Source organism: Streptomyces sp. NPDC059534 (genome assembly GCF_042743475.1).
GTDB lineage: Bacteria > Actinomycetota > Actinomycetes > Streptomycetales > Streptomycetaceae > Streptomyces.
In genome coordinates this window covers 144014-201684 of the sequence record NZ_JBHWAQ010000001.1, presented here as the reverse complement: position 1 = coordinate 201684, position 57671 = coordinate 144014, and the positions used below count along the sequence as shown (strand labels likewise).

General features: G+C 73.1%; 48 protein-coding genes (1 of these 48 cut by a window edge). 25 read left to right on the top strand and 23 right to left on the bottom strand.

Going from position 1 to position 57671, the window contains the following annotated elements:
- Both ACFVZH_RS00815 and ACFVZH_RS00810 read right to left on the bottom strand, forming a co-directional pair.
- Window positions 1-945, bottom strand: partial view of a sugar ABC transporter substrate-binding protein gene (locus ACFVZH_RS00815; protein WP_384891013.1) — the 5' portion only. Its footprint begins 147 nt before the window's first position; 945 of the gene's 1092 nt are visible here — the first part of the coding sequence; the start codon lies at window positions 943-945; the stop codon falls past the left edge of the window.
- 126 nt (window positions 946-1071) lie between these two features.
- Complete coding sequence (locus ACFVZH_RS00810) at window positions 1072-1836, bottom strand: hypothetical protein (protein ID WP_384891010.1); 765 nt, start codon at window positions 1834-1836, stop codon at window positions 1072-1074.
- A 203-nt stretch (window positions 1837-2039) separates the two neighbouring features.
- Here ACFVZH_RS00810 and ACFVZH_RS00805 point away from each other — a divergent pair, with 203 nt between their 5' ends.
- Window positions 2040-2492, top strand: coding sequence for an SRPBCC family protein (locus tag ACFVZH_RS00805; protein ID WP_384891007.1), 453 nt, complete (start codon window positions 2040-2042; stop codon window positions 2490-2492).
- A gap of 12 nt (window positions 2493-2504) precedes the next feature.
- Here ACFVZH_RS00805 and ACFVZH_RS00800 read toward each other — a convergent pair whose 3' ends face one another.
- The 9 genes from ACFVZH_RS00800 to ACFVZH_RS00760 form a co-directional block, all read right to left on the bottom strand.
- On the bottom strand, window positions 2505-3725 hold the full coding sequence (locus ACFVZH_RS00800; protein WP_384891005.1) for a nitric oxide synthase oxygenase: 1221 nt from the start codon (window positions 3723-3725) through the stop codon (window positions 2505-2507).
- 100 nt (window positions 3726-3825) lie between these two features.
- A complete protein-coding gene (locus ACFVZH_RS00795) occupies window positions 3826-5070 on the bottom strand; it encodes a cytochrome P450 (protein ID WP_384891002.1) in 1245 nt (414 codons plus the stop codon).
- A complete protein-coding gene (locus ACFVZH_RS00790; RefSeq protein WP_384890999.1) occupies window positions 5067-6296 on the bottom strand; it encodes a cytochrome P450 in 1230 nt (409 codons plus the stop codon). The genes ACFVZH_RS00795 and ACFVZH_RS00790 overlap by 4 nt, the downstream gene beginning before the upstream one ends.
- Window positions 6293-6922 carry an ATP/GTP-binding protein gene (locus tag ACFVZH_RS00785; protein ID WP_384890996.1) on the bottom strand — a complete coding sequence of 210 codons (630 nt, stop codon included), beginning with the start codon at window positions 6920-6922 and terminating at the stop codon, window positions 6293-6295. Before ACFVZH_RS00785 ends, ACFVZH_RS00790 begins: the two co-directional genes overlap by 4 nt.
- Window positions 6903-7256, bottom strand: a complete 354-nt coding sequence (locus tag ACFVZH_RS00780) for a DUF742 domain-containing protein (protein ID WP_384890993.1) — start codon at window positions 7254-7256, stop codon at window positions 6903-6905. Before ACFVZH_RS00780 ends, ACFVZH_RS00785 begins: the two co-directional genes overlap by 20 nt.
- Window positions 7253-7654: a roadblock/LC7 domain-containing protein gene (locus tag ACFVZH_RS00775; protein ID WP_017236514.1), complete on the bottom strand. Its 402-nt coding sequence runs from the start codon at window positions 7652-7654 to the stop codon at window positions 7253-7255. Before ACFVZH_RS00775 ends, ACFVZH_RS00780 begins: the two co-directional genes overlap by 4 nt.
- On the bottom strand, window positions 7654-9387 hold the full coding sequence (locus ACFVZH_RS00770) for an ATP-binding protein (RefSeq protein ID WP_384890990.1): 1734 nt from the start codon (window positions 9385-9387) through the stop codon (window positions 7654-7656). The genes ACFVZH_RS00775 and ACFVZH_RS00770 overlap by 1 nt, the downstream gene beginning before the upstream one ends.
- 218 nt (window positions 9388-9605) lie before the next feature.
- Window positions 9606-11573 (bottom strand): sigma-70 family RNA polymerase sigma factor, encoded by a 1968-nt coding sequence (locus ACFVZH_RS00765; RefSeq protein ID WP_384890987.1) that lies wholly within the window; start codon window positions 11571-11573, stop codon window positions 9606-9608.
- Window positions 11574-11789: 216 nt separating this feature from the next.
- A complete protein-coding gene (locus ACFVZH_RS00760) occupies window positions 11790-12113 on the bottom strand; it encodes a YciI family protein (protein WP_384890984.1) in 324 nt (107 codons plus the stop codon).
- Window positions 12114-12270: 157 nt separating this feature from the next.
- Between ACFVZH_RS00760 and ACFVZH_RS00755 the strand changes: the two genes are divergently transcribed.
- The 5 genes from ACFVZH_RS00755 (at window position 12271) to ACFVZH_RS00735 (ending at window position 20271) form a co-directional block, all read left to right on the top strand.
- Window positions 12271-12948 (top strand): DUF998 domain-containing protein, encoded by a 678-nt coding sequence (locus tag ACFVZH_RS00755; protein WP_384890981.1) that lies wholly within the window; start codon window positions 12271-12273, stop codon window positions 12946-12948.
- 148 nt (window positions 12949-13096) lie between these two features.
- Window positions 13097-15124 (top strand): SpoIIE family protein phosphatase, encoded by a 2028-nt coding sequence (locus tag ACFVZH_RS00750; protein WP_384890978.1) that lies wholly within the window; start codon window positions 13097-13099, stop codon window positions 15122-15124.
- Between the two features lie 123 nt (window positions 15125-15247).
- Window positions 15248-17887: a bifunctional serine/threonine protein kinase/MFS transporter gene (locus ACFVZH_RS00745; RefSeq protein ID WP_384890975.1), complete on the top strand. Its 2640-nt coding sequence runs from the start codon at window positions 15248-15250 to the stop codon at window positions 17885-17887.
- Between the two features lie 103 nt (window positions 17888-17990).
- On the top strand, window positions 17991-19061 hold the full coding sequence (locus tag ACFVZH_RS00740; protein WP_384890972.1) for a chitinase: 1071 nt from the start codon (window positions 17991-17993) through the stop codon (window positions 19059-19061).
- A 397-nt stretch (window positions 19062-19458) separates the two neighbouring features.
- A complete protein-coding gene (locus ACFVZH_RS00735; protein ID WP_384890970.1) occupies window positions 19459-20271 on the top strand; it encodes a DUF1684 domain-containing protein in 813 nt (270 codons plus the stop codon).
- Between the two features lie 52 nt (window positions 20272-20323).
- Here ACFVZH_RS00735 and ACFVZH_RS00730 read toward each other — a convergent pair whose 3' ends face one another.
- The 7 genes from ACFVZH_RS00730 to ACFVZH_RS00700 form a co-directional block, all read right to left on the bottom strand.
- A complete protein-coding gene (locus ACFVZH_RS00730) occupies window positions 20324-22132 on the bottom strand; it encodes a SpoIIE family protein phosphatase (RefSeq protein WP_384890967.1) in 1809 nt (602 codons plus the stop codon).
- 139 nt (window positions 22133-22271) lie between these two features.
- Window positions 22272-22967: an alpha/beta hydrolase gene (locus ACFVZH_RS00725; RefSeq protein ID WP_384890964.1), complete on the bottom strand. Its 696-nt coding sequence runs from the start codon at window positions 22965-22967 to the stop codon at window positions 22272-22274.
- 187 nt (window positions 22968-23154) lie between these two features.
- Window positions 23155-25107: an alkyl/aryl-sulfatase gene (locus tag ACFVZH_RS00720; RefSeq protein ID WP_384890961.1), complete on the bottom strand. Its 1953-nt coding sequence runs from the start codon at window positions 25105-25107 to the stop codon at window positions 23155-23157.
- A 58-nt stretch (window positions 25108-25165) separates the two neighbouring features.
- A complete protein-coding gene (locus tag ACFVZH_RS00715) occupies window positions 25166-25837 on the bottom strand; it encodes a TetR/AcrR family transcriptional regulator (protein WP_384890958.1) in 672 nt (223 codons plus the stop codon).
- Window positions 25838-26070: 233 nt separating this feature from the next.
- On the bottom strand, window positions 26071-26952 hold the full coding sequence (locus ACFVZH_RS00710) for a DUF4436 family protein (protein ID WP_384890955.1): 882 nt from the start codon (window positions 26950-26952) through the stop codon (window positions 26071-26073).
- A 23-nt stretch (window positions 26953-26975) separates the two neighbouring features.
- On the bottom strand, window positions 26976-28133 hold the full coding sequence (locus ACFVZH_RS00705) for an agmatine/peptidylarginine deiminase (protein WP_384890952.1): 1158 nt from the start codon (window positions 28131-28133) through the stop codon (window positions 26976-26978).
- Window positions 28134-28421: 288 nt separating this feature from the next.
- Window positions 28422-29003 (bottom strand): TetR/AcrR family transcriptional regulator, encoded by a 582-nt coding sequence (locus ACFVZH_RS00700; protein ID WP_384890949.1) that lies wholly within the window; start codon window positions 29001-29003, stop codon window positions 28422-28424.
- 129 nt (window positions 29004-29132) lie between these two features.
- Here ACFVZH_RS00700 and ACFVZH_RS00695 point away from each other — a divergent pair, with 129 nt between their 5' ends.
- The 4 genes from ACFVZH_RS00695 to ACFVZH_RS00680 all read left to right on the top strand — a co-directional run bounded on the left by ACFVZH_RS00695 (window position 29133) and on the right by ACFVZH_RS00680 (window position 34131).
- Window positions 29133-30722 (top strand): serine/threonine-protein kinase, encoded by a 1590-nt coding sequence (locus ACFVZH_RS00695; RefSeq protein WP_384890946.1) that lies wholly within the window; start codon window positions 29133-29135, stop codon window positions 30720-30722.
- A gap of 112 nt (window positions 30723-30834) precedes the next feature.
- A complete protein-coding gene (locus ACFVZH_RS00690) occupies window positions 30835-31986 on the top strand; it encodes an agmatine deiminase family protein (RefSeq protein ID WP_384890944.1) in 1152 nt (383 codons plus the stop codon).
- Window positions 31987-32054: 68 nt separating this feature from the next.
- Complete coding sequence (locus ACFVZH_RS00685; protein WP_384890941.1) at window positions 32055-33461, top strand: sensor histidine kinase; 1407 nt, start codon at window positions 32055-32057, stop codon at window positions 33459-33461.
- A 10-nt stretch (window positions 33462-33471) separates the two neighbouring features.
- The gene (locus ACFVZH_RS00680) at window positions 33472-34131 is read left to right on the top strand and encodes a response regulator (RefSeq protein WP_384890938.1); all 660 of its coding nucleotides are present in this window, start codon (window positions 33472-33474) and stop codon (window positions 34129-34131) included.
- Between the two features lie 61 nt (window positions 34132-34192).
- On the opposite strand, the gene ACFVZH_RS00675 is transcribed toward ACFVZH_RS00680, so the two are convergent.
- The 3 genes from ACFVZH_RS00675 to ACFVZH_RS00665 are packed head-to-tail and all read right to left on the bottom strand — an operon-like array spanning window position 34193 to window position 36545.
- Window positions 34193-34495, bottom strand: a complete 303-nt coding sequence (locus ACFVZH_RS00675) for a hypothetical protein (RefSeq protein ID WP_384890935.1) — start codon at window positions 34493-34495, stop codon at window positions 34193-34195.
- Window positions 34495-35358, bottom strand: a complete 864-nt coding sequence (locus ACFVZH_RS00670) for a sugar-transfer associated ATP-grasp domain-containing protein (RefSeq protein ID WP_384890932.1) — start codon at window positions 35356-35358, stop codon at window positions 34495-34497. The genes ACFVZH_RS00675 and ACFVZH_RS00670 overlap by 1 nt, the downstream gene beginning before the upstream one ends.
- A complete protein-coding gene (locus tag ACFVZH_RS00665; RefSeq protein WP_384890929.1) occupies window positions 35355-36545 on the bottom strand; it encodes a 7TM domain-containing protein in 1191 nt (396 codons plus the stop codon). Before ACFVZH_RS00665 ends, ACFVZH_RS00670 begins: the two co-directional genes overlap by 4 nt.
- Before the next feature lie 157 nt (window positions 36546-36702).
- On the opposite strand from ACFVZH_RS00665, the gene ACFVZH_RS00660 reads away from it, so the two are divergent.
- The 12 genes from ACFVZH_RS00660 to ACFVZH_RS00605 all read left to right on the top strand — a co-directional run bounded on the left by ACFVZH_RS00660 (window position 36703) and on the right by ACFVZH_RS00605 (window position 50700).
- Entirely contained in the window at window positions 36703-37281 is a 579-nt protein-coding gene (locus ACFVZH_RS00660; RefSeq protein ID WP_384890927.1) for a TetR/AcrR family transcriptional regulator, read from the top strand.
- Between the two features lie 215 nt (window positions 37282-37496).
- Entirely contained in the window at window positions 37497-38192 is a 696-nt protein-coding gene (gene ureA / locus ACFVZH_RS00655; RefSeq protein ID WP_384890924.1) for an urease subunit gamma, read from the top strand.
- The gene (locus tag ACFVZH_RS00650; RefSeq protein ID WP_384890921.1) at window positions 38189-39940 is read left to right on the top strand and encodes an urease subunit alpha; all 1752 of its coding nucleotides are present in this window, start codon (window positions 38189-38191) and stop codon (window positions 39938-39940) included. Before ureA ends, ACFVZH_RS00650 begins: the two co-directional genes overlap by 4 nt.
- 163 nt (window positions 39941-40103) lie before the next feature.
- A complete protein-coding gene (locus tag ACFVZH_RS00645; protein WP_384890918.1) occupies window positions 40104-41117 on the top strand; it encodes an agmatine/peptidylarginine deiminase in 1014 nt (337 codons plus the stop codon).
- 80 nt (window positions 41118-41197) lie between these two features.
- Window positions 41198-42874, top strand: a complete 1677-nt coding sequence (locus ACFVZH_RS00640) for an ABC transporter substrate-binding protein (protein WP_384890916.1) — start codon at window positions 41198-41200, stop codon at window positions 42872-42874.
- Window positions 42871-43830 (top strand): ABC transporter permease, encoded by a 960-nt coding sequence (locus ACFVZH_RS00635; protein WP_384890913.1) that lies wholly within the window; start codon window positions 42871-42873, stop codon window positions 43828-43830. Before ACFVZH_RS00640 ends, ACFVZH_RS00635 begins: the two co-directional genes overlap by 4 nt.
- A complete protein-coding gene (locus ACFVZH_RS00630) occupies window positions 43827-44681 on the top strand; it encodes an ABC transporter permease (RefSeq protein ID WP_384890909.1) in 855 nt (284 codons plus the stop codon). The genes ACFVZH_RS00635 and ACFVZH_RS00630 overlap by 4 nt, the downstream gene beginning before the upstream one ends.
- The gene (locus ACFVZH_RS00625) at window positions 44678-45673 is read left to right on the top strand and encodes an ABC transporter ATP-binding protein (protein ID WP_384890906.1); all 996 of its coding nucleotides are present in this window, start codon (window positions 44678-44680) and stop codon (window positions 45671-45673) included. The genes ACFVZH_RS00630 and ACFVZH_RS00625 overlap by 4 nt, the downstream gene beginning before the upstream one ends.
- The gene (locus ACFVZH_RS00620; protein ID WP_384890903.1) at window positions 45666-46463 is read left to right on the top strand and encodes an ABC transporter ATP-binding protein; all 798 of its coding nucleotides are present in this window, start codon (window positions 45666-45668) and stop codon (window positions 46461-46463) included. The genes ACFVZH_RS00625 and ACFVZH_RS00620 overlap by 8 nt, the downstream gene beginning before the upstream one ends.
- A gap of 271 nt (window positions 46464-46734) precedes the next feature.
- Window positions 46735-47880 carry an agmatine/peptidylarginine deiminase gene (locus ACFVZH_RS00615; RefSeq protein ID WP_384890901.1) on the top strand — a complete coding sequence of 382 codons (1146 nt, stop codon included), beginning with the start codon at window positions 46735-46737 and terminating at the stop codon, window positions 47878-47880.
- Between the two features lie 151 nt (window positions 47881-48031).
- Window positions 48032-49483, top strand: a complete 1452-nt coding sequence (locus ACFVZH_RS00610) for a purine-cytosine permease family protein (protein WP_384890898.1) — start codon at window positions 48032-48034, stop codon at window positions 49481-49483.
- Between the two features lie 47 nt (window positions 49484-49530).
- Complete coding sequence (locus ACFVZH_RS00605; protein WP_384890895.1) at window positions 49531-50700, top strand: agmatine/peptidylarginine deiminase; 1170 nt, start codon at window positions 49531-49533, stop codon at window positions 50698-50700.
- A gap of 152 nt (window positions 50701-50852) precedes the next feature.
- Here the strand turns inward: ACFVZH_RS00605 and ACFVZH_RS00600 are convergent, their stop codons facing one another.
- A complete protein-coding gene (locus tag ACFVZH_RS00600; protein ID WP_384890893.1) occupies window positions 50853-51836 on the bottom strand; it encodes a hypothetical protein in 984 nt (327 codons plus the stop codon).
- Window positions 51837-51839: 3 nt separating this feature from the next.
- Window positions 51840-52199, bottom strand: a complete 360-nt coding sequence (locus ACFVZH_RS00595) for a hypothetical protein (RefSeq protein ID WP_384890890.1) — start codon at window positions 52197-52199, stop codon at window positions 51840-51842.
- A gap of 48 nt (window positions 52200-52247) precedes the next feature.
- On the opposite strand from ACFVZH_RS00595, the gene ACFVZH_RS00590 reads away from it, so the two are divergent.
- From ACFVZH_RS00590 to ACFVZH_RS00580, 3 genes are all read left to right on the top strand, one after another.
- Entirely contained in the window at window positions 52248-55088 is a 2841-nt protein-coding gene (locus ACFVZH_RS00590) for a CHAT domain-containing protein (protein WP_384890887.1), read from the top strand.
- 86 nt (window positions 55089-55174) lie between these two features.
- Window positions 55175-56554, top strand: a complete 1380-nt coding sequence (locus tag ACFVZH_RS00585; RefSeq protein WP_384890884.1) for a tetratricopeptide repeat protein — start codon at window positions 55175-55177, stop codon at window positions 56552-56554.
- Between the two features lie 105 nt (window positions 56555-56659).
- The gene (locus ACFVZH_RS00580; RefSeq protein ID WP_384890882.1) at window positions 56660-57553 is read left to right on the top strand and encodes a YhjD/YihY/BrkB family envelope integrity protein; all 894 of its coding nucleotides are present in this window, start codon (window positions 56660-56662) and stop codon (window positions 57551-57553) included.
- Window positions 57554-57671: the final 118 nt, after the last annotated feature.

Below are 57671 nucleotides of genomic sequence, written 5' to 3'. Positions count from 1 at the left end.
GTCACTGCCGCTGGTGACGGTGGTGGGCGTCAGGTCGGCCGGGATCGGCTTGCCCTCGGCCAGGTCGACGGCCATCGTCGCGGCGATGTCGGCCTCCGGCTTGTAGGGCTTCTCGACCGTGATGGTCTGGGTGCCGAGCAGGATCCGCTGGATCGCGTCGAGCTGGGCGTCCTGACCGGTCAGCGGCACGTTCATGCCTGCCGACTTGAGGGCGGTCGCGATGCCCGCGGCGAGACCGTCGTTGGCCGAGTACACGCCGACGATCTTGTCCTTGCCCAGGGCGCTGATGGCGCCGGACATCTGCTGGTTGGCGTTGTTCGGGTCCCAGTTCGGCGTGTCGTACTCCTTGCCGATCTTCACCTTGCCGTCGAGGACCGAGTGCGCGCCCGCCTTGAACTCCGCCGCGTTCGGGTCGGTCGGCGAGCCGTTGTGCATCACGATCTCGCCGCTCCCGGCCTTGTCGCCCAGCGCGTCGAGGAGGGCCTTGCCCTGGAGTTCGCCGACCTTCTTGTTGTCGTACGAGACGTAGGCGTCGACGGGGCCCTGCGCGAGCCGGTCGTACGCGACGACCTTCACGCCCGCGTCATGGGCCTTCTGTACCGAGGACTGGATCGACTTGGCGTCCACGGCGTCCAGGATGAGGACCTTGTCGCCCTTGGCGAGCGCCGTGTTGACCTGCTGCTGCTGGGTCGTGGCGCTCTCAGCGGCGTTGTAGTAGTCGATCTGGGCCCCGGGAGCCAGTTCCTTGATCTTGGCCTCGATATAGGGGCGGTCGAACTTCTCGTACCGCGTGGTCTTGCTCTCCGGCAGCAGCAGGCCGATCCTCACGTCGTCCTGTGCCGCCGACCCCGTGCCCGGCTGGGCCGCGCCACTGGTCGCCACCGCGCTCAGGGAGAATGCGGCGGCTCCGGCCAGGGCTATGGCAGCCCGCAACGTTCGGGTCATGGGAGGCTCCTTTCGTCCGCCCCCCTTCCCCGCGCCGTGGGACCACGGCAGCTGGAAGAACCTGTGGCCTATATATCGACATTAGCCGCAACCTGGGGACCGGCAAGCGGGTGAGCCGGCCCCCGGTCACGAGAGCGCGGAGCCGTCCACGGTGCCGGTGGCGCGCAGCAGCCTCAGGAACGCCTTGAGACCGGTGATGATCTCCTCGTTGTCGGTGAGGCGGTTCACCGTCGCCTCGAACTCCCGCGTCAGGGCGGCGATCCTCCGGTCCGTCGCGTCGGCGCGCTCGTGCGCGGACAGGCCGATGGCGTCCGCGGTGCGCCGCAGCTCGGCGAGGGCCCGGTACTGCTCCTCCGCCCTGCCCTCCTGCACCGCGGCGCCGCCCTCCAGGGCGGCCACCCGATCGCGCAGCGCCACCACGTCGTCACGCGGGTACGTCACCTCCCTGAGGAGCGTGCCGAGCCTGCGCCGCAGCTGCCCGAAGTACGCGCCGGCCGGCCTGAGGAACGTGCTCAGGAGGAAGAAGCCGGCACACCAGTAACCCGCCTCGTGCCCGGTCGCCGCCGCGGCCGCCACCGCGACGGCGGCCGTCGCCAGGTGCCCGGCGACGGCGACCCGCAGCATCACCCGCGCGATGCGCCGCGCCTCGGTGTCCCGCTCCTTCGGGACGGCGATCCCCTTCGCCCGGCTCACCGTGATCTCGGCGAGCACCGCGTGGGCCCGGAAGTACAGGTTCCATGGCGCCGTCAGGAGCAGCAGGAGCCAGAGCAGCGCGAGGACGCCCGCCCCGACGGCGAGCACCGTGCCCGGCGGAGCCCCCACCGCGTACGCGAGCACCAGCCCGCCGACCGCGAGACCCGCCACCAGCAACCCGCCCACGACCTTGCGCATGCCGCCCCCTCCGGGCCCGGCCCGACCGACCGGGCACCCCTGGCGCCATGGTCCCGCCGGGGCCCGGCCCGGGCATGAGTACCGCTACTCAGATCGGCTCTGGCCGGACCTCGCCCCGAGTGGGACAATTCGTGTGAAGCGACAGTGAGTCCGCGTCGGTGAGCGGATACCGGCGGGCTCACCCGTCGGACGAAGAAGGCATCATGGCCGCCATCACGCAGTCCATCGACATCTCCCGCAAGCCCGCCGACGTGTTCGGCTACGTCACCGACCCCACGCATCTGCCCGAGTGGCAGGAGAGCGCGGTCTCCGTCCGCAGGCTCGGCGACGCCCCCTTCGGCGTCGGCTCCAAGGTCGCCGTCACCCGGCGCCTCGGCCGGCGCGAGATCACCACGACCATGCAGGTCGTCGAGCTCGACCCGCCGCGGCACTGGCACGTGCACGGCATCGACGGCCCCGTACGCGGGGACGTCCAGGGCAGGATCGAGCCCCTCGACGACGGCGAGCGGTCGCGCCTCACCCTCTCCCTCGACTTCGAGGGACACGGCATCGGAAAGGCCCTCGTCCCCCTGGTCGTCCGCCCGCACGTGCGCAAGGAGATGCCCAAGGACGAACGCACCCTCAAAGGCATCCTGGAGAGCGGCGCCACGGCCTGAGACCCGCGCCGCTCACGGGGTGCGGGGGAGGAACGCCGGCCGCAGGGAGGGGTCCACCGGGTCGTAGTAGCGGTGGAAGACCGGGGTGGCCGAACCGGAGACCGGGGGAACGATCCAGCTCCAGTCGGCGGGAGTGGCCCTGCCGAGCCGGCCCTCCCGGTCGATGTGGCGGAGGAAGCGCTCGGACTCGGTGTGGTGGTCGGCCATCGTCACCCCGGCCTCCTGGAAGGAGTGCAGCACCGCCACGTTGAGCTCGACCAGGGCCCGGTCCCGCCACAGCGTCCGCTCCGACGACCGGTCGAGCCCCAGCCGGTCGGCGACCACCGGGAGCAGGTCGTAGCGCTCGGCGTCGGCCAGGTTGCGGGCGCCTATCTCCGTGCCCATGTACCAGCCGTTGAACGGCGCCGCCGGATAGCGCACACCGCCGATCTCCAGCGTCATGTCGCTGATCGCCGGCACCGCGTACCAGCGCAGCCCCAGCTCCGCGAACCACGCGTGGTCGGGATGGCTCAGCGCCACCTCGGTCACGGCGTCGTCCGGGAGCTCGTACCACTCCGGCCGTGCGTCCGGGCGCTCACGGACCATCAGCGGCAGCACCTGGAACGGGCCGTCGTCCCGCTTCCAGCCCAGCGCGACGGCCCGGTCGGTGAGCGGTGCGCTGCGCGGATCGCCGGTCCAGCGGCCCTCCGGCGCGCGATGGCCGGCGTACCGGACCAGCTGGTCGTTGACGATCCGCGGCCCGGGCCGGCCCGGCCGGTCCGGGGCGAACACGGAGATCACCGGACGGATCCGGCCGCCGTTGCCGGCCTGCCGCAGGTGCTCGAAGCAGTGGGCGGCGACGTCGTCGGCCGCCGTCACCTGCCGCAGATCGCGCACCACTAGGCTCCGCCAGTACAGCCGGCCGATGCAGCGGGCCGCGTTGCGCCACGCGACCCGTGCCCCGAACGCCAGCTCCTCGCCGGTGTGTTCGTAGGCGCCGGTGCGGTCGATCTCGGACCGCACCGCGCGGACCCGGCGCTCCACGTCGCCCGCGCCCGGCTGCTCCGCGTGGAACCGGCGGAGGAACGCCTCCGCCTCCCGCCGGTCCGTGACGTACGCGTCCGGCGCCGGCCCGGGCGGCACGCCCACCGCCGCTGCGGCGTCGGCACCGGAGTACGGACACCCGCCGCTCGTGGGGACGGACTTCCGGCGGCGGCTCAGTCTGAAGATCAAAGTGTTCCCTCCCGGGCTCATGACTACCGCATGAACACGTTCGGGCGCGGAGAGTAGGGCATTCTCCGTCCGGGGAGGGAGCCCCGCTGCTACGCTGCCGGGCTCCCTCCCCCAGGGGGTGTCAGGCCAGCACGACCGGGAGGTCGAACAGGTCGTTCTGCGTGACGACCGGCTTGTTCCGCAGCTCCTCGCGCGCGACGGCGAGACGCAGCCCGGGGAATCGCGCGTACAGGGCGGGCAGCGCCACCGACGCCTCCAGGCGGGACAGGGCGGCGCCCGGGCAGACGTGCGGGCCGTGACCGAAGGAGATGTGACGGTTCGGCGTCCGGGTCACGTCGAACGAGCCCGCCGTCGGACCGTGCTGCTCCTCGTCCCGGCCGATCGCGCCGAAGGACACGATCAGGGCCTCGCCCTTCGGCAGGATCCGGTCGCCCACCTCGATGTCCTCGGCGGCGAAGCGGATCAGCACGTGCGAGGTGGGCGTCGACCAGCGCAGGGTCTCCTCGATCACGTTCGCCCACGGCACCTCGCCGGCGAGGACCAGGGCGCGCTGCTCGGGGTGGGTCTCCAGGGCCACGACGGCGTTCACGATCAGGCTGATCGTCGTCTCGTGCCCGGCCGCCACCATCAGCTGGAGGGTGTTGGTGATCTCCTCGGTGGTGAGCCGGTCACCGTCCTCCGACGCCTCGATCAGCGCGCTGGTCAGGTCGTCCCCGGGCTTCTCCGCCTTGCCCGCCACGATCCCCGCGAAGAGCGTGCCCAGGTCCGCCATCATCTGCGGCACCTCCTCGGGCGGCGTCTGCGTCGAGAAGAACTTCTCGAACAGGGCCTTCATCCGCGGGTGGTCGACCGGGTCGACACCCATGAGGTCGCTGACCACGTTCATCGGCAGCGGGTACGCGAACTCCGCCTTCAGGTCGACGACCTCGCCGGCCGGACGCTCCGCCAGCCGGTCCAGCATGCCCGTGGTCAGGGCCTCGATGCCGTCGCGCAGCCGCTCCACCCGACGCGCCGTCAGCGCCTGCGCGACCAGCGTGCGCAGCCGCCGGTGCTCGTCGCCGTCGACCGTCAGCATCGAACGCCCGGGGTTGGCGAGACCGATCAGCGGCCAGTCCATGGGTATCTCGCCGCGCTGCCAGGCACCCCAGACGTCGATGTCCTTGACCAGCCGGGCGTCGGTGAGCAGCCGCCGCGCCTCGGCGTGGTGGGTGACGGCCCAGCAGGCCACACCGCCGGGCAGGACGACGCGGGCCAGCGGGCCCGCGGCACGCAGCCGGGCGCTCTCGCCGTCCAGGTCGGCGACGAACGGGTCCAGGGTGATGGCGTCGGCGGCGGACGCGGCGGCGTGGGCGTGCGGGCAGGTCATCCGAGGGCTCCAAAGGCGGGGGTCGGGGTGTAGGTCACGGGCAGCGCGGTGAGACCGCGCAGCCAGGGCGAGGGGCGGCGGGCGAGCGCGCTCCCGGCGACCGCGAGGTCGACGTCCGGCAGCCGGTCGAGCAGCACCTCGATCCCCGTCCGGGCGATGGTCTCGGCGACCTCCTGGGCGGGGAAGGGGCAGCGGTGCTCGCCGTGGCCGAAGGAGAGGTAGGCGTTGTTGCCGCCGGTGAGCCGGCCCGCGTCGGCCCGCACGTGCGGGTCGGAGTTGGCGGCGGCCAGGCCCAGGAGCAGCAGGTCGCCGCGGCCGATCCGGCGCCCGCCGAGGTGGGTGTCGCGCGAGGCCCAGCGGCCCGCGACGTTCTGGGTGGGGGTGTCCTCCCACAGCACCTCGTTCATCGCCTCGCCGACGCTGTGCCGGCCGCCGGACAGCGAGGCGGCGAACCGGTCGTCGGTGAGCATCAGCCGCAGCGAGTTGCCGATCCAGTCGGCGGTCGGCTGGTGACCCGCGGCCATCATCACCATGAGGTCCTGGGCGACCTCCTCGACCGTGAAGCCGGCGGTGTTGGCGAGCATCCGGGAGGCCACGTCGTCGCCCGGCGCCTCCGCCTTCGCGGCGAGCAGGGCGAACATGGACTCCGCCAGGTGGCGCTGACCCTCCAGCGCGCCCTCCTGGCCGTTGATCATGTCGTTCATGGCGGTGACGAGCGCCGGCCCCTGCTCGTCGGCGAAGCCGTAGACGCTGGCGAGGACGCGCACCGGCAGCAGCATCGCGTACTCGGCGATGATGTCGCAGGCTCCCTTGCCGCACAGCGCGTCGATGAGCTCGTCGGCGAACCGCTCGGCCCGCTCCTTCAGCACGAACGGGTCGATCCCCTCCAGGGCCTCGGAGACGACGGCCGCGCGCTCGCGGTGCCGCTCGCCGACGGTGTAGAGGATGGACGGCTGCTTGCGGCCGATCATGGGCAGCAGGGGCCAGTCCGCCGGAATGGCGTCCCACTGGTTCCACAGCTCGGAGTCGCGGGAGAACAGGACCGGGTCGCTGGTGACCTGGTGGAGCTCGCGGTAGCCGAGGACCAGCCAGGCGGGTACGTCGCCGTCCAGCACGACGGGGGCGACCGCCCCGTGCTCGCGCCGGATCTGCCGGTACAGCTCGTTGGGGTCGGTCTGGAAGCGCGGCCCGCTCAGGGGGACGGGCGGGTACTCGGAGAGGGTCACGGGGCGGGCTCCGGGATCGGCTGCGGGACCGGCCGCGTGGCCGGGGCGACGACGGTCCGCAGGTGCTCGACGAGCGAGATGAGGACCTGCTTGCTGGACTCGCGCGACCTGGCGTCGCAGAAGACCAGCGGCACCTCGTCGGCGAGGTCGAGGGCCCCGCGGATCTGGGCGGGGGTGTGGGCGGGACCGCCGAAGTCGTTGCAGGCGACGACGAACGGCGTCCCGTGGTGCTCCAGGCGGTCGATGGCGTACCAGGAGTCGGCGAGCCGGCGGGTGTCGACGAGCACCACCGCGCCGAGCGTCCCGGAGAACAGCCGGTCCCAGAGGAACCAGAAGCGCTCCTGGCCGGGCGCCCCGAACAGGTACAGGACGTTGTGGGTGTCGAGCGAGATCCGGCCGAAGTCGAACGCCACCGTGGTGGCCGACTTGGCGGCGACGCCGACGGTGTCGTCGACGCCCTCGCCCGCCTGGGTCATCGTCTCCTCGGTGTTCAGCGGACGGATCTCGCTGACCGAGCGGACCAGGGTGGTCTTGCCGACTCCGAAACCGCCGACGACGACGATCTTCAGTCCGTTGTCGGCGGTGCTGTGCAGGGTCTGGCGCTGTTCAGAGGTTACGGAGTCCAACGAGCACCTGCTCCAGGATGTCGTGATCGGGAAGGCGGTACGACGCGCGGGGATGCCGGGCGCTGATCCGGCCGGTGTCGTGCAGGTCGGCCAGGAGGATCCGCGTGATCGACACCGGCAGACCGAGCCCGGCCGCGACCTCCACCACCGCCGTGGGGAACCGGCACATCCGCAGGATCGCGGCGTGCTCCGACTGCATGCCGGGGACCGGGTCGCTCTCGGAGACCACCAGGGTCACCAGGTCGAAGGCGTCGGACCCGGCGCGGCTGCGGCCGCCGGTCAGGGTGTAGAGCCGGTCGGGGGAGTCGTCCCGGCCCGGCCTGCCGCGGCTCATCCCCGGGGCCTCGCGACCAGGTGCTCGCCCAACTGCTCCACCAGCTCGGACATGTTGTGGCCCACGAGGCCGGCGTCGGCGTCCTCGTCGGCGACGACCGCGAGGTGGGCGCCCTCGCCGGCCTCCACGATGAACAGGATGCCGCCGTAGAACTCGGCGATCGCGGAGCGGACCCCGCCCGTGCCGTCGCCGAACTCCACGGAGGCACCGTGCGACAGGCTCTGGATGCCGGCGGCGATCGCGGCGAGCTGGTCGGCCTGGTCGACGGACAGCTCGGGGGTGCGGCAGAGCTTGAGGCCGTCACGGGAGAGCACCAGGGCGTGCCGGGTGCCCGGGGTGCGTTCCAGCAGGCCCTCGAGGAGCCAGCTGAGCTTCTCGTCGGTGGTGGAGCCGGTCATTACGAGGTGCCTTCCGGGTACGGGGGGTTCGAGGACGGCGACGGTGTCCGCGGGGCGGACGTCCGGCCGGCCGGATCGGACGGTAGGGAGGGGGACGAGCCGGGACGGTCGTCGGGGACGGACGCGGCGGAGTCGACACGGGCGGAGTCGACCGGGACGGGGTCGCCCGGCACGGACGAGGTCTCGCGCTCCGGGCCGTCCTCCGGCTCGCCGTCCGGCTGGGCGGTGGTGCCGCGGACGGCGCGGCGGAACGTGCCGAACCGGTTCGCCGCCCCGGCCGCTGCGCCGCTGCGCGGGCCTTCGGCGGGCGTCTTCCCGGCGGCTTCCGGCCCCTCGGGGTGGGCGGCGGCCATGGCCCGGCCGCGGCGGCGCTGCGGCAGACCGCTCTCGCCGAACCCGGGGTGCTCGCCGGTGCTTTCGGCCGCGCTGTCGTGCACGGTCTCGGGCTCGGGCGCCGGAGCGGGCGCGGAGAGGGGGGCCGCGGACCCGGCGAGGGCCGGCGAGGCGGGTGCGGAGACGGGGGCCGGCGAGGCGGGTGCGGACAGACCGCGGCCCGACACCGGCGGCAGGGGGTCGACGGGCGGGGCCGCCGGTTCCGCGGGTGCGTGGCTGATCAGTTCCTGGGGCAGCATCAGGAGGGCGCCGGTGCCGCCGCGCGCGGAGGGGCGGAACGACACGGTGAGGCCGTGCTTGCGGGCCAGCCGGCCGACGACCGCGAGGCCGAGGCGGGTGCCGGAGAGGCCGGCCAGGTCCTGCGGGGCGGAGCCGACGGCGGCCTCCGCGCGGCGCTGCTGCACGTCGCTCATCACGAGGCCGCTGTCCTCGACGGCGATGATGACGCCGGCCGGGACCTCCTCGACGTAGACGTGCACCTCGGCGGTGGGCGGCGAGAAGTTCGCCGCGTTGTCCATGAGTTCGGCCAGGGCGTGCATGACGCCCTCGGCGGCGTGCCCGGCGACGGCCGCGTCGCAGCTGGAGTGCAGCCGCACCCGCTGGTAGCCGCTGATCCGTCCCATGGCGCCGCGGAGGATCGACTCCATGACGATGGGGCGGGCCCAGCGCCGGCCGGACCTGGCGCCGCTGAGCACGGCGATGGAGTCGGCGAGCCGGCCCGCCTGCGCGGTGCGGTGGTCGAGGTGGAGCAGGTCGGTGAGGACGTCCTCGTCGGCGTGCCGGTTCTCCATCTCGCGCAGGTCGGCGAGCATGCTCGTGGCGAGCGCCTGCATGCGGCCGGCGGCGTTGGCCGCGGCGGCCATGGCGGCGGACCGGCCGGACTCGGCGCGGCGCAGCCGGACCTCGAAGCGCTCGGTCTCGGCGGCCCGTTCCCGGGCCAGTTCGGCGATGCCGGACGCGTGGGACCGGGTGAGTTCCTCGGTCCGCGCCGTGTGGGCCGCCCGGGCGGCGGCGGTCTCCGCCTCCTGGCGTTCCTTGAGCGTGGCCGTCTCGCGCTCGGCGGAGGCCGTGAACCGGGCGAGGTACGCGTCCTTGGAGGCGACTTCGGCGGCGAGGGTCTCGGCCCGCCGGCTCAGCACGCGCGAGGTCCGCCCGTACCAGGTCACGGCGAAGGCCGCGGCCGAGAGGAGCAGGATGCCGCAGGCGGCGAACCAGCCGAGCGGGACGCGGACCTCGCCCGGTGCCGCGGCGACGGCGGCCGCGGAGAGCGCACCACCCGCGGCGGCGGTCAGCAGCGAGGCGGTCAGGGCAGGACGGAAGGGGGTGGGTGACGCCGACATCAACCAGACTCTCGGGAGCGGGCACACGGGGAAGGGAGTCGCAACGTCGGCACTATAGATCCGTTGTTGATCAGTTCGGAACTCTCGTGATCGGATCGGCATTCATTGAAGGGAATACTTTTCCGCCAGTGCGCCCAAGAAGGTCCGAACTTGCTCGCCCCCCAGGAAGTACCGTGCAGTAAGCGCTTCCTGAATGCCCCTCGTCCCAAGCCCCCGAACTACTCGCCCCGGCCCGGCCCCGGTTGGGGCTTGAGCCGGCGCAGGGTGAAGCCGTTCGCCTCCGGATCCAGCGCCCTGGTGGCCTCCTTGAAAAGAAATTCGGCCCGCGCATAGGACAGTCGGCGGCGGCCCGTCTCCGGACACAGGTCCTCCCGCGAGGGCGTCCGCGCCGGACCGGGGCGCCGCTCCGACAGGAACACGGGTCCCCGGGTCCGGCCCGCGAGCAGCCCCGGCAGGAGCCGGGCGGTGCCGGAGCGCCAGTCCACCCAGGTGTCGCCCGCCCGGCCCCGGCGGTCGTCCAGATCCAGGTCCTCGACGTTCAGCGACAGCACGGCCTTCACCCCGGCGGCCGACTCGTGCAGCAGCCGCCACAGCGTCCGTTCACGCAGCGGCAGCTCCGGGCTGTTCCACAGCGCGTCGAGCTGCGCCGGGCTCAGGGCCCCCGCCGGGGAGCCGGTCTCGGGGCGGCGCTCCAGCTCCGCGCCGAGACCGTCCAGCGACGCCCACGCGCCGAAGGACCGCACGGCCGAGCGGTGCCGGTTCCAGGTGCGGGCCGCCGCCCCGCCCCACGCGGTCGTGAACACCCCCGCCACCTGGCCCGCCGTCAGCGACGCCAGCGGCTGCCCCTCGCCGAGTGCCAGACACAGGCGCCGGAGGGTCTGCCCGTACGAGTGGACCGTCGCCGCGTCGAGATCCCCACGGGCCAGGAAGGCCCGGGCGGCCTCGCCGAGCGTGGGGCCGGACGGCCCGGATTCGGTGAACGCGTCGGCCCGCCGGTGCAGGAAGTCCCGCTCCGCGGCGTTCCTGGTCAGGGCCGCCGCCCGCAGGAGCTCCCGCCGCGCCTCTGCGGAGCGGCCCAGACGGGCCAGCAGATCCCCCCGGACGCTGGGCAGGAGGTGGTAGTCGCGAAGCGCGGGATCGGCGAGCAGCCCGTCGGCCACGTCGAGACCCGCCTGCGGCCCGTACGCCATCCCGAGCGCCACCGCCCGGTTGAGCTGGACGATCGGCGTCGGCAGGAGACGCGCCAGCGTCTCGTACAAGGAGGCGATCCGCGCCCAGTCGGTGTCCTCCGCGGTCCGCGCCTGGGCGTGGCAGACGGCGATGGCCGCCTGGAGCACGTACACCCCGGGTGTGCCGCCGACCTCCCTCGCCCGCAGCATCGCGGTGAACCCCCGGCGGATGAGCAACGGGTCCCAGCGGCCGCGGTTCTGCTCGTGCAGCGGTACGGGTTCGCCCGACGGCCCGGTGCGCGCGGCCGAGCGGGACGCCTGGATCTCCATGAGGGCGACCAGGCCGTGCACCTCGGCCTCCCGGGGTGCCAGCTCGGCCAGCAGCCGGCCCAGCCGCAGGGCCTCCAGACAGAGGCCGGGCCGCATCAGGTCGTCGCCGGAGGTCGCCGAGTACCCCTCGTTGAAGATCAGGTAGACGACCTCCAGAACCGACGCCAGGCGCCCGGCGAGCTCGGGGCCCTCCGGCAGCTCGAACGCCACGCCCGCCTCGGCCAGCGTCCGCTTGGCCGCCGCGACGCGTTGGGTGACCTCGGTGCCGGTGACGAGGAACGCCCGGGCGATCTCCTCGGTGGTGAGGCCGCCGAGCAGCCGGAGCGTGAGCGCCGCCCGGGCGTCGGTCGACAGCACCGGGTGGCAGGAGACGAGCATCAGCCGCAGCACGTCGTCCTGTTCGGGCTCCGGCTGCCGGTCGAGCTCGTGGGCGAGCTCCTCCTGTTTGCGCGTCAGCCGCTGCGAGCGCCGGATGTGGTCGACGGCCCGTCGCCTGGCGGTGGTCGTCAGCCAGGCGCCCGGGTTGTCCGGCACACCGGAGACGGGCCACTGCTCCAGGGCGGCGACGAGCGCGTCCTGGGCCAGCTCCTCGGCGAGCCCGACATCGCGCACCAGCCGGGTGAGCCCCGCGATGATCCTGGCCGACTCGAGCTTCCAGACCGCGTCGATCGTGCGATGGACGTTCACCACAGGCACGATGACAGCACCCGCCCCGGCTCGCTCGCAAGCCGGGAAGGGTGCGCTGCCCCGGTCGTGTCCGGGTCGTCGGTGGTGACCGGGCCCTCATGGTGACCAGGCCCCGGTGGTGACTGGGCCCCTGGTGGTGACCAGGCCCCGGTCATGACCGGGCCTCGGCCGTGACCGGGGCCTGGTCGTGACTGGGGCCTCGGTCGTGCTCGCGGCTCAGGGGCCGAAGACCTCCTGGACGACGCTCTCGCCGTCGCCGACGATCCGGCGGAAACGACGGGCCAGCTCGATCGCCTCCTCCTTGGACCGGACCTCGATCAGCGCGAAGCCGACCACGGCCTCCTTCGCCTCGGCGAACGGCCCGTCCGTCACCGTGATCTCGTCGCCGGCCGAGGAGACCAGGACGCCCCCCGGCTCCAGCCCGCCGGTGGCCAGCAGCACACCGGAGGCCGTCAGCTCCTCGATGAACCGGCCCATCTCCACGTACAGCGCCTCGTCGGGGGCGGTGTCGGACGGCCGGCTCGTCATCAGGTAGCGCATGGGATTCCTCTTCCTTCTCGACCGCATCTCGTCGTGCGGTGCTTCCGGCTGTACGTCGAACAAGGCCATGTGACAGGGAATGCCTGCCGTTCCCTGTCACATGGCCGGTTCGACGTGTCAGTGACAACCGGACAGCACGAACCCGAGAGGCCCCGCCATGACCACGGTCCACCGCCCCGCCGCTTCCCCCGCCGCCACCGCCACCCCCGCCCGGACCACCACCCGGTCCCTGCTCGCCTGCGTCGCCGTGGCCTCCCCGCTCTGGGCGGCCGTCGCCCTGACCCAGGCCGCCACCCGCGACGGCTTCGACATCACCCGCCACCCCCTGAGCGCGCTCAGCAACGGTTCGCTCGGCTGGCTCCAGATCACCAACTTCGTGGTCGCCGGAATCCTGCTCACCCTCGGCGCGACCGGTCTGCGCAGGGCCCTGCACGGCACCGCCGGAAGCACCTGGGCGCCACGACTGGTGCGGATCGCCGGCCTCGGCATGATCGCCGCGGGGATCTTCGTCATGGACCCGGCCGACGGCTTCCCCGTGGGCACCCCCTACGGGCAGCCCGCCACCCTCACCTGGCACAGCTACGCCCACTTCGCCGCCGGATCGGTCACCTTCACCTCGCTGATCGCCGCCTGCTACGTCCTCGGCCGGCACTTCCACCGCGCCGGCCACCGCGGCTACACGATCGCCTCCCGCGTGGCCGGCACCGCCCTGCTCCTCGGCAACGGCTGGGCGATGAGCGGCGGCAAGGCGGGCACCCTGACCCTCGCCATCGGCGCCGTCAGTGCGCTCCTCATGGTCGCGGCGGTGGCGAACCGCTACCGCCGCGGCCTCTGAATCGCCCCTCCGTTCGCGGGATGCGCCGCGATGAGAGAGGCTCGGGAGAGCGGCGGGAGGTCATCGACACGTCGCCGTCCGCCGCGCCAGGGCGCGGCGGACGCACCCGAGGACCGTCGGCCGGCCGGACATCCCGTGGGAGGGGCGAGTGAACGCGGAACAGGCACTGGCCACGACCGGCGGGAACACCTGGGGCGAAGCGATCCTGGGGGCCGTCTTCACCCAGTCCCACGTGGGGCTCCACATCCTCGACCGGGACCTTCGCGTGATCAAGATGAACGAGGTCGCCGCCCGGCTGCGCGGCAACCCGACGGAACAGATCATCGGGAGGCCGGCGGCCGAGGCGTACGCCGATACCTTCGGGCTGTCGTACGACGAGACCGTGCTGCGCGAGGTCCTCGCCACCGGCCGTCCGGCGAACGACCTCCTGGTCACCGGCCCGCCACACTCCGGCACGCACCACTCGCCCGTCTTCTCCGTCTCCGTCCACCGCCTGGAGGACGGGGACGGACACGCGCTCGGCCTGGCCGTCACCAGCACCGACGTCACCGAACGCGAACAGGCACGCGCCCGGCTGGGCCTCCTCCACGACGCCCACGAGCGGATAGGCACCGGCCTGGACGTGGAGCGCACCGCCCGCGAGCTGGTGTACGTGACGCTGCCCAGGTTCGCGGACTCGGTGGTCGTCGCCCTGACCGACGCCGTCCTCCGCGGCAAGGACCCCGCCCTGGACACCGGCGACACGGCCCCGCTGCTGCGCTGCGCCGCCGCCGGCCGGTCGGCGGCGGGCCCGCCCGTACCGGAGGTGGGCCCCGTCCTGCTGCCGGGGATCTTCGGCGACACGCTGCCGACGTCGGCCGCCCTGCTGCCCGGGCCGGCGGCGGACGGCGCCCCCTCGGCGGACGGCGGGCGCACCGGGACGAGCCTTGTGGCCCCGCTGACGGCGCACGGACAGGTGCTGGGAGTCGTCGCCTTCCACCGGGGCGAGAACGCCGCACCCTACGAGGAGGACGACCTCGCGCTCGCCGACGCCATCGCCGCCCGCACCGCGACCTGCCTGGAGAACGCCCTGCGGTTCACCCGCGAGCACATCGTGATGTACGCGCTCCAGAGCTGGCCCCTGCGCCAGCAGGAGGCCACCCAGCGGGCCGTCGAGGTCGCCCAGCGGCACCGCCCCGGCGGTACCGGCGCCGGTTCCTGGTACGACGTGATCCCCCTGCCCTGTGCCCGGGTGGCCCTGGTCGTGGGACAGGTCGAGAACCCGGGACTGAGCGCCGTCGCCACGATGAGCCGGCTGCGGACCGCCGTCCACAGCCTGACCACGCTCGATCTCGACCCGCACGAACTCCTGGCCCGGCTGCACACCACCACCCGCCGGCTCTCCGTCGAGCACACGACGGGGCCGACGGACGACGAGCCCACCGCGAGCTGCACGATCGCCGTGTACGACCCCGCCGACGGCCGGATCGACATCGCCAGCGCGGGCACCTCCCTCTTCGCCGTCATACGGCCCGACGGCACGGTGGACGCCCGGCCGGTCGACGACGGGCCCCTCCTCGGCGCCGACGAGGGGCCGCCGTTCGCCTGCGCCACCGTCGTGCTCCCCGAGGGCAGCACCCTCTGCCTGGCCTCCGCACCCGCGCCCGGCGACGAGGGCGTCCGGACGGACGAGATCGTCTCCGCGCTCGCCCGCCCCGACCGCGGCCCGGAGGCGATGGCCGACGACGTGGAACGGCTCCTCGCCCCCGACCGCGTCCTCCTGCTGGCCCGGACCCGCCGGCTGTCGTCCGACGAACTGGCCCAGTGGGAGATCCCGTTCGACTTCGAGGCGGTCGGCACCGCCCGGACGCTCGTCGAGGACCGCATCGCCGCGTGGAACCTCCCGGTCGACCCCTTCACCGTGACCCTGGTCGTCAGCGAACTCGTCACCAACGCCATCCGCTACGGCGCCGCGCCGGTCACCCTCCGTCTTCTCAAGGAGGGCCCCGGAATCATCTGCGAGGTCGCCGACGCCGGCCAGGCCGCCCCGCACCTGCGTCACGCGAAGGCGGTCGACGAGGGCGGCCGCGGCCTGCTGATCTGCGCCTCCATCGCCGACGACTGGGGCGTGCGGCACACCGACGACGGCAAGACGGTCTGGGCCACGATCGGCACGCGGCCCCCCGCCACCCGCTGACGACGCCCCGCGAGGCCGCCGCGTCGCGTCGGACGGCTTCAGGCCGCGCTGCGTCGCGGTGACGTGGGCCATGGTTCGGGGTGATCCGGAGCGGGGACGCGCGAGCTGAACTATGTTACTGGCGTGGAGCAGTTGATCACCGAAGATCCGACGCGTATCGGCCCCTACCGACTCATCGCCCGCCTGGGCGCCGGCGGCATGGGGCTGGTGTACCTCGGGCGGTCGGAAGCGGGGCGGACGGTCGCGGTGAAGGTCGTGCAGGCCGAACACGCCCAACATCCCGAGTTCCGGCAGCGGTTCGCGCGCGAGGTCGCCGCCGCCCGGCGGGTGGGGGGCGACTGGACGGCCGCCGTCCTCGACGCCGACACGGAGGCGCCGGTGCCCTGGGTGGCGACCCAGTACATCCCGGGACCCGACCTGACGACCGTGGTCGCGCGGGACTTCGGGCCGCTGCCCGAGCACTCGGTCCGTACGCTCGCCCACCGGCTGGCCGCGGCCCTCCGGTCGGTCCACGGGGCGGGGCTCATCCACCGCGACCTGAAGCCGTCCAACGTGCTGGTCACGGTGGACGGCCCGCGGGTCATCGACTTCGGCATCGCGCGGGCCATGGACGGCCTGGCCGGGGACAGCCTGCGCACCCGCACCGGAATGCTGATCGGCTCTCCCGGCTTCATGTCGCCGGAGCAGGTGCGAGGACTCGAACTCACCCCTGCCAGTGACGTGTTCTGCCTGGGCGCCGTACTCGTCTACGCCGCCACCGGCCGGCTGCTCTTCGGCGCCTCGGACACCAGCCTCCACGCGCACCTCTTCCGGATCGCGGAGGAGGAGGCGGACCTGACCGGCGTACCGGACTCGCTCGTCGACCTCGTCCGGGCGTGCCTGGACAAGGATCCGGCGCGCCGGCCCACGCCCGCCGACGTCGCCGCGCGCACCGTCACCGACCGGGCCGAGGAGTGGCTGCCCGGCTCCGTCCTGGCCCAGCTCGGCCGCCACGCGGCCCGGCTGCTCGACTTCACGCCCGAGACGCGCGTCCCGCTGGAGGCGACGCCCGCCCCGCTGGAGGCGACGCCCGCCCCGCTGGACCCGCGGATCCCGTCCCAGCCGCGGCCGCTCCCCCAGCCGCCGCCGGCGTACACCCCGACCACCCCCGTCGACCACCGCCCACCGGGGGGCTTCGGGCCGGCGGGCGGTCCCGCGCCGGGGAGTTGGGGGGCTCCTCCGTCGTTCCCGCCCGACGTCCCCGGGACGTCGCCGAAGCGCTGGTGGGGACTGGTGGCGGCGCTGCCGGCGCAACTCCTGGTGGCGGTCGGCTCGTCGGCGATGTACGCGGCACTCCCCGCCGCCCAGGCCGACCTGGGCGCCGGCATCGGCGTGCTGCGCACCATGCTCCTGGCCCAGGCGCTGTCCTTCGGCGCGCTGCTCCTGCTCGGCGGGCACGTCGCCGACCTCCTCGGCCGCAGGAGGACCCTGCTCGTCGGCCTGGCCGGCGCCGCCGTGTCCGCCGTCGCCGGCGGCTCGGCCAGCGCCACCGCCCTGCTGGTCGCGGCGCAGATCCTCATGGGGATCTCCGCCGCGCTGGTGTCCGCCGCGGCCCTGGCCCTGGTGGCCGGCGGCTTCACCGACCCCGGGGAACGGGGCCGGGCCTTCGGGGCGTACGCCGTGATCGCCGGCGGTGGCCTGGTGATCGGCGACTACGCGGGCGGCTGGCTGGCCGACGGCCTCGGCTGGCGATGGTGCTTCTACGGCACCGTGCCGCTCGCCGCTCTCGCGGCCGCGCTGGCGAGCGGCGTCGCCGACGACCGGCGGGGCCGTGCGCCCGCCCGCTTCGACGTGACGGGCGTGCTGCTCGGCACCGGCGGCCTGGCCGCCCTCGGCTACGGCCTGGACGCCGCCGGGACCACGGACGGCTCCGGGGGCTGGGCCCAGCCGCTGACCCTGCTGCTCCTCGTGTCGGGGGCGGCCCTGCTCGGGGCGTTCGCCTGGTGGCAGACCCGGGCGGCGGACCCGCTCGTCCCGCGGCTCCTCCTCGGGGACCGCCGGCGCCTGGGCGCCCTCCTCGTCCTGACCCTCTCCGGCGTGGCGACCTCCACCCTCTTCCTGGTCCTCTACCGCTACCTGACCGGCGCCCTCGACATCCCCACCCCCGCGCGGGTCTCCCTCGCCCTGCTCCCCGTGGCGGGCGCCCTGCTGATCGTCTCCACCCAGGTCGCCGCGCGGCTCCAGCACCGGCTGGCGCCCGGTCACCTGATCGCGCCGGGCCTGCTGCTCGCGGCGATCGGAACGGCCCTGCTGACCCGGCTGGAGAGGGACAGCTCGTACACCGGTCTGGTGCTGCCCGCCCTGCTCCTGGTCGGTCTCGGCCTCGGCCTCTCCCTCTCCCCGCTGCTCGCCACGGCGACCGGCGCGGCGCCCGCGGGGAAGGCCGGCGGGACGGCGGCGATCGTCCTCACCCTCCAGAACCTCGGGGGGCTGCTGGCCGCACCGCTGCTCGGCGCCCTCCTCTCGGCGGTGATCTCGGCCCGCCTGGCCGGCGTGTCCGACGTCCCGCAGGGCCTCCGGGAGCCTCTGGAGAGCGGCTATCTGCTCAGGCCGCACGACTTCCCCGACGCGCTGGCCGAGGCTGTCGAGCGGGCGGAGCCGGCGGTGCTGGCCGGCTACTCCGTCGCCCTCTGGTGCGCGGCCGGCCTCCTGGTCCTCGCGGGGCTGCTGGCCGGTGTGCTGATCGGCTCGAAGGATCCCGACCCCATGGCGTCGCATCGATAAGTCCCTTGCGAGCAGAGGTGGTTGACGAAAGGTCTGGACCAACCTACGGTCTGCTGGAGCGCGCGCGAAGCCTAGGAACACCCCCACGTCCTCAGGAGCACGCATGCCAGGCCCTCGGATCACCCGCATCCTCGGAGCGGGTCTCAGCACCCTGCTCGCCGCCACCGCCCTCGCGGCCGGCGCCGTCCTGACCCCCGCCGCCGCGGCCCCCGCGGCGGAGACCTGTGCCCTCAAGCAGAAGCCCACCGGGAAGGTGCTCCAGGGGTACTGGGAGAACTGGGACGGCTCCGCCAACGGCGTCCACCCGCCCTTCGGCTGGGCACCCATCGACGACCCGCGCTTCGCGGCCCACGGCTACAACGTCGTCAACGCCGCCTTCCCCGTGATCCGTTCGGACGGCACGGTGCTGTGGGAGGACGGCATGGACAGCACCGTCCGCGTCTCCACCCCGGCGGAGATGTGCCGGGCGAAGGCGGCCGGCGCCACCCTCCTGCTGTCGATCGGCGGCGCCGCCGCGGGGATCGACCTCAGCTCCCGCACCGTCGCCGACCGGTTCGTCGAGACCGTCGTCCCGATCCTGAAGACGTACAACTTCGACGGCATCGACATCGACATCGAGACCGGCCTCGTCGGCAGCGGGTCCATCGGCACCCTCTCCACCTCGCAGGCCAACCTGGTGCGCATCATCGACGGCGTCCTCGCCCGCATGCCCGCCGGCTTCGGACTGACGATGGCGCCGGAGACCGCGTACGTCACCGGCGGCAGCGTCGCCTACGGGTCCATCTGGGGCGCGTACCTCCCCATCGTCAAGAAGTACGCGGACAACGGCCGCCTGTGGTGGCTCAACATGCAGTACTACAACGGCAGCATGTACGGGTGTTCCGGCGACTCCTACTCCGCCGGGACCGTCGCAGGGTTCGTCGCGCAGACCGACTGCCTCAACCGCGGGCTCGTGATCCAGGGCACCACCATCCGGGTTCCGTACGACAAGCAGGTCCCCGGCCTGCCCGCCCAGCCGGGCGCCGGCGGCGGGTACATGGCGCCCACGGCCGTCGCCCAGGCGTGGAACCACTACGGCGGCGCGCTCAAGGGCCTCATGACCTGGTCGGCCAACTGGGACGGGTCGAAGAACTGGACCTTCGGCAACAACGTCAAGGCCCTCCAGGGCCGTTGACCCGGCGCCGGGACACCCGGCGACCATCGGGCCAGGGGACGCCCCCGCCACACGGCGATGGCGTCCCCTGTGCCACGACGGGGGCGCACCTCCGCCGCGGTGGCGTCCGCGGGTACCCCTGGTGCCCCGCGCGGGAGTTGTGCTTTGCTGGGCCCATGACCTTGCTCGTGATGCGCCGCCACGTGGACTACGTGCGCGTCACGACCACGTCCTGTTCGGGCTGACACCGAGGCCCTCTCACCGGCGTCCCGCCGCGATCGCGCGGGCACCGTGCACCCCTCGCGCCCCTGAGCGCCGTCCCCGCGCGCGCCCTGCCCGGCTGTCCGCCCCCTGTCCTGGCGTGCCGATGGCGTGGGCCGCGCCGCCCTACGCCCCATCGCACTCCGCAGGAGGACACATGAGCGTCCCGACCGCCACCCCCGCCTTCACCGAGGAATGGGAGGAGTGGCACCGAGGCAAGGACGCCCGGCTCGCCGCCGAGCACGGCTTCCTCGCCATCACCGGCCTGCACTGGCTCTCCGCCGAGCCGCAGCGCGTCCCCGGCGCGCCCGGGACCTGGTCGACCGGACCCGACGGCGTCACCGTCGAACTCGACGAGGGGGAGGAACTCGTCGTCGGCGGCGCGACGGTCCGGGGGCGGCACGCCTTCGGCGCCATCCCGGAGCGCGGCGGTGTCGACGCAGTCTGGGGCGGCGCCGTGATCGAGGTCGCCCGGCGCGGCGGCCACGACGTGGTCCGGCCGAGGCACCCCGACCACCCGCTGCGGGTCGCCTTCGAGGGAACGCCCGCCTACGCTCCCGACCCGCGCTGGGTGGTCACCGGCCGTTACGTCCCCTTCGCCGAGCCCCGCCCGACGACCGTCGGCGCCTCCGTCGAGGGCCTGCGGCACGTCTACGACGCACCGGGCCGGATCGCCTTCCGCCTCGACGGCCGGGAACTGAGCCTGACCGCCTTCAACGGCCACGCCCCCGGCACCTTCACGGTGCTCTTCACCGACGCGACCTCGGGCGTCACCACGTACGCGGCCAACCGCGACCTCCGCGTCGACGCCCCCGGACCCGACGGCACGGTGGTACTGGACTTCAACCGCGCCACCAACCTGCCCTGCGCCTACACCGACTTCGCCACCTGCCCCCTGCCCCCGGCGGAGAACCGGCTCCCCGTCGCCATCGAGGCGGGCGAGAGGATCCCGCACGAACGGCGCGCCTGACCTCCGGGCCGCCGGCGGTACGGGTACCACCGGCGGCCCGGAGGCACGCCGTTCAGTCGTGGAGGTTCTGTTCCGCCCAGACGACCTTGCCGGTGACGGTGCGGCAGGAACCCCAGCGGCGGCAGAGCATGTTGATGAGCTGGAGGCCGCGGCCGCCCTCGTCGCTGAGGTCGGCGTGCTGGATCTGGGGCAGGTCGGGGCCCGTGTCGGAGACCTCCACGACGAGGCGTTCGCCGCGCAGCAGCCGGAGCTCGCCGGGGCCGTTGCCGTAGCGGAGGGCGTTCCCGACGAGTTCCGAGACCACGAGCTCGCACACGTCGGCGAGGTCCGACAGGTTCCACTCGGCGAGCTGATCGGTGACCAGGCGGCGGGCCACGGAAGCGGCGCGTCCCTCCCGCGGCAGCTGCCACACCCGCAGGTCCTCGGTGGTGCCCGAGCTCTGCGCGGCGGTCGTCGCGGTGAGGAGCACCGCCTCGTCGAAACGGGCGTCGCCGGCCGGTGCCTGCTCCACCAGACCGCTCGCGGCGAGGGGGCCCGGCCCCAGGCCGCGGGCGGCCGACCGCAGGAGGTCCAGCTGGTGGTCCAGGTCGGCGCCGCGGGACTTGACGAGACCGTCCGTGTACATGATCAGGTCGCCGCCCTCGGGGACCCTCACGCGGACCGGGTCGTACGGGATCACCCCGGTGCCGAGCGGCGCGCCGACCGGCACGTCCACGAAGTCGGCGGAACCCTGCCCGTCGAGGAGGAGCGGGGGCAGGTGCCCGGCGCTGGCCAGCGTGTACGTGGAGTCGACCGGGTCGTAGACCGCGCACAGGCACGTCGCGACCTGCTCGTCCTCCAGGTCGCGGGTGGCGAGGTCCAGCCGGGCCAGGACACGCTCCGGCGCCATGTCCAGGGTCATCAGCGTGCGGGCGACCGCCCGCAGGCGCCCCATGGTCGCGGCGGCGGGCAGGCCGTGTCCCATGACGTCGCCGACCATCAGCGCCGTACGACCGCTGGGCAGGGCCATGACGTCGTACCAGTCGCCGCCCACCGCGTGATGGGCGGTGGCGGGCGCGTACTCCGCGTGCACGCGTAGACCGGGTGTGACCGGCGTCGCGCGCGGCAGCAGGCTGCGCTGCAGGGTCACCACGTGCTCGCGCTCACGGCTGTACAACCGGGCGTTGTCGATGAAGACGGCGGCCTGCGAGGCCAGGTGCTCCGCCAGCGCGAGGTCCGTGGACGAGAACGGCGGCGTCCCCGGGCCGCGGACGAAGTCGGCGCTGCCGAGCAGCAGCCCGCGGGCGATCAGCGGCACCGCGAGGTAGCTGTGCACTCCGGCGGCCCGCATCTTGGCCGCGGCGCTCCGGGTCGGCGCCACCTTGATGAATTCGTCGTTCCGGATCCGGCTCAGCAGTACCGGCCGGCCCTGTCGCAGACAGTACTCGTGCAGCAGCGTCTCGTGCTGCTCCTCGGCCCGCACGAACGTCTCACCGACCGGTGTCGGCTCCAGCGAGGACAGCGCGTCGACGGCGCACAGCGCGGCGGCCCGCATCAGCGGGACCCCCGTGCCCGTCCACCGGGAGCCCTCGTCGCCGGCCAGGACGCTCTCCAGGATGTCGACGGCGGCCCCGTCGGCGAAACCGGGCACGGTGAACTCGGCGAGCTCCCGCGCGGTGCGTTCCAGGTCCAGGGTCGTCCCGATCCGCGAGCTGGCGGCATTCAGCCACGCGAGCCGCCCGCGGGTGGACAGCCGGTCGAGCGGAACGCCCCCGCCGCTGCGGGGGAACCGCCCGCGCGCACCGGCCGACCGCTGCGCCGTCGAGCTCCGTCCGCCCGAAGCCCGGCTGGTCAGACGCCTCCTCTGGTTGCCGTCGTTCACTCTTTCGGCCTCCACACAGGAACTCGAACGCTCTTGGTGCACAGCATGCACCGGAACCGGCCGACATGCACCAGCCATGCGGAAGACGGATGCGCAGGGAGGCGCCGGTGCGGGGCGGGCACCGGCGATCCGGGGTCGGTCAGCCCGAGGTCTCGTTCGCGGCCGTCTCGATGAGGTTGGCGACGGCCTCGGCCTGGGAGGCGAGGGAGGCGTGGCTCGCGTCGAGCTCGATGGTCTTGCGGGGGTTCATGCGCGCCGCCATGCGGCGCTCGTTCTCGGGATGGATCATGCGGTCCTCGGTGGAGACCTGGTACCAGCACGGCTTGACCCGCCACGCCGGAACGGTGACGGTGTCGCCGAAGGTGGAGGCGAGCGGCGCCTTCTGCGTCACCGCCATGACGAGGGTCTCGTCGGGGCCGAGGTCCTGGGCGAAACTCTCCTGGAACTTCTCCTGCTTGATCCAGAGGTAGCCGTCGGAGTCGGGCGCGAGGTTCTCGAACGCGGCCGGGGGCAGCTCCTGGCTGATCCGGCCGGGGCTCTCCCCGGCGTCGGGGGCGAAGGCGGCGATGTAGACGAGAGCGGTGACGTTGGGCAGGTCGCCCGCCTCGGTGATCACGGCGCCGCCGTAGGAGTGGCCGACGAGGACGACGGGGCCGTCGACCTGCTTGACCATCTTGCGGGTGCGCTCGGCGTCGTCTGCGAGGGAGGTCAGCGGGTTCTCGACGGCGTGCAGCTTGTCGAATCCGCGCTTGCGCAGTTCGACGATGACCTTCGCCCAGTGGGCGGCGCCGCCCCAGAAGCCGTGGACGAGGACGACGGAGGGCTTGGCGCTCATGGTTGCGTTCCTTTGCGGGCTCTGGCGGTCGAAGGCCCCGAACCGGTCCGGATCCGGGGCGGTCGCCCCGTCGCGCCGCGAGGCGGGGGACCGGGGCGGGTCACTCAGAGCGAGTCTGCTGTGCCCCGGCCCGCGTGGCACGGCACGGCGGCCAAGGGGGTGACCGCCGCCGGCCCCCGTACCGGGGTCAGGGCGTCACGATCGGGAAGTCCGTGTCGGGGGTGTCGAGGACCGAGAGGAGCCGGGTCAGGAGGCCGGGGTCGCCGGCCATGGTGATGCCGGCGGTGCCCTTTCCGGCGAGCACGGCGAGGAGCTGGGGTCGGGTCATCGTCATGGTCAGACCGGCGTCGGGGGCGGGCCGGGTGTCGCTGGTCCAGGTCAGCAGGCCGTTGCCGAGGCGCAGGTGCCAGTAGTCGGCGCCGATGTGCCAGTCGACGGCGAGCCGCAGCGACCAGGCCCTCGGCCCGTCGATCCGGACGGCGAGGCTGTCGATGATCTGGCCGGTGGACAGGGCCAGGTACATGTCGGGGCCGAGGGCGGCGGTGGCGTGCGGGGTGATGCCGTGGAGGAGTTCCTGGGCGCCGGTGAGGTAGAAGTTGCGCCACACGGCGTTCTCGACGGCGCGTCCCAACCGTGTGTAGAGCGCGGCGAGTTGGCGCTTGGCCCGGGTGTCCTTCGGGTCGTTGAACACGGCGTGACCGAGCAGGGTGACGGCGAAGCGCAGGTCGCCGCGGTCGGTGTAGTGCCGGGCCCGGGCGCGGACGGCGGCCTGGCCGCCGAGGGACTCCACCCAGCGCCGGGCCTCCTCGACCGGCGGGTGCTGCCACAGGTGGGCGGGGTTGCCGTCGAACCAGCCCATGTACCGCTGGTAGACGGCCTTGACGTTGTGGCTGAGGGAGCCGTAGTAGCCGCGGTTGGCCCAGACGCCCTCCAGCTGGGGCGGGAGACGGAAGGTCTCCGCTATCTCGGTGCCGGTGTGGCCCCGGTTGATCAGCCGGACGGTCTGGTCGTGCAGGTAGCCGTACAGGTCCCGCTGGTGGGTGAGGAGCGCGACGATGGCGTCGTTGCCCCAGGTGGGCCAGTGGTGGGAGGCGAAGGCGACGTCGGCGGCGCCGGCGTAGAGGCCGATCGACTCGGTGAGGTATCCGGCCCAGGCGTGCGCGTCGCGCACCTGGGCGCCGCGCAGGGTGAGGATGTTGTGCATGGTGTGGGTGGCGTTCTCCGCCATGCACACCGCGCGCAGGTCGGGGAAGAGGAAGTTCATCTCCTCCTGGCACTCGGTTCCCGGGGTCATCTGGAACCGGATGCGCACCCCGTCCAGGGTGACCTCCTCGCCCGTGGCGCCGATGAGGCGGGTGGGTGCGATGAGTCCGACGGTGCCGAGCGAGACCGTCAGCCCGAGCCCGCAGCCGACCTGGGCGCCCGCGTTCCTGGGGAGCGTCGAGCCGTACATGTACGCGGCGCGGCGGGCCATCGCGGTCCCGACGTACACGTTCTCGCTGACCGCGTGCTCCATGAAGCCCTCCGGCGCGAGGACGGGCACGTCCCCGGCCCCGTCGGGCAGCACGCCCCGGCAGCCGCCGAAGTGGTCGACGTGCGGGTGGGTGTAGATCATGGCCCGGACCGGGCGGTCGCCGCGGTGGTCGCGGTAGAGCCGCAGCGCCGCCGCGGCGGTCTCGGCGGAGATCAGCGGGTCGATGACGATGATGCCGGTGTCGCCCTCGGCGATGGTCATGTTGGACAGGTCGAGGCCCCTGACCTGGTAGATCCGGTCGGTGACCCGGTAGAGCCCCTGGCGTGAGAGCAGGCGGGCCTGCCGCCACAGGCTCGGGTCCACGGTGTCCGGAGCGTCGGCCCCGTCCGGTGCCTCGGCGAGGAACCGGTAGGCGCCGGGGTCCCAGACCGTCTTCCCGGCGGCGTTCGTGATCGGCCCGCCCGTGAACGCCGCGACGAAACCGCGGTCGGCGTCGGCGAAGTCGGCCTCGTCCTCGTACGGCAGCCCGCCGGTCTCCGTGGGCGTCCGTACGCCCTGGGGGAGGTGCCCGGAGAGGGCCTCGGCGGTCTGTGGGTTCAGCGAGACGGCCGCCGCCGCGGCGCCCATCGCGGCCGCGGTGAAGCCGCGCCGGTTCATCGGAGTCATGGCAGTGCGCACCCTTCTCGGTCGGGCGCCCACTATTGCAGTCCGACTGCAATACGAGTCAAGAGGCGGGCGACTCCGAAAGGCCCGCCGCACCCGGCGCCGCGACACCCAGCAATGCCCGCAGGGTCCGGTCCATCGCCGCACGGGCCGCCGCCTCGCCGAGCCCCCGCCGGGACCTCAGGTGGTCCCAGACCGCCCAGGAGGCGGCGGCCTCCACCGCGTCGAGCAGCCCCCCGGCGCGCTCGGCCCCCGGCTCCCGGGCCAGCTCCGGCGCGAACATCCCGGCCAGGTCGGCCCGCAGCCAGGCGTCGCCCTCGGCCATCACCCCGCGCAGCCCCGGCGAATCCGGCTCCAGGCCCAGCCCGATCTTGCGGATCGGCGACATCACCTCGTACATGCGGCCGCGCTGTACCAGCAGCGCCAGTACCTTGCGGGCCGTCTCCCCGTCGGGCGGGACCGGCTCCACGTGGGCGCGCCACCGTTCGGCCTGCCGCCGGGCGGCGGCCACGTACAGCGCCTCACGGTCGGCGAAGTGCACGAACACCGTCCGCTCGGACACCCCCGCCCGCTCCGCGATCGCCTTCCGGGTGGGCTCCCGCCCGCTCTCGGAGACCAGCTCGAGCAGCGCGTCCACCAGCGCCGCATACGTCCACTCCGGATCGCGCCGGCGCCGCCGCCCCCGCGTCCCGGCCCCCGTCCCCTCGCCGCCGTCGCTCTCTGTGTCACCCATCGGATCATCGTCTCAGAGCCGGTGGAGCCACCGGGCGGGGCCGCCGCGCGTCCCGTGGCCCGTCCCGTCGTGCGTCCTGCCGTCCGTCCCCCTGTACGCCGCAGGACCCTTAACGCCGCAGGACCCGTGGACGCCGCAGGACCCGTCGGCCCACGGCCTACGGGTCCTACGGGTCCTACGGGTCCTGCGATTCCCATGGTGGCGCGGCGAGTCCGGCCCGGCTCCTACGGCGCCTACGGCTCGTCGTCGGCCGCCGCCGTGGCCCGGCGTTCGGCCCTGAAGCCCGTGGCCACCACCGTGACGAGGCAGAAGGCGACGACGATCTCGGCCCAGAGGAAGGCGAGGTAGTCGAGCAGGGAGCCGATCGGCGGTGTGCCCGGGGCGGTGTTGCGGAACGCCGCGAGGGCGAAGAGCGTGGCCGCCATCCAGCCGAGGGCGGGCCACGTCAGGCCCATGCGCCGGGTGACGAGGAACCACGCGCCGGTGAACACCGCGAGGGCGAGCGCCCACATGGCGGCCATCATGAAGACGGCGAAGATGAGCACGCTGTTGGAACGCCCCAGCGAGACGTCGAAGACCGCGGCCCCGCCGTCCTCCGAGGCGTCCACCCCGGCGGAGAAGAGGGCGTCGGCGTTGGTCAGCGTCATGTGGACGGGGACCTTCTCGCCGCCCTCGGAGGCGCTGAACTCGATGGCGGCGTCGTAGGCGTCGAACGGGTAGTCCGTGATCGAGCCGCCCGTCAGGGTGACGGGCAGGTCCATGGTGGCGATCCGGCTGTGCGCCTTGAACGACAGGTCACCCCGGGTGGAGGTCGACGTCTGGAGGGTCAGGTCCCCGGTGGGCGAGACACCGCCGGCCTCCGCGAGCTCTCCGCGCGGGGTGACGAGGACCCGCAGGGTCAGCTCGCGGCCGGCGGCGTCGACCCGCTGGATCGATGCCTCGATGTCCACGCGGTCGGGCTCCGAACTCCCCGCGCCGTACACCCTGTCCAGAGCTTGGCGTTCGCCGAACTGGAGCCACGTCCCCAGGGTGATGGCGGCCACGATGATGAGGCAGCCGAGCGCGGCCGGGAGGACTCTGGCCCGGCTCGGTCGCTGGCGTCGGGTGCGGGACACGTCAGGCTCCTGTGGATCGGCTGTTACTCGACCGGCTTGCCGGGCTGGTCGTGGGTGGCGCAGTGGATCCCGCCGCCTCCGGTGGCGAGGGTGTCGATGCTCAGCTGCACGATCTGCCGCTTGGGGAACTGCTCCTGGAGGATGCCCCGGGCGCGGTCGTCCGCCTTCTTGTCGCCGAACTTGGGCATGTACAGCGCGTCGTTGCCGATGTAGAAGTTGGCGTAGGTGGACAGGAAGTCGTCCGTGTAGCCGGTGACCAGGTCGGGGTCGGGCTGCGGGAGGTCGATGATCTCGAAGTCGCGGCCCTGGGCGTCGGTCGTCTCGCTGAGCACGTCGAACGCCTGGTCCGAGGAGCGCGACCAGGAGTCGGCGGGCATGCCCGGGAAGGCCCGGTCCAGGAGGATCACGCCGGGCGCCGTGAAGCGGACGAGGCTGTCGACGTGGGCGTCGGTGATGTCCTCGCCGCGCACGCCCTTCAGCCAGATCACCTTCTCCATGCCGAGGAGCTCCTTGAGCTCGGCCTCGATCTGGGCGCGGGACTTCCCGCGGTTGCGGTTGTCGTTGACGATCGAGCTCTCGGTGATCAGGAGGGTTCCCTCACCGTCCGTCTCGAAGGAGCCACCCTCGGCGACGAGGGGTGCCTGGACGCGGGGGATTCCGTACTTCTTCAGCAGGAGCCGGCCGACCAGGGCGTCGTTGTCGTGGGTCTGCTTGTTGCCCCAGCCGTTGAAGTTGAAGTCGACTCCGACGACCTTGCCGTCCTCCTCGACGAACACGGGGACGGTGTCGCGGGCCCAGAGGTCGTCGACGGGCATGTCGATGACCTCCACACCCGAACCGCACGCCTTCTGGGCGGCCGCCCGCTGGTTCGGCCTGGCCATCATCACGACGTACTCGTACTCCGAGATGGCGCGGGCGACCCGTGCGATGTCCTGGCGTACGTAGGGGAGGTCGTCCTCCCAGACGGACTCGAGCGCGGGCCACGACATGAAGGTGCGGGCGTGGCTCTCCCACTCGGCGGGCATGCGGAGCTCCTCGTCCGTCGGCGCGGCCTGCCCGGAGGTGGCGGTACCGGCCGACCGCCCCGGGTCGCCGGGGCCGCAGGCGGTGGCGCCGAGCGTGAGCGCGCCGAGACCGGCGAGCACGCGCAGGGCCGAGCGGCGGGAAGGGAGGTCGGACATGGGGGTCTCCGATCGTGGGCTTGCGGGACCAGGAATCCGGTGGGGAAGGGGTGTGGGGCGAGGCGTGTGGGCCGCGCTCTTTTCCGGTCCTGTGAACCAGGGTGCACGCACCGCTCCGGGGACGCCCGGTACCGCGAGGGGGGATTCGGCCTTCGTGTCGCCACTCTGACACTGACTGAATATTCAGTCAAATTCTCTGAGGGGGTGACGCCTGCGGAGCCGCCCCCGCGGACCCCGGACGGCGTGCGGAGCCGCCCCCGCAGGCCCCGGACGTTCGTGCGCCGACGGTCAGCGGCTCAGTCGTTCGAGCTCCACCGTGACCGCTTCCCTCGTCAGCTCGCGGGCGTGGGCCAGCGGCAGGGCGCCGCTCAGCCAGCGCGTGCTGAGCCCCTCCAGGAGGGCGGTCAGCCGCTCGGCGGACGCGGTCAGGGTAGGTGCCGGGGCGGTCGGCCGGATCCGGCCCAGCAGATCCGCGACATCGTGGATCCAGGCCAGGGTGGCCCTGGCCAGCTCGCCGCGCAGTTCCGGCTCGAAGATCGCGCTGGCGCGCAGTTCGCCCCAGGCCGTACTGTTCTCGCGGACCTCGGGGAGGTCCTGGAACTCGAGCAGCAGGGTCTGCTCCAGCTCCGCCCGGGCGTCGTACGGTCTGGCGGCCTCGTCCTCCTCGGAGGTGTACCGGTCGGCCCGGTCGCTGATGAACTCCAGGGTGTGGCGCAGGACGCCGGCCCGGTCCTTGAAGTGGTAGTAGATCAGTGCGGTCGACACCCCGGCCTCGGTCGCCAGCTCCTCCATGCGGAGCCCGCGTACCCCTCGCCGGGCTATGACCCGGGCGGCAGCTTCCAGGATGGCCCTACGGCGGTCCGTGGCCACGTGTTCCCCCTCGTGAGCGGTCTGAGCCAACAGTGTCGCATATTGACTGAATCTTTAGTTAGAGAGACGATGCGCGAGTCTTGTCAGTCGACCCGCGTCAACCGTTCCCTCCCTCGAAAGAGCCACCGCATGCCCGCTCAGCTTCCTGGTGTTCAGCCTGCTCACGCGGCGCTGACGGCCGACGACCCTCGCGAGATCGGCGGCTACCGCCTCCAGGCCCGGCTGGGCTCGGGCGGCATGGGCGTGGTGTACCTGGCTCACACGCCCGGCGGCCGCCCGATCGCCCTGAAGGTGGTGCGGGACGAGTTCGCGGGCGACCCCGAGTTCCGTCAGCGCTTCGCCCAGGAGGTGGCCAGCGCCGAACGCATCCACGGACTGTTCACCGCCCAGGTGGTCGCCTCCGGCGTCGACGCCCCCACCCCGTGGCTCGCCACCGCCTACGTCCCCGGACCCTCCCTGCACCAGGTGGTCCAGCGGCACGGCCCGCTCCCGGTGCGCACCGTCCTGCTCCTCGTGGCCGGCATAGCCGAGGCCCTGCAGGCGATCCACCGCGCCGGTGTCGTCCACCGCGACCTCAAGCCCGCCAACGTGCTGATCGCGGAGGACGGTCCCCGCGTCATCGACTTCGGCATCGCCCGCGCGGCCGACGCCACCGCGCTGACCGGCCTGGGCCTGAGCATCGGCACCGCGGCCTACATGGCCCCCGAGCAGGCGCTGGGCCGTGCGGTGTCGGCGGCCACCGACGTCTTCGCGCTCGGCGCGCTCATCGCGTTCGTGGCCGGCGGCGAGACCCCGTTCGGGGCCGGGCCGGAGTCGGCCGCGCTGTACCGGGTCGTCCACGAGGAGCCCGACCTCACCCGGGTCCCGCACGAGCTGCGGGACCTGCTGGCCTGGTGCCTGGCCAAGAGACCGGAGGACCGCCCCACCACGGACGAACTGATGGCGGCCGTCCACGGCCATCCGCTGGTGGGTCCCCGCCCGGAGTTCTCCGAGGGCTGGCTGCCGCAGTCGATCTCCAGTGAGGTGGCGGGCCGGGCCGTGTCGTCCGGGCCGTCGTCGTCCCTGCCGGGGCGACCCGCCCCGGTGTACGCGCAGCCCACCCTCGCGGCCCCGCCCTCGGCCCCGACCCCAGCCCCGACCCCGGTGGCGTCGCCTGCGGGGTCGGGACGTGAGGGCACCGTCGCGCCGCCCTCGCGGCGGGCGCCGAAGAGCAGGCGCCGCCGGACCGCCACGGTGCTGGTGGCGCTCGCCGTCCTCGTACTGGCCGCCGGCGGCGTCTATGCGCTCACCTCCCCGCAGGGGGAGGGCGGCTCGGCCGGCCCGGACCCGGCGTCCTCCCCGGGCGTCTACGTCCCCGCGGGCAAGAGCGTCGAGCTGACCTCGCCCGACGCCACCTACGAGTTCGACCTGAAGGCGGGGAAGGTCGTCCCCTCGGACACCGCCACCTGGTACCTGGCGCGCGAGCGGTCCGAGTTCGTGCTCCCCGAGGACAGTGACGCCTTCGTCGCGGCCGGCGACGAGCTCGGTCCCGCCGACTGCGTCCGGGGGATCGACACCGAGCCGGTCACCAAGGTCACCTTCGCGGACGTCGCCGACGAACGTCCCTTCTGTGTGCGCAGCGCCGACGGCCAGGATCTCGTCGTCGTGCGGCTGATCGAGGCGCAGGCCGACGGAGGGCCGGTCACGGCGGCGTTCGACCACTATCGCCGGGCCAAGTAGAGCCGGGGCGCCCCCTGCGGTCATGGTCCTTCCGAGATCATTGACTGAATTTTCAGTCTGCGACAGCATGCGGGGGAACACCCGCCTCCACTTCCCTCAAGCAGGAGTTCCCATGGACACGCCCACGACCTCCCGGCGCCGACTGCTCCAGCTCGGCGCGGCGGCGCTGCCGCTCGCGGCCCTCGGATCGGCACTGCCCACGGTGGCCCGCGCGGCCACCAGCCCCTCGGGCGCCACGCTGCGGATGCCCGCGGAGACCGACCGCCACGTCCGGACCTTCATGGCCTGGCCGGCGCTCTCGTCCGTGTGGCCCAACCAGCTCGCCGCCGTCCGCCGCGACATCGCGAGAGTGGCCGGCGCGCTCTCCCGGTACGAGCCGGTCGTGGTCCTCGCCCGCCCCAGCCAGGCGGCCGACGCCCGGTACTACTGCGGAGCGGGCGCGTACTACGGCATCGAGGTCCTCGAGATACCCAACGACGACCTGTGGATCCGGGACTTCGGCCCGACCTTCGTCGTCGCCCCCGGCGCCGTCGCGGGTGTGGACACCAACTTCAACGGCTGGGGAAACAAGCAGACCCACGCCAACGACGCGGCCGCGGCCGCGACCCTGCTCGGCCAGTACGGCGTCCCGCGCGTCCAGGCCGGATTCGTCGGCGAGGGCGGCTCGCTGGAGACCGACGGACAGGGCACCCTGCTCGCCACCGTCAGCTCCCTCGTCAACGGCAACCGCAACCCGGGCATGTCCCAGGACCAGGTCGAGCAGGCGATGAAGTCGGCGCTCGGCATCGACAAGGTGATCTGGGTGCCCGGCCTCGCCGGCCAGGACATCACCGACTGCCACATCGACTGCCTGGCCCGCTTCGTCGCGCCGGGCCACGTCATCCTCGACCAGCCCGGCCCCCGCACGGACCCCAAGTGGGTCGCCGTCTACAACGAGACCAAGAAGATCCTGCTCGGCGCGACCGACGCGCAGGGCCGCCCGCTGACCATCACCGAGCTCCCCGGCCCGGACCGCTACCGCACGCGGGTCGGCAACGGCAACAGCGCCTTCCTGTCCAGCTACACCAACTACTACACCGCCAACGGCGCCGTCCTCGTGCCCCAGTTCGGCGACGCCTACGCCGACGGCGTGGCCTACGGCATCCTCCAGGCCGCCTACCCCGGCCGGAACGTCGTCCAGCTCGACATCGACAACATCGCGAGCGGCGGTGGCGGCATCCACTGCGCCACCCAGTCGCAGCCGGTCGTCCCCCCGGTCCTCTGACCGGACGACACCGGATGACCAGCCGGTCGCCGTCCACGGGCGGCGACCGGCCACGTGGGGAGGGAACCATGCGACGCCGGGCGATCCCGCTGCTCGCCGATCTCGTGCTGGTCGCCGTGACCGGGGCGACCGTCGTGCTGCTGCTGGACTGGGACAGCTGGAGCTCCGAGCAGGGAGCGCTGTTCGGGCCGGTGGGCCAGCTCGGCACCGCCGCGGGGGCGATCGCCGCGGTGCTCGTGCGCCGGCGATGGCCCGCGGCGGCGCTGCTCGTCGCCGCCACGCTCATGGCGTTCGAGCCGCTGACCGGCGGAGCGCTGACGGCCGTGGCGTACACGGCGGGCCTCGACTGGGCCCGCGTCCACCACCGCGTCGTCGTCCTGACCGTGTCCCTCACCGTGCCCCTGGCGGTCACCGTCGCCCACTCGGCCGTGGAACCCGCGCCGATCCTCGAGTACGACGTGATGGTCGTCCTCGTCACGGGCATCGTGTGCGGCGTCCTGCCCGGCCTCGCCGGAGCGCTGGCCGGTCAGCGCGAGCGGCTGGTGCAGGCCCTGGAGGAGCGCAACGCCTTCCTGGAGCACGCGCACCGCTCGGCGGAGGAGCAGGCCAGGTCGCGCGAGCGCTCGCGGATCGCGGGCGAGATGCACGACCTGCTCGGCCACCGGCTGAGCCTCATCGCCCTGCACTCCGGCGGACTGGAGATGGCCGGCGAGACCGGCGACCCCGAGGTGCGCCGCAGCGCCCGGCTGGTGCACAGCACCGTACGGCTCGCGATGGCCGAGCTGCGGGACGTCCTGGGCGTCCTGCGCGCGGAGGACCCGCAGTCGGGCACCTCCGAGCCGCTGACCGCGAACACCGGCACGCACGCGCATGTCGCCGCCCTGGTGGCCCAGTCCCGGACGGCCGGCATCGCGGTGCGTCTCGACTGGACCGGCGAGGACCTGACGGGGGAGAGCCCCACCGCCCGGCGGGCCGTGGACCGGGTGATCCGCGAGGCCCTGACCAACGTGCACAAGCACGCGGCCGCGGCGGACGTACAGGTCGTCGTGCACCGCGAACCCCGCCAGGTGCGGGTCGACGTGCGCAACGGGCCCGAGAGCGCCGGCGCCCGGGCCGTCCGCCTCCCCGGCGGCGACCTCGGCCTGGTCGGTCTGCACGAGCGCGTCCGGCTGCTCGGCGGCACGCTGGCCGCCGGCCCGGCGGACGGCGGCGGATACGCGGTCGACGCCCGCATCCCGCTGGGCGCCGGCTCCACCGTGCCGAGCACCCCCGCCCCGGCCGGAACCCATGCCGTGTCGGCGGTACGGGGCTGGTGGCACCGGCTCCTGCGGTCCGCCGGCCTGACGCTCGGCGTGGCGGGGGTCGTCGCCCTGCAGTTCGTCACCCTCGCCTTCGTCCCGTACCCCGAGGTCGACGAGCCGGACGACGGCGTGGACGCCGCCGTCTCGTCGGTCCACCGTCCCCCCACTTCTTGAGGCTTCCGCAGTGATACGTGTTCTCCTCGCCGACGACCAGGAGCTGGTCCGCGCCGGCATCAGGCTGGTGCTCAAGCACGCCGACGACATCGAGGTGGTGGCCGAGGCGTCGGACGGCCCCGAGGCGGCCGTGCTCGCCGTCCGGCACCAGGTGGACGTCGCGATGCTCGACATCCAGATGCGGGGCACGGACGGGCTCTGCGCGGCGGAACGCATCGCCGAGCGGGCGCCGTCGGTCCGCGTCGTCATGCTCACCACCTTCGGCGAGCACGCCTACGTCGAACGGGCGCTGAAGGCGGGGGTGACGGGATTCCTCCTGAAGGACAGCACCCCGCAGGAACTCATCCAGGCGGTCCGCAGGGTCGCCTCCGGCGCGCCGGTGGTGTCCCCCCAGATCACCCGGCACCTCATCGACCGCTACCTCGACGGCGACGAGGACACGGCCGATCCCCGCATGAGCCGGATCGCCGACCTCACCAGCCGCGAACGCGAGGTGCTCGCCATGGTGGGCACCGGCGCGTCCAACGCGGAGATCGGCAAGCGGCTGCACCTGGGGGAGGGCACGGTCAAGGCGTACGTGAGCCGCATGCTGACGAAGCTGAGCTGCTCCAACCGCGTCCAGGCGGCCATCCTGGCCCACGACGCCCGGCTCCTGCGCGGCGAGGGCTGACCCACCGGGCATACGGAAACGGGGCCGGGCCGTCGATGTCGACGGCCCGGCCCCGTCGTGTTCATGTCCCGGACGGCCGGGCGGACGGCGAGGGCGAACCCACCGCCGGGGGACCGACCGCGGGCGGGGCCGTCGGCGAGGTCGGCGGCTCCGCCGGCGGCGTGGTCTCCGGCGCCGGCGCGGAGGACCACGCGTCAGTTCCCGGCCCTCTGTCCGGCGTGTCGGTCCGGTGCTCCGCCGGTACCTCCCTTCCCGGGTCCGCGTCGGAGGCGGGCGGCGTCTGCACGCTCGCGGCGCTGACCGCGAGGAAGGCGCCGGCCGCTCCGGCGACGAGGGTCTTGGTCACGAGTGCCGTCCAGCGCATCAGGACCTCCAGGGCTGGGTGGGGGCGGCCATCAGGCCGTGACCGGTGACGTTCTGGATCTGGAGGCCGGGCCGCGCGTTGACCTCCAGGATCAGCGGGCCCCGGTCGGCGTCGACGACGATGTCCGCGCCCAGGTAGTGCAGACCGGTCGCCGCCGCGCACCGGCTCGCGGCGTCGAGCACCTCCGGCCAGTGCGGGACGGTCGCGCCGATGAGGCGGGCCCCGGTGTCCGGGTGGGTCTCGGTCGGCTCCTTGCCGACGAGGGCGTGGGTGATCCGGCCGGTCGGCAGGTCGACGGCGGCGCCGATGGCCTTCTGGTGCAGATTGGCCCGCCCGCCGCTGAACCGGGTGGGCAGCCGGAGCATCGCCAGCTGGGGCTTGCTCCGGTCGCAGATCACCCGGATGTCCGGCAACCCCTGGTGCGACAGCCGGGCCAGGTCGGGGTGGGCCCGGATCAGGGGTTCGAACATGGCCCAGTCGGCGGGGCGCGGGGAGAAGTCCCCGTCCAGGATGCGCCGCAGCTGGTCGGCGACGAGGTCCCGGGAGATCCGCTTCCCGGAGGAGGACGTCCAGTACCGGCGGCGTCGGCCGAAGGCCAGCAGGATGCCGTTGCCGCCCAGACTCTGGTTCGGCTTGAGCGCCCAGCAGTCGGGCAGGCCGTCCCAGTCCAGGGCGGCGATCTCCCGGCGCGAGCGCAGCAGGGCCAGGGTGGGGGAGGTGGGGGCGCCGACCGAGGTCAGCGCCTCCTTGGTGGCGTACTTGTCGTTGACGAGCCGGATGGCGGCCGACGAGTTGTGCCGGGCGATCCGGGCGTTGCGCAGGTTCATGCCCATGACCGGGTCCCAGCCGCGGAGCCGTATCACGCCGAGCCCTCCTGCGCCTTGGCCGCCGGCGCGAACCGGAAGAGTTCGCTCAGCCGCAGCCCGCGGTACGTTCCGGCGATCGCCGTCCACACCGCGCACACGAGCGCGAGCTGGAGGGGCACCGCCTCCGCGACCTCGCGGACGTACGGCGTCAGCAGGAGCAGCGCCACCAGGACGGCGGTGCCCATGGTGAGGGCGGCCCCCACGGCGGCGGCCTTCACGCCGTCGAGGTCCCATGCCTCCCACAGGCGTTCGGTGACGATGGCCGTGACGACGACCGGCAGCGACATGCCCCACGAGTCGGAGAGCCCGAAGCCGCCCAGGGTGAGCTGAGAGGCGATCAGGCCCGTGGTGACCACCGCGATCAGCACGCCGAGCCGGGCGACCCGTGGCAGGTGCAGGCGGCGCAGCAGCGGCTGCATGACGAACCCGAGCGCGAACATCGCCAGCGTCAGGGGTACGCCCAGGGGCAGGCCGGTCTGCGCGTACGCCAGGGCGAGCAGCACCGGGCTGAACGTGCCCAGCGTGTTCAGCCCGACGACCACCCGGAGCATCACGATCAGCAGGCCGGCGAGGGGCAGCAGCGCCATCATCGACACCGGGTCGATCGCCGGTGCCTTGGAGAAGAGGATGCGCAGGGCCGACGGCGCCGCGGTGGAGTCGGGCTGTGTGAGGAGCCGTTTGCCCACCGCCACCTGGAGTCCCTGGACCTCCTGCCGGCCGAGCAGGACGGGGGTCTCGCGCTTGGAGCGGTTGTTGACGCTGAGTTTGGCGACGAACGACCGGCCGGCCAGCCGCACCGTGGAGTCGATCACCGGACGCTTCTCGCGGCCCAGCGCCGAACTCACGGTGATCCTGGGGGCCGCGTCGAGGTCGAAGCCCAGTTCCTTCGCCAGAGCGGTGTCCACCGACGACGCCGACGCCCCGGTGTCGATCAGGGCGAGCACCTCGGAGGTCCGTCCCGTGGGTCCGCTGATGCGCACCATCTCCCGCTCGCCGACGACCTCGGGCGTCCGGCCGAGGGGCCGGTCGGGGGAACCGAGGACGCCCAGGAGCAGGAAGGTCAGGGCGGCCACGGCCGCCAGCACCTTCACGAACACGGGCACCTTCTTGCGCGCACCGTGGCGGGCGCCGGCCGCCCGGCCCCCGCCGTCCGCGCTTTCTTGGTTCTTCTGGAGGTCATGCATGCCAACCAGCGTCGGACGGCGAACCGGGCGTGCGGTAGTACCGATCGGCCGGAGCGGGGCAACGAAAGTTGTGTGTCCCCGGGCCGGGGTGTGGCCCTCCGGCCACACTTCAGGGTCGTGACTCCGCCGGTGGGTGGCGCCCGGTAAGGTTCGGGCCATGGCGTCTCGCAGCACTCAGATCCTCGAAGCCGCCGCCCGGGTGATCGCCCGGCGCGGAGTCCGCGGCCTGCGCGTGGAGGAGCTGGCCGCCGAGGCGGGCGTCTCCACCGCGCTGATCTACTACCACTTCAAGGACCGGACCGGGATCCTGCGCAAGACGCTGGAGTTCATCAGCGACCGCGCCGAGCGCTACACGACGGACCGCGACCCGGGCGCCGAACCGCTGACCCCGCGCGAGGAGCTGGACCAGACCCTGCTGCTCGAACTCCAGGACTCGACCGAGGTCAGGGAGAACAGCAGCGCCTGGGGCGAGTTGCGGGCCAGCGCCGTCTTCGACGAGGTCCTCCGCGAGGACCTGGCGCGCTCGACCCTCGTCTGGGTGCAGGAGGTGGCGGCCCTCCTCGGCCAGGTCCGGCCGATGGCCCCGGCCGTCGCCCTCACGGCCGCCGCCGAGCGCCTGACCGCCCTCCTGGAGGGGCTCAGCATGCGCTGGCTCAGCGGCACCCTCCAGATCGCCCACGCCAGGACCCTGATGAGCGAGGCCATCGACGCCGAGGTCCACCGGCTGGGCGGCTGACGGCCCGCCGGAGGCCGCCGCGGCCTCCGGCGCGTTTCCTCCCCTTCCTCCGTGCACTCCCCGCCGCCGCTCCCGTCCCTGTGAGCAGCGACTTAGGGCTGCCAGAGATCTTGACTGATATTTCAGTCAGTGTCACAGTGGCGCATATCCCACCTCCGCCCTTCAGGAAAGGAACGGGACATGCGTGTGCACAGGCCCCTGGGTCAGGAGGCGAAATGCCTCTGACTCCCACCGAGCGAGACCGGCTGCTGCTCTTCACGGCCGCCCAGCTCGCCCGGACGCGCCTGGAGCGCGGACTGCGGCTCAACGTTCCGGAGGCGACCGCCCTGATCGCCGACACGGTCTGCGAGGCCGCGCGTGACGGCCTCCGGCTCGCCGAGGCCCTCGACCGGGGCCGCAGCGTCCTCGGACCCGACGACGTGCTCCCCGGCGTCACCGACGTCGTGACCGAGATCCAGGTGGAGGCGGTCTTCGAGGACGGCACCCGGCTCGCCGTCATCAGCGCCCCGTTCGGCGAGGTGGAGCACGACGACGGCGCCCCCGGCGCCGTCATCCCCCACACGGGGACGCTGCCGGAGGCCAAGCCGGAGGTCGTCCTGGACGTCCGCAACACCGCGGCGGTGCCCGTCAGCGTGACCTCGCACTTCCACTTCTTCGAGGCCAACCCCCGCCTGGAGTTCGACCGGGCCGCCGCGTACGGCATGCGGCTCGCGGCCCCCGCGGGGTCCTCCACCCGCTTCGACCCCGGGGCCGTGGTCGAGGTCGGACTCGTGGCGATGGGCGGGGACCGGATCGCGATCGGCTTCGCGGGCCTGGTCGACGGGCCGCTGGACGCGCCCGGCGCGAAGACCGAAGCCCTGCGGCGCGCCGCCGCCTGCGGCTACCTGGGAGCGGAAGGGGCAGAGCGATGAGCAGGCCCACGAGACACAGTGACCACTGCGAGCCCGGCAGCAGCCGGCACATCGACCCGCACGAGTACGCCGCCGTGCACGGCCCGCGCGCCGGCGACCGCGTCCGGCTCGGCGACTCCGGGCTCGTCGTCCGGGTGGAGTCGGACTCGCAGGCATACGGCGAGGAGTTCCTGGCCGGGTTCGGCAAGACCGCCCGGGACGGCATGCACCTGAAGGCCGCGGCCGTCCGCGAGACCTGCGACGTCGTCATCACCAACGCGCTGGTGATCGACGCCGTGCAGGGCGTCCGCAAGGTGTCCATCGGCATCCGCGAGGGCCGCATCCACGCCATCGGGCGGGCCGGCAACCCCGACACCGTCGACGGGGTCGACGTCGTCGTCGGCACCGGCACCACGATGATCCCCGGCGAGGGGCTCATCGCCACCGCCGGCGCGATCGACACGCATGTCCACCTGCTCTCCCCGCGGATCATGGAGGCGTCCCTGGCCTCCGGCGTCACCACGATCATCGGCCAGGAGATCGGGCCCAGCTGGGGCGTCGGCGTGAACTCGCCGTGGGCGCTGAAGCTCGGATTCAACGCTTTCGACGCCTGGCCCGTGAACATCGGCTTCCTCGCCCGGGGCTCCGCCTCCGACGAAGCGCCCCTGGTCGAGGCCCTGGCCGAGGGCGGCGCCTGCGGCTTCAAGGTCCACGAGGACATGGGCGCCCACACCCGGGCCCTCGACACCGCCCTGAGGGTCGCCGAGGAGCACGACGTCCAGGTCGCCCTGCACAGCGACGGCCTCAACGAGTGCCTGTCGGTGGAGGACACCCTGCGGGTCCTGGAGGGCCGGACGATCCACGCCTTCCACATCGAGGGCTGCGGCGGCGGGCACGTCCCCAACGTCCTCAAGATGGCGGGCGTGCCGAACGTCATCGGCTCCTCCACCAACCCGACCCTGCCGTTCGGGCGGGACGCCATCGCCGAGCACTACGGGATGATCGTCTCCGTCCACGCGCTCAAGACCGACCTGCCGGGCGACGCCGCCATGGCGCGCGACCGGATCAGGGCCGGGACGATGGGCGCGGAGGACGTCCTGCACGACCTCGGCGCGATCGGGATCACCTCCTCCGACGCGCAGGGCATGGGAAGGGCCGGCGAGACCGTACGCCGGACCTTCGCGATGGCCGGGAAGATGAAGGCCGAGCTGGGCCCGCTGGAAGGCGACGGCGCGCACGACGACAACGCGCGCGTCCTGCGCTACATCGCCAAGCTCACCATCAACCCGGCGATCGCCCACGGCCTCGCCCACGAGGTCGGCTCGATCGAGGTCGGCAAGCTCGCCGACCTCGTGCTCTGGCGCCCCCCGTTCTTCGGGGCCAAGCCGCAGATGGTCCTCAAGGCGGGTTTTCCCGCCTACGGCGTCACGGGCGATCCGAACGCCGCCACCGACACCTGCGAGCCCCTGGTCCTCGGGCCGCTGTTCGGCGCCCACGGTGCCGCGCCGGCCGACCTCTCCGTCGCCTTCGTCAGCCGCGCCGCGGCCGAATCGGGGTCCTTCGGGTCGCCGCACGACACCCTGGCCACCCGGCGCAGGCGGGTCGCCGTACGGGGCACCCGCGGCATCGGTCCCGCCGACATGCTGCACAACGCCCGGATCGGGCAGGTGGACGTCGACCCGCGCAGCGGCCTGGTGACCCTCGACGGCGCTCCCATGCGCTCGGAGCCGGCGCAGCAGGTGTCGCTGAGCAGGCTGTACTTCCTCTGACCCGGCTCGATTGGCCAAATCCCCAAAGCTGCGTCGCTTCTCTTGACTGAATTTTCAGTCGGGAGGAGGATGCTGTTCACACCGCGTACCCGTCCCGCTCCCGCGAGGCAGAGCCGGCCCACCGCCGACGGGTACTTCTGGCGAAACGATAGAGAGACCCGTGATGACTGCATTCCGTATGCCTGCCGAGTGGTCCGCGCACGAGGGGTGCCTGATGGCCTGGCCCGTCCGGGAGGACCTGTGGGACAGCGTGCTGGACGACGTCAAGGAGGAGTACGCGAACGTCGCCCGCGCGATCAACGCCTTCGAGCCCGTGACCATGGTCGCGCCCCCCGGCCACGGCGAGGAGGCCCGCACGAGGTGCGGTGACGGGATCACCGTGGTGGAGCTGGCGCAGGACGACTCGTGGTTCCGCGACTCGGCCCCGATCTTCGTCCTCGACGGCGCCGGCAACCGCGCCGGAGTGGACTTCCGCTTCAACGCCTGGGGCCGCAAGCACAGCCCGTACGACTCCGACGACCGCGTCAGCGGCCTCATCCTGGAGCACCTCGGCGTCGAGCGCATCACCTCCGGCATGATCCTGGAGGGCGGGGCCATCACGGTCGACGGCGAGGGCACCTTGATCACCACCGAGCAGTGCCTGCTCCACCCCAACCGCAACCCCGGGATGAACCGGGACGAGATCGAGACGGAACTGAAATCCCAGCTCGGCGTGGACAAGGTTGTGTGGCTTCCCTACGGCGGTCTGCTGGATACGGAGACCGACGGGCACGTCGACGGCGTCTGCGCGTTCGCCGCCCCCGGTAAGGTCGTCGTCTCCCTGCCCGACGACCCCGCACACCCCGATTACGCTCGTATGCACGCCAACCGCGCGATCCTCGAGAACACCACCGACGCCCAGGGCCGTCCCTTCGAGATCATCGACGTCCCCCAGACCGCCTACGCCGACATCGCCGGCGGCCAGGTCGAGGTGTCCTACCTGAACTACTACGTGGCCAACGGCGGCGTCGTCGTCCCGGTGGCCGGAGTGCCCCAGGACGACGAAGCGCTCGCGGTCATCGCTGCCGCGTACCCCGGCCGGAAGGTCGTCGGGGTGCGGGCGCCCGGGATCGCCTACGGCGGCGGCGGGGTCCACTGCATCACGCAGCAGGTCCCCGCGGTCCCCGCCACCGCCTGAGCCGAGAACGGACCGCTCCCGGAGGGCCGCTCCAGCGGCCCTCCGGCCCCCCGCACCCCTCACGGAAAGAGAGCGCGACGATGACCACACCCCTGCCTCCCGGCAGCAGACGCCCTCGCGGCCGGCGCGGACGGATCGCCGTGACGACGGCCGCCCTGACCTCCCTCGTGGCCCTCGCGGCCTGCTCCGGTCCGCCGAAGGACTCGGGTGTCACCGGCGGCGAGGCCAAGCTCTCCGCCTCGACGCCGCCGGCCCGCGGCGAGATCGACTCCTTCACCTGGGCCGTCTACGCCGAGCCGCCGACGCTCGATTACACGCTGGCGTTCGACTACCCGCAGAACACGATCCTGTCCAACGTGTGCGAGAGCCTGATGCGCTGGAGCCCGGGCCTCACCCTGGAGCCCGGACTGGCGCAGAAGGCGTCCAACCCGGACCCCACCACCTGGGTCTACGACCTGCGGGCCGGCGTGCGCTTCCACGACGGTAGGATCATGTCCGCCGACGACGTGGTCTACAGCCTCGGCCGCCAGCGCGACCCGGACAACGCCGCCGCCTGGGCGCAGAACTTCCAGAACGTCGCCTCCCTCACCAAGACCGGCCCCCTCCAGGTCACCGTCAAGCTCAAGAAGCCCGACTCCCAGTTCCCCCAGTACATGGCGACGGCCGCGGGCGTGGTCGCCTCCAAGGCCGGCGTCGAGGCGGCGGGCAAGGACTACGGCACCACCGGCGACCTCGCCTGCACCGGCCCGTTCAAGCTCGGCACGTGGAGCAAGGGCCAGTCGATCGAGCTGGACCGCTTCGACGGCTACTGGGGCACCAAGGCCAAGGCCAAGAAGGCCGTCTTCCAGGTCCTGACCGACCCCTCGGCCCGCACCAACGCCATGCTCAGCGGGGACGTCGACGGCGGTTACCTCATCCCCACCGAGAGCTACGGCCGCCTGCGCGGCAGCGGCCTCGGCACCCTGTACTTCGGCGAGGGCCTCAGCACGGTCAACGTCAACATCACCAACATGAAGGGCCCGCTCGGCGACCTCCGGGTGCGCAAGGCGCTCTCCCTCGCCCTCGACCGGTCCGGGTTCGTCAAGGCCGGACTCGGCGGCGCCGGCACCGTCACCTCCTCGCTCACCACCCGGGCCGCCTGGGCCGGAGCCTCCGAGCCGACCCTGAAGGCCGCCTTCGACACGCTGGCGCCCACCACCCAGGACCTCGCGAAGGCCAAGGCCCTGATCAAGGAGGCCGGCGCCACCGGCAAGACGCTGACCGTCGCCACCAGCTCCATAGGCCAGGACGTCTCCCTCCTCGCGACCGCCGTACAGGCCGCCGGGAGCCAGATCGGGCTGAAGATCAACCTCAAGACCATCGCGCCCAACGCCTTCACGGCACTCTTCACCGATCCCGCGGCGCGCGAGGGCATCGACATGTTCCCGCTCACCTACTACGACTCGATCACCGACCCGCTGGACCTGCTGACGAACTTCAAGACCGGCGCCTACCTGAACTTCGCCGGCTACAGCGACAAGCACTACGACGACCTCGTCGACCAGGCCACCGCGGTCTACCCGCGCGACCAGCGCCTGAAGATCGAGGCCGGGCTGCAGAAGCAGGCCGCCGAGCAGCTGCTGTGGATCCCGGTCGCCGAGTGGCCCACCGCCGTCTTCCTCAACAAGCGGATCACCGGCGCCCCCACCTCCATCGCGTACATGTACTACCCGTGGGCCGCCGAGGTCGGTGCCGCCGAGGCGGGAGCCACGCAGTGAACTTCCTGAGATTCGCCGCACGCCGGGTGGCGGAGATGGCCGCCACCCTGCTCGGTGCGTCGTTCGTGGTCTTCGGCGCCATGTACCTGGCGCCGGGCAACCCGGCCAGCTTCCTGCTCTCCGGACGCTCCGCCTCGCCGGAGGCCCTCGCCGCGATCAACGCCCAGTACCACCTGGACGACCCCTTCTTCGTCCGGTACCTCAGCTGGCTCGGCGACATCCTGCACGGAGACTTCGGGCGGTCCATCACCTACCGCACCGACGTCTCCCGGCTCCTGGCCGACCGCCTTCCCACCACCCTGCTGCTCGTCGTCATGGCGCTGGTCGTGGTCGTCGTGATCGGCCTGATCCTGGGCTGGGTCGCCGCCGTCCGCGGCGGCGGCACCGACTCCGCGATCCTGGTCGGGACCACCTTCGCCGTCGGCACCCCGTCCTTCGTCGCGGCCGTCCTGCTCCAGGGGCTCTTCGCCGTCAAGCTCGGCTGGTTCCCCAGCGGCGGCTCCGGCGACGGCTTCCTCGACCAGGTCTGGCACCTCACCCTGCCGGCGATCGCCCTCGCCCTCTACCTGATCGGCATGCTCGCCCGGGTCACCCGGTCCGCCATGGCCGAAGCCCTCGACAGCGAACACGTCACGGTCGCCCGCAGCCGCGGCGTCCCCGAGCGCCAGGTCATCAGCCGCCATGTGTTCCGCAACTCGCTGGGCACCGTCCTCACCACCGGCGGACTGATCGTCTCCACCCTCCTGGTCTGCACGATCCTCGTGGAGACCGCGTTCAGCATCGGCGGCGTCGGCCAGCTCCTGGAGCTGTCCACCACGACCAAGGACTTCCCGACCGTCCAGGCGATCTCCCTGATCATCGTCGCCCTCTTCATGACCGTGAACCTGATCGTCGACCTGGTGCTGCCCCTGGTCGACCCGCGGATCACCCTCGGATCGAGGAGTTCCTCCGTATGACCGCCGTCCTGACTCGCAGGCCCGGCCTCGCGAAGATCCGTACCGCCCGGTCCCCGCTGTACCTGGTCTGCCTCGGCTTCGTCGCCCTCGTCACCGTCGCCGCGCTCCTCGCGCCGTGGCTGGTGCCGTACGACCCCAACGCGGTCGACCTCGGCAACGCGCTGGCCGCTCCCTCCCCCGAGCACCTCCTCGGCGTCGACGCCGCCGGCCGCGACACCCTCTCCCGGCTGCTCCTCGGCGCCCGCACCTCGCTCCTGGGACCCCTCGGCGTCGTGGTCTTCTCCACCGTCGCCGGCGTCGCGATCGGCATGGCCGCGGGCTGGCGGGGCGGCTGGCTCGACTCCGTCCTCTCGCGCAGCACCGAGCTGGTCTTCGCCTTCCCCGGCATGCTCCTCGCCATCCTGATCATCTCGATCTACGGCGAGGGACTGCTCGCCCCCGTCATCGCCCTCTCCATCGCGTACCTGCCGTACGTCAGCCGCCTCACCCGCTCCCTCGTGCTGGCCGAACGCAAACGCCCCTACGTCAGCGCCTACCAGGTCCAGGGCCACTCGGCCCTCCAGATCTGCCTGCGCCACGTCCTGCCCAACATCGCCCCCGTCGTCCTCGCCCAGTCCACCATCAACTTCGGCTACGCACTGATGGACCTCGCCGGCCTGTCCTTCCTGGGACTCGGGGTACCCGCGCTCACCCCCGACTGGGGCCGCATGGTCTTCGACGGCCAGACCGCCATCCAGCACGGCTACCCGCTGTCGGCGGTCCTGCCCTGCGTGTTCATCGTGCTCACCGTCGTCGCCTTCAACGTGGTCGGAGAGCGCTGGGCCGACCGCGTCGCCAGGAGAGACCGATGAACCCGACGAAGACCCCGCACACCCTCGACGTCCAAGGGCTGCGCATCACCCTGCCCGGCACGGCCCGGCCCGTCCTCGACGGCGTCGACCTCCACGTCGGCGCCGGCGAGACCGTCGCCCTCGTCGGCGAGTCGGGCTCCGGCAAGACGCTCACCTCGCGCAGCGCCCTGAACCTGCTGCCGCCCGGGGCCGTCGTCGAAGGCGCCGTCCGCGTCCGCGGCGAGGACGTGCTCACCATGACCGCCGACCAACTGCGCGCCCTGCGCACCGGCACGGTGTCCATGATCTTCCAGGACCCCCGCGCCGCCCTGAACCCGCTGCGCCGCATCGGTGACTTCCTCACCGAGAGCGTCACCCTGACCGGGACCATGAGCCGGGCGGACGCCACCGCCCGCGCCGGCGAACTGCTCCGGGCGGTCGGACTCGACGAGTCCGCCCTGCGCAAGTACCCCGGCCAGGTCTCCGGCGGCATGCTGCAACGCGTCATGATCGCGGCCGCCCTCATGGGCGACCCCGCGCTCGTCCTCGCCGACGAGCCCACGACCGCGCTCGACGTCACCACCCAGGCCGAGGTCATCGCCCTCCTGGCCGAACTCCGCGCCCGCTTCGGCACCGGCCTGCTCTTCGTCACCCACGACCTCGACCTCGCCGCCGCGATCAGCGACCGGGTGTACGTCATGTACGCCGGCCGGATCGCGGAGAGCGGACCCGCCGAGGCCCTCTTCGCGCGGCCCCGGCACCCGTACACCTCGGCGCTGCTCGCCTCCACACCCCGCCTGGAAGCCCCGCAGGGCAGGCTCGCCGCCATCGACGGCCAGCCGCCCGACCTCCGGCAGGAACTCATCGGCTGCCCGTTCGCCACCCGATGTCACCTGGCCACCGAGATCTGCGACCAGCAGGCCCCCGAACCGCGGTCCGCCCCCGGCCGTCCGCACCACCAGGCCGCCTGTCACCACAGCGACCGCCTCGAAGGGAGCCCCGTCGATGCCTGAGAACGTCCTGGAGGCCGTCGGCCTCCACCGCGCCTTCGGCAGCGTCCGCGCCGTCGACGACGTCTCCTTCGCCCTCCCCGAGGGCGGCTCGCTGGGCATCGTCGGAGAATCCGGCTCCGGCAAGACCACCACCGCCCGGATCGTCGTCGGTCTGGAGCAGGCCGACTCCGGGGACGTCCTGGTACGCGGCCTGGCCCGCGACCCGCGCAGCCGCGGCCGCGCCCGGCGGCTGGCCAGGGCGCGCGAGGTCCAGATGGTCTTCCAGGACCCGTACCTCTCCCTCGACCCGAGGACCAGCGTCGAGCAGGTGCTGCGCGAGACCCTGCGCCTGCACTTCCCCGGCACCGACCACGACCGGCGCGTCCGCGAGCTCCTCGACCAGGTCGGCCTGGGCACCCGGGCCGCCGACGCGCGGCCCCGGCAGCTCTCCGGCGGCCAGCGCCAGCGCGTCGCCATCGCCCGCGCGCTCGCCGTGGAACCGGCCGTCCTCGTCCTGGACGAGGCGGTCGCCGCGCTCGACGTCTCCGTCCAGGCGCAGATCCTCAACCTCCTCGCGGACATCCGCGAGGAGACCCGGATCGGCTACCTGTTCATCACCCACGACCTCGGCGTGGTCCGGTGCGTCACCGACGACGTCATCGTCATGCGGCACGGCCGCGTCGTCGAGGCCGGCCCCACGGCCGAGGTGCTCGCCGCGCCCCGCCACCCGTACACCCGGCTCCTGCTGGAATCCGTCCCCCGGCCCGGCTGGGACCCCGAGGCCATCGCCGCGGCCCGCCGGGCGCTCTGACCAGGACGTACCCTCCCGCGACGCACCGCGCCCCAACGCACCGTGCCCGCGACGAACCGCCCCGCGAGGCACCGCGCCCCAACGCACCGTGCCCGCGGCGCACCGTGACCGCGACGCACCGCGCCCCAACGCACCGCGTTCGCGGCACACCGCCACCGCACCGAACTCGGCGGCGGGGGACTGGGCGGCATCCTGTGCGCCCACCCCACCCCACCCCACTCCCGTCGCCGACACCCCCACCGCGCACGCACGTTGACACAGGAGGTCAACCATGAACCACCACGCTGTCGCCCGCCACGCGGGCCCCGGGCTCAACAGGCGCCGCTTCCTGGCGGCGGCCGGCCTCACGGCCGCGGGCGCCGCCATCGCGACCGCCGTCCAGAGCCGTGCCGGTGCCGCGCCGTCCGCCGGCTTCTTCCGGGTCCCGGTCGAGGACGTCCGCCACACCCGTACGTGGATGGCGTTCCCGGACAGCACCTCGATCTGGGGCGGCAAGCTGAGCGGCGTCCAGGCCGACATCGCCCTGATCGCCCGTACGATCGCGAAGTACGAGCCGGTCGTCGTGTGCGCCAACTCCGGGAGCGCCGCGAAGGCCCGCACGATGTGCGGCCCCACGGTCACCGTCATCGGCTCGATCCCGGTCGACGACTGCTGGATGCGCGACACGGGGCCGGTCTTCCGTACGGACGGCTACGGCGGCCTCGACACCGTGGGCCTCAACTTCAACGGCTGGGGCAACAAGCAGGCCCACTCCCGGGACGCCCTGGTGGCCGAGCGGATCGCCGCGCACGTGGGGGTGCCGTTCACCTACGCCGACCTGGTCGGTGAGGGCGGCGCCATCGAACAGGACGGCGCCGGCACGCTGATGGCCACCCGCAGCAGCCTCGTGAACCGCAACCGGAACCCCGGGATGTCGGAACGCCAGCTGGAGCGGGCGATGTGCGACGCGTACGGCGCGTCCAAGGTCATCTGGTTCGACGGCGTCTACGGCCAGGACATCACCGACGACCACGTCGACGCGACCTCCCGCTTCCTTTCGCCCGGCGAGGCGCTCGTCCAGATGCCCGTCGCCGCCGACAACGACGCCTACGCCCGTGACGCCCGCCGGCAGTACGACACCCTGTCGGTCTCGACGACCTCGGCCGGCCGCGCGATGGACGTGATGCGCCTCCAGGGCCCGGACTACAACAAGATCCGTTCCACCAACCGGGACTTCCTCGCCTCCTACGCCAACTTCTACCTCTGCAACGACGCGGTCATCTCGGCCCAGTTCGGTGACAAGAGGGCCGACGAGGCGGCACGGGCGACCCTGTCCCGTCTGTACCCCGACCGGTACATCGAGCAGATCAACATCGACCGCCTCGGCACCGGCGGCGGGGGCATCCACTGCGTCACCCAGCAGCAGCCCGTCGCCTGACGAACAGTGACTGAAATTTCCGTCAGCGAGTTCTGTCTCGGCCATTGACTGAAATTTGAGTCAGTCCCTAATGTGAGCGCACCGTACAGCGCCTGCGGTCACCGCGGGCGCTGTACCGATTTCCTGGACGCATCCCTGAACAGGAGCCCACATGGGGCCAGTTGTCTCGCAGACGCATGATTCCGCATCGCACGCGGGCATCGAACAGCACTCGATCGACTGGGTGCCCCTTTCGGAACGGCACGGCAAACCCTCGAGCGTCGGGGCCATCTGGTTCGTCGGCAGCCTCAACCTCACGGGTCTGGCGACCGGCGTCGTGACGCTCTCCATGGGGGCCTCGCTCGTCTGGACGGTGATCGCCACCGTCCTCGGCTCGCTCTTCGGAACGTTCTTCATGGCGTTCCACTCGGCCCAGGGCCCCCAGCTGGGTCTGCCCCAACTGGTCCAGTCCCGGCCCCAGTTCGGCTACCTCGGCGCCGCGCTCACCGTGTGGGTCTTCGCCCTGGTGAACTACGTGGCCTTCAACACCTCCGACGCCCTGCTGTCCGGCCAGGCCATGAACCTGCTCACCGGCATACCCAACGGCATCGGCTATCTGCTGGCCGCCGCGGTGGCCACGGTCATCGCCCTGTTCGGCTACGAGTGGATCCACCGGATCAACAAGTGGCTCACCTGGCCGTTCGTCGTCGTCACCGCGGCGATCACCGCGGCCGCCCTCTTCGGCGGCGGCCTCCCGGACGGCGTCTGGACGCCGGGCCCGTTCGAACTCGCCCCCTTCATGCTGGTGTTCGTCTTCGTCGCCGGCTTCCAGCTCGGCTGGGCGCCGTACGTCTCGGACTACTCGCGCTACCTGAGACCCGACGTCCCCGTCCGCAGCACCTTCTGGTGGACCTACCTGCCGAGCGCGATCTCCGGCATCTGGGTGTTCGTCCTCGGAGCCGTGGTCTCCGCGGGCGCCCCCGAGGGCACCGACCCGGTGACCGCCCTGAAGCTGGCCGCCGACCGGCTGTTCGACGGCTTCGGCACGATCGCGGTGATCGTCCTCCTCGTGGGACTGCTCTCCATCATGGCGATCAACCAGTACGGCGGCAGCCTCACGATGATCTCGATCGTCGACTCGTTCCGCCCGGTCAAGCCGACGCGTTCGATCCGCGTCGTGACCATCGGCATCATGCTGGTGGCCGTCGGAACGGTCTCCACCCTGGTCGGCATCGACCAGTTCAACTGGTTCTTCGCGAACGTGGTCGTCGTCCTGACGTACCTGTTCATCCCCTGGACGGCCATCAACCTGGTCGACTTCTTCTTCGTGCGACGCGGCCAGTACGTCGTCAAGGAGATCTTCAACCCGAACGGCATCTACGGCCGATGGGGCTGGCGCGGAAACCTCGCCTACGTGATCGGCCTGGCCTGCATGGCCCCGTTCATGGTCATCACCGGCCTCTTCGTCGGACCCGTAGCCAAGATCCTCGGCGGCGTCGACTGCTCGATCTTCGTCGGCCTGCCGGTGGCGGGCGCCCTCTACTGGGCCTTCGCCCGAAGCCTCGATCTGACCACCGAACGCCGGATGGTCCGGGAGGAGGGGCTGCTGGACCGCCTGCACTGAGCAACCCGCGCCTGCACGTACAGAACCTTTGAGAGAAGGAGCACCACGTGAACACAGAGCACGACGGCGAACGCCCCGGCATCAGCCGCAGAACCCTCCTGGCCCGGACCGGAGCGGCCGCCGCCGCCCTGGCGGTGGGACCCGTCATCGGCGGCATCCAGCCGGCCATGGCCGCCTCCTGGCGCGTCCCGGGCGAGGACGCTCCGCACAAGCGGACCTGGATGGCCTGGCCGTCCAGCTACACGATCTGGGGCAACCTGCTGTCCAAGATCCAGGCCGACATCGCCAAGCTGGCCAAGGAAGTCGCCAAGTACGAACCCGTGATCATGTGTGCGGACGGCTCCTCGGCCGCCTCGCAGGCCCGGACGGCGTGCGGGTCCACCGTCACGGTGATCAGCTCCATCCCGGTGTCGGACTGCTGGATGCGGGACACCGGCCCGCTGTTCCGCGTCGACGGGGCCGGCGGCCTCGACTCCTTCGGCCTGAACTTCAACGCCTGGGGCGAGAACGCCACGACCTTCTACGGTCTCCCGGCCTCCGCCTACGCCAAGGACCGTCTGGTCGCGGGCCGTGTCGCCTCCTACGCGGGCGTCCCGTTCGCCAGTGCGTCCGTGGTCGGCGAGGGCGGTGGCATCGAGTACGACGGCGACGGCACCGTGATGGCGACCGAGAGCTGCTGGCTCAACAGCAACCGCAACCCCGGCAAGTCGCGGAGCCAGGTCGAGGCGGAGCTGCTGGCCCGCTTCGGCGCCACGAAGATGATCTGGCTGCCCGGCGTCAAGGGCGAGGACGTCACCGACGGCCACATCGACGGAACCGCCCGCTACATCAAGCCCGGTGTGGTGATGGTGCAGCTGGCCGGCGCCGTACGGCCCGACGTGTGGACCGCCAACGCCCAGGCCATGTACAACGTCCTGGCCAACGCGACCGACGCGAAGGGACGCAGGCTCCAGGTCCTCACCATCGAGGGGCCCGACACCCTGCCCCGCATCTCGGCGGGCAAGCGCGCGGACTTCCTCAGCTCGTACATGAACTGGACGGTGACCAACCAGGCCATCATCACCACCCAGTTCGGCGACACCGCCAAGGACGCGGCGGCCAAGGCGGCGATCTCCGCCGCCTACGGCCGGCCCGTCGTCCAGCTCAACCTCGACAACCTGTACGGCAACGGCGGCGGTGGCGCCCACTGCGTCACCATGCAGGAGCCCAACCGCTGACCCCGGCACGACCGGCCGGCCGTTGAGCCGCAGCCCGGGTCCCGTCCTCGGGGCCCGGGCTGTCCCGTACCGCCGGGGCGTCGTGATCCTTTACCGCCGGGACGCCCTGATCCTTTCCGGGCCGGGGAACCCCGGGGAACCGGAGGACCTGATCAGACCCCCTTGCGGAGGGCGCGGGTGATCTCCAGGCCCTCGGCCTCGGTGAGCCGGTCCTCGCAGGGGATGCCGAGGGCGGTGGCGAGGTCGCGGCCGTGGAGGTCGACGGCCGACTCGACGAGTTCGGCGAACTCGTGCACGGCGAGGCGGCCTTGGCGCCAGGCCGAGGACCAGACGACGGCGACGACGAGGGCGGCCGGCCACCACCACAGGGCGGGCAGGACGTAGAGCGCGCCCCAGCCCGCGCGGCGGGCCGCCGCGGTCAGGGCGGCACGGGCGGACCGGATCTCGCCGTGGGCGGTGTCGGGCAGGAGCAGCCACAGCCTGGGCCAGGCCGTGGTGAGGTCGAGCCGGTAGGCCCGGTGGACGCGGGCGTCGACGGAGAGCAGCCGGTCGCCCATCCACGTGGGGCGGGCCGGGCGGGTGAGCGCGATGAGGTTGCGGCGCGCGTTCAGCGCGACCGTGACGTCGGCGGGGTCCCCGTCGTCGCCGTGGCCGTCCGCGGAGTGCGCGCGCGACGGCAGTTCCCCGGCCGCGTCGGGCCTGGCATCCCCCGCCGCGGCAGCGGTGACGCGCAGCACCCTGGCGGTCAGGGCCTGCCGGTACCGGGCGTCGGCGGCGCCCCACCGGCGTACCCGGCGACGGGTCAGGGCGCGGCCCGCCGGGCGGAGCGGTCCGGGCCAGTCACCGAGCCAGAGCCGCTCGACGCCGCCGCCGAGTGCGGCGGCGAGTCGGCTGACGCCGGCGGAGGCCACCAGGACGAGGGTCGCGATCAGGACCACCGAGCCGGGGGAGTGGGCCGTCGGGAGCTCGGCGAGCCGGTCGATGCGCTCGACGAGCCGGCCGCGGTCGGTCGCGTGCCGGTGGCCGAGGACCGAACCGGCCGACGCCACCGCGAGGTAGAGCAGACCGGGCAGCACGAGCAACGAGAGCCAGGTGTCGGCGAGTTTGCCGCCGAGCGTCGTCAGGAACGCGGTCATCGCTCACAGCCTCACCAGACGCAGGGAGGTGTCGAACAGGTCGCAGGTGCCGCCGCCTTCGAGAACCACCCGGTCGCACCGCCCCACCGGACACACCAGGGCCTCCTCCACGGGGTGCCCGCCGCCGAGGTCGGGGAGCACGCCGCCACCGGGGGAGCGCTGCTCCCCGAGTCCTCGGGCGATGCCCCATGTCCGCAGCAACTCGTCGACGGTGTCCGCGAGTCGACCGGCGTCGTCGTCCGCCCCGAAGGCGGTGAGCGCGGAGTCCAGCGCGGCCTGTTGTCCCCGGTGCTCCGCGACGCGGCGGATCGCGGTGAGCTGCTCGCACAACCGCGCAAGCCATATGGATCCGTCCCCCGCCATCCCGCCGCCCCTCGATCGGTGCCGACCTCGCTGAGTACGGTAACGCGTGTGACTGCGAGGCGTGACGACTTGGTGCGGGCGCTCGACGCCCGTCTGCTGATGTACCGGTCATCCATGGACCCGGCGGCGGTGCTGCATCCTCATGTCCTGGGGTGGATAAGGGAGTTGATGACCCTCGTGCCGGATCCCTCGGCCGACCCCGAGGTCGTGCGGGCCATCGCCGACCTGTATCTCTGCCGGAGCCTGGCGCTGGGCGCGGAACAGGGACGCGAGGACGCGGCCGTCGCGGCGGCCCTGGAGCGCTTCGTCACACGCGAGGGACCCACCGGCGCGAGAGCGGGCACGGACGCGGAACCGGGCACGGACGCGGAACCCGGCACGGAAGGTGAATCCGGCCGGCGGGTGGCCGCCGTCTATCTGGAGGCGTGCGAGAGCGCGGCAGCGGCCCAACGCGACCCGGACCCCGCGCTGTTGCAGCAGGCGCTTCGGGCGACGAAGGCCGCGGTCGACGCCATCCCCGTACGGCTCCGTCCCCTGCGGGCCACCGTTCTCGCCCTGCGGGGAATGACCCTGCGCCGAAAGTACGAGCAAGGCGGCGAACCGGCGGACCTGGGCGACGCCATTTCCGCGCTCCGGGAGGCCGAGGCGACGGCCGGCAGCGGCCACCCCGAGCGGGCGCGCATCCTCTCGGCGCTCGGCGCCGCGCTGCGCGAACGCCACGACCACGGAGGAGGTCTCGAGGACGTACTGGAAGCGGTACGGGTCGCCCGCGCGGCCGTCGAGACCGGCGAGGAGGGCGACCGCGGGGGCAGGCTGCACAACCTGGGGCTCGCCCTGCGGCGACGCCACGAACGCACCGGGGACCGGGCCGACCTCGAAGAGGCCGTCGCCGTCCACCGCGAAGCCGTCGCCCGCACCCCGGCGGACCACCGGGACCACGCCCTGCTCCAGCAGGGCCTGGCCAACGCCCTGCACGCCCGGTACGAACGCGACGGCCGCGCCGAGGACTTCGAGGCCCGCGTGGCGGCCCTGGAAGTCGCCGCCGACACCGCCCGTGGCGGCGCGGTGGAGGAAGGCGGCCACCACGAGGCGTGGCCCGCCGCCCTGCTCGCTCTGGCCACCGCCCTCGCCGAACGGCACGAGGCGACGGGCCGGGACGCCGACGCGGACCGCGCCGAGAGGCTGCTGCGCACGGCAGCCGCCGCGCTGCCGCCCCGGCACCCGCACAGCGCCCTGATCCAGCACGAACTCGGTCTGCTGCTCAGCCGCCGCGAACGGGCCGGCGCCGCGGCCGCCCTGCGTACCGCCGCCTTCCACCCGGCCACCACACCCCGCCTGCGCCTCCAGGCCGCCCACGCCTGGGCGCGCGGGGAGATGGAGGCGGGCCGGCCGGAGGAGGCGATGACCGCGTACGAGCAGGCCGTCGCCCAACTGCCCGCCCTCGTCCCGCGCCATCTGGCACCCGTCGACGCCGAGCACGCGCTCGCCGAGACCCGGGGCCTGGCCGGCGAGGCCGCGGCCTGCGCCCTGGCCGTCGGGGACGAGACCGGCGCGCTCGCCCTGCTGGAGCTGGGACGGGGGATCCTGCTCGCGCAGGGCATGAAGCACCACGACGAGGTGGCCGAACTCCGCAGCCAGGCACCGGAGTCAGCCGACCGGCTGGTGTGGCTTCGCGCCCGGCTCGACACCGGGGAGGAGGACGCGTCGCCGGACCGACGGCACGAGCTGGCGGCCGAATGGGACGGGCTCCTCGCCCGGATCCGCGCCCGGGAGGGATTCGAGGACTTCCTGCGCCCCCGGCGATCCACCCGGCCGCTGCCACCGGGCACGGAAGGGCCCGTCGTCCTCGTCAACGTCAGCCGGTTCCGCTGCGACGCGCTCACCCTCACCGCCGACGGGCTCGGGGTCGTACCGCTGCCCGACCTGACCCTGCCCGAGGTGCTCGACCGCACGGTGTCCTTCCTCGGTGCCCTCGACCGGCTCCGGGAGCCCGACACGGACGACCTCCTGGCCCAGATGTCCGCCGAGGAGGAGCTCGACGGCCACCTCGCCTGGCTCTGGGACGCGGTGACCGGCCCCGTGCTCGACGCCCTCGGCCTCACCGGGCCCTCCGGAGGCCGACCGCCCCGCATCTGGTGGATTCCCACCGTACCGCTGGCCTTCCTCCCCCTGCACGCCGCCGGACACCACCGAGAGGCGGCCGGGCGAACCGTACTCGACCGAGCCGTCTCGTCGTACGCCCCCACCGTGCGCGCCCTCGCGCGAAGCCGGCGCCCCCCGGACCGCCCGCCCGCCCCCGCGTTCCTGGTGGTCGGCGTCCCCGAGGCACCCGCGGCCCGGCCGCTCCCCGGGGCGGCCGAGGAGGCGGCCGCGGTCGCCGGCATGCTCGGCGGGGCCCGCCTGCTGACCGGACCGGCCGCGACCCGCGACGCCGTGGTCGCCGCTCTCGGCGACCACACCTGGCTGCACTTCTGCGGTCACGGCGCCGCCGAACCCACCACCGCCTCCGGCAGCCGCCTGCTCGTCCACGACCACCTCGACCACCCCCTCACCGTCGCCGGCATCTCCCGCCTCGACCTCCCCGCGGCCGAACTCGCCTACCTGTCCGCCTGTACCACCGCCAGGACCGGTTTCACCGCCATGGACGAGGCACTCCATCTCGCCGGCGGTCTCCACCTCGCCGGATTCCGCCATGTGCTGGGCTCCTTGTGGGAGATCGACGACATGGTGTCCCTGCGCGTCGCCGAGCGCGTGTACGCCGGCCTCGGCGCGCCCCGACCGGTGGCGGACCGGGCCGCGTACGCCCTGCACGACGCGGTCCGCGAGATGCGCGACCGCTATCGGGCCACACCGTCGCTGTGGGCGGCGTACATTCACGTAGGGCCATGAACACGCCTATTACGCAAGCGAGTTGGGTGCTACCGCCGGACAGCGCGACGATGCCGGCGGCGCCACCCCGCCGAAGGGGGAGAGCTGTGAGCAGGTGGTGGAGACGCGGCGGGGCCGACGGCGGCGACGGCCGGACGGCGGGGGGACGCGCGGGCCCGACCAGGGACGAACGCGTCGACGCCGCGTACCATCACGGCTTCCCGATCACGGAGGACCTCGCACGGCAGGCCGCGGAAGCGGGCAACGTCAAGGCGATGACGGTCTACGGCATCGGCCTCGGCAACCGCGGGGCCATGGCCGAGGCCGAGGAATGGCTCCAGCGCGCGCGGGCGGCCGGCGACCCGATGGCCTCCGTGGTGCTGGGCACGATCCGCCTGGACCGCGGAGATTACGCCGAGGCCGAGCGGTACTTCAGGCCGGTCGCCGAGACCGGCAACGCCATGGCCCGGCAGGCGCTGGACGAAGCACGCGCCCTGCGCGCGGCGGCGGACCGCGCACCCGACCCGGTACCCCCGGCACCCGCTCCCGCACCCGCCCGCACACCGGACGCGCCCGCCCCGCCGGACAAGGCCGTCGAGTGGGCGACCCGCCAACTGCTCCGCAACACCGACGACAGCCACCCCCACGTGCACCTGGCCATGGCCGTGCTCAGCGCCCACGAGGGCGACTGGAACTCCGCCCGGACCTACTTCGCCGCCGCGCGGGAATCGGGCGACCCCGAGGTCCTGTACTGGATCTCCCTGATGCGCATGGGCGAGGACGGCCCCGAGGCGGCCCTGCCCCACATCCGGCGCGCCGCCGACGCCGGACACCCGGCCGCCCGGCACACGATGGGAGCGCTGCTGGCCGAAGCGGGCGAGGCAGCCGAGGCGGAGCGGTACTACCGGCTCGCCGCCGACGCCGGACACGTCGACTCGTACGTCAACCTGGGCGTCCTGCTCCGGGAGCGCGGCGACCTCGACGGAGCGGAGACGTACTACCGCAAAGCCATCGACGCGGGCGACACCGGCGGCATGAACAACCTCGGGAACCTGCTGCGTCGGCGCGGGGACATGGCCGGCGCCGAACAGTGGTGGCGCAGGGCCGCCGACGCGGGCAACGTCGACGCGATCGTCAGCTGCGGCGCCGTCCTCGCGGAGCGCGACGACTGGGAGGGCGCCGAGGAGTACTGGCGCCGCGCCGCGGAGCAGGGCCATACCGCCGCCAAGCTCAACCTGGCGACGGCGCTGATGCGCAGGGGAGAGGGGGCCGAGGCCGAACGCTGGCTGCGGACCGTCGAAGCTCCGGCCGAAGCGCCGGCGTCCGCCGCGCCCCGGCCGGACGGGCCCGACCTGGCGGCCGTAGCCGACTGGCTCGGCGGCCCCGCCCGCGCCGGTGACGCCGACGCCCGCGCCGCGCTCGACCTCCTGGAGGGGAAGGGGGAGACCCCCGGAGAGGGGCGGCCGACCCCCGGAGAGGGGCCCTGAGGCACCCGGTCCGCACCGTTCCCCCGAACGGCCCAGAGCACTCGCCGGGCAGGGCGGCGTCGCTTCCAATGGGCAGGACCGGTCGGGGCAGGGTCGGGAGGCGGGATGTCGTGGGCGACCCGGGTACGGAACATCCGTACGGGGGCGGAGCGCCGTTTCCCGGTGCTCTCGGAACTGACGGCGAGACTGGTGAGCGGGAACCTGCTGGATTCGGCCACCCGCCTGGCCGCTCAGGGGTTCCTGGCCGCCGTGCCCCTGCTGTTCGCCGTCGCGGCGTTCGCCCCGCTCGGGGTGCGGCAGCAGCTGGCCGACTCCCTGCGCTCCATGTTCGGACTGAGCGGCGCGTCGGACCACGAACTCCGCCAGGTCCTCAACCGGTCCGCCCCCGACGGACTGCGGGAGACCACCGGCGTCGTCGGCGCGCTCGTGGCGCTGGTGTCGGCCACGAGTTTCAGCCGCGCCATGGCGCGGGTGTGCGAACGGGCCTGGGGGCTGCCCAAGGCCGGGACCCGGATCGCGGCCTGGCGCTGGACCGTGTGGCTGCTGGCCCTGCTCCTGGTGGTGCTCCTCCAGGAGCCCCTCCGCGAAGGCTTCGGCGTCGGCCTCTGGCTGGGCATGCCGGTGTTCTTCCTGGTGAGCACCGGAGTGTGGCTGTGGACCCAGCACCTCCTGCTCGTCAAGCGCGTCGCCTGGCTCCCGCTCCTCCCCGGCGCGCTCCTGGCCGGCGTCGCCACGAGCGTCCTCGGACTCACGGCACGCCTCTACATGCCGGGCGCCCTCAACAGGGCCCTGGCCGAGTACGGCTCGCTGGGCCTGGTCCTCACCATGCTGTCCTGGCTGATCGTGGTCTGCGCCGCCCTCACCTTCTCGTTCACCATCGGCGCCGTACTGGCGCGGGAACCCCCGCTGAGCCACTACCTCGGCACGGACCGCCCGACGCCCGGCCCGGACACCTCCCGGCCGGAGCCGCCGGCCCGGCCCGGGCGGTCCGGGTCGTGACGCCCCCGCGCCGCTCCGAGCGCCGTCGGGGCCCCGCGCGGGGGGCCGGGGCGGCGGGTTTGAGCCGCTGGGGGGACACCCCCGGCCGCGAGGCGCCCGCCCCGGACGGCAGCACCGG

Excerpts from the sequence above, each read along its gene's own strand:
- ACFVZH_RS00810 (WP_384891010.1), bottom strand. The coding sequence starts at position 1,836 with ATGCGCAAGGTCGTGGGCGGGTTGCTGGTGGCGGGTCTCGCGGTCGGC.
- ACFVZH_RS00805 (WP_384891007.1), top strand. The coding sequence starts at position 2,040 with ATGGCCGCCATCACGCAGTCCATCGACATCTCCCGCAAGCCCGCCGAC.
- ACFVZH_RS00800 (WP_384891005.1), bottom strand. The coding sequence starts at position 3,725 with ATGAGCCCGGGAGGGAACACTTTGATCTTCAGACTGAGCCGCCGCCGG.
- ACFVZH_RS00795 (WP_384891002.1), bottom strand. The coding sequence starts at position 5,070 with ATGACCTGCCCGCACGCCCACGCCGCCGCGTCCGCCGCCGACGCCATC.
- ACFVZH_RS00780 (WP_384890993.1), bottom strand. The coding sequence starts at position 7,256 with ATGAGCCGCGGCAGGCCGGGCCGGGACGACTCCCCCGACCGGCTCTAC.
- ACFVZH_RS00775 (WP_017236514.1), bottom strand. The coding sequence starts at position 7,654 with ATGACCGGCTCCACCACCGACGAGAAGCTCAGCTGGCTCCTCGAGGGC.
- ACFVZH_RS00770 (WP_384890990.1), bottom strand. The coding sequence starts at position 9,387 with ATGTCGGCGTCACCCACCCCCTTCCGTCCTGCCCTGACCGCCTCGCTG.
- ACFVZH_RS00760 (WP_384890984.1), bottom strand. The coding sequence starts at position 12,113 with ATGCGCTACCTGATGACGAGCCGGCCGTCCGACACCGCCCCCGACGAG.
- ACFVZH_RS00755 (WP_384890981.1), top strand. The coding sequence starts at position 12,271 with ATGACCACGGTCCACCGCCCCGCCGCTTCCCCCGCCGCCACCGCCACC.
- ACFVZH_RS00740 (WP_384890972.1), top strand. The coding sequence starts at position 17,991 with ATGCCAGGCCCTCGGATCACCCGCATCCTCGGAGCGGGTCTCAGCACC.
- ACFVZH_RS00735 (WP_384890970.1), top strand. The coding sequence starts at position 19,459 with ATGAGCGTCCCGACCGCCACCCCCGCCTTCACCGAGGAATGGGAGGAG.
- ACFVZH_RS00725 (WP_384890964.1), bottom strand. The coding sequence starts at position 22,967 with ATGAGCGCCAAGCCCTCCGTCGTCCTCGTCCACGGCTTCTGGGGCGGC.
- ACFVZH_RS00720 (WP_384890961.1), bottom strand. The coding sequence starts at position 25,107 with ATGACTCCGATGAACCGGCGCGGCTTCACCGCGGCCGCGATGGGCGCC.
- ACFVZH_RS00715 (WP_384890958.1), bottom strand. The coding sequence starts at position 25,837 with ATGGGTGACACAGAGAGCGACGGCGGCGAGGGGACGGGGGCCGGGACG.
- ACFVZH_RS00705 (WP_384890952.1), bottom strand. The coding sequence starts at position 28,133 with ATGTCCGACCTCCCTTCCCGCCGCTCGGCCCTGCGCGTGCTCGCCGGT.
- ACFVZH_RS00695 (WP_384890946.1), top strand. The coding sequence starts at position 29,133 with ATGCCCGCTCAGCTTCCTGGTGTTCAGCCTGCTCACGCGGCGCTGACG.
- ACFVZH_RS00690 (WP_384890944.1), top strand. The coding sequence starts at position 30,835 with ATGGACACGCCCACGACCTCCCGGCGCCGACTGCTCCAGCTCGGCGCG.
- ACFVZH_RS00685 (WP_384890941.1), top strand. The coding sequence starts at position 32,055 with ATGCGACGCCGGGCGATCCCGCTGCTCGCCGATCTCGTGCTGGTCGCC.
- ACFVZH_RS00675 (WP_384890935.1), bottom strand. The coding sequence starts at position 34,495 with ATGCGCTGGACGGCACTCGTGACCAAGACCCTCGTCGCCGGAGCGGCC.
- ACFVZH_RS00665 (WP_384890929.1), bottom strand. The coding sequence starts at position 36,545 with ATGCATGACCTCCAGAAGAACCAAGAAAGCGCGGACGGCGGGGGCCGG.
- ACFVZH_RS00660 (WP_384890927.1), top strand. The coding sequence starts at position 36,703 with ATGGCGTCTCGCAGCACTCAGATCCTCGAAGCCGCCGCCCGGGTGATC.
- ureA (WP_384890924.1), top strand. The coding sequence starts at position 37,497 with ATGCCTCTGACTCCCACCGAGCGAGACCGGCTGCTGCTCTTCACGGCC.
- ACFVZH_RS00650 (WP_384890921.1), top strand. The coding sequence starts at position 38,189 with ATGAGCAGGCCCACGAGACACAGTGACCACTGCGAGCCCGGCAGCAGC.
- ACFVZH_RS00645 (WP_384890918.1), top strand. The coding sequence starts at position 40,104 with ATGACTGCATTCCGTATGCCTGCCGAGTGGTCCGCGCACGAGGGGTGC.
- ACFVZH_RS00640 (WP_384890916.1), top strand. The coding sequence starts at position 41,198 with ATGACCACACCCCTGCCTCCCGGCAGCAGACGCCCTCGCGGCCGGCGC.
- ACFVZH_RS00630 (WP_384890909.1), top strand. The coding sequence starts at position 43,827 with ATGACCGCCGTCCTGACTCGCAGGCCCGGCCTCGCGAAGATCCGTACC.
- ACFVZH_RS00625 (WP_384890906.1), top strand. The coding sequence starts at position 44,678 with ATGAACCCGACGAAGACCCCGCACACCCTCGACGTCCAAGGGCTGCGC.
- ACFVZH_RS00620 (WP_384890903.1), top strand. The coding sequence starts at position 45,666 with ATGCCTGAGAACGTCCTGGAGGCCGTCGGCCTCCACCGCGCCTTCGGC.
- ACFVZH_RS00615 (WP_384890901.1), top strand. The coding sequence starts at position 46,735 with ATGAACCACCACGCTGTCGCCCGCCACGCGGGCCCCGGGCTCAACAGG.
- ACFVZH_RS00610 (WP_384890898.1), top strand. The coding sequence starts at position 48,032 with ATGGGGCCAGTTGTCTCGCAGACGCATGATTCCGCATCGCACGCGGGC.
- ACFVZH_RS00600 (WP_384890893.1), bottom strand. The coding sequence starts at position 51,836 with ATGACCGCGTTCCTGACGACGCTCGGCGGCAAACTCGCCGACACCTGG.
- ACFVZH_RS00595 (WP_384890890.1), bottom strand. The coding sequence starts at position 52,199 with ATGGCGGGGGACGGATCCATATGGCTTGCGCGGTTGTGCGAGCAGCTC.
- ACFVZH_RS00580 (WP_384890882.1), top strand. The coding sequence starts at position 56,660 with ATGTCGTGGGCGACCCGGGTACGGAACATCCGTACGGGGGCGGAGCGC.